At 58.7% G+C, this 57,671-nt stretch carries 49 protein-coding genes and 1 pseudogene (2 of these 50 running past the window's edge); 32 read left to right on the forward strand and 18 right to left on the reverse strand.

The features are described 5' to 3' along the window. The 5 genes and pseudogenes from AC07UI_RS24355 to AC07UI_RS24375 form a co-directional block, all read left to right on the forward strand. Nucleotides 1-584, forward strand: partial view of an NAD(P)/FAD-dependent oxidoreductase gene (locus AC07UI_RS24355; protein ID WP_494994905.1) — the 3' end only. Its footprint begins 823 nt before the window's first position; only the last 584 of its 1,407 coding nucleotides appear in the window; its start codon lies beyond the left edge, outside the window; the stop codon is at nucleotides 582-584. 33 nt (nucleotides 585-617) lie between these two features. Further along, nucleotides 618-959, forward strand: coding sequence for a cupin domain-containing protein (locus AC07UI_RS24360; protein ID WP_494994906.1), 342 nt, complete (start codon nucleotides 618-620; stop codon nucleotides 957-959). Nucleotides 960-1,020: 61 nt separating this feature from the next. Beyond that, complete coding sequence (locus tag AC07UI_RS24365) at nucleotides 1,021-2,115, forward strand: polyamine ABC transporter substrate-binding protein (RefSeq protein WP_494994907.1); 1,095 nt, start codon at nucleotides 1,021-1,023, stop codon at nucleotides 2,113-2,115. A gap of 89 nt (nucleotides 2,116-2,204) precedes the next feature. Then, nucleotides 2,205-2,663, forward strand: a complete 459-nt coding sequence (locus tag AC07UI_RS24370; RefSeq protein WP_494994908.1) for an REP-associated tyrosine transposase — start codon at nucleotides 2,205-2,207, stop codon at nucleotides 2,661-2,663. Nucleotides 2,664-2,844: 181 nt separating this feature from the next. Continuing rightward, nucleotides 2,845-3,096: pseudogene (locus AC07UI_RS24375) on the forward strand (transcriptional regulator FeaR); the annotation flags it as partial. 41 nt (nucleotides 3,097-3,137) lie between these two features. On the opposite strand, the gene AC07UI_RS24380 reads toward AC07UI_RS24375, so the two are convergent. Further along, a complete protein-coding gene (locus tag AC07UI_RS24380; protein WP_494994909.1) occupies nucleotides 3,138-3,941 on the reverse strand; it encodes a helix-turn-helix transcriptional regulator in 804 nt (267 codons plus the stop codon). Nucleotides 3,942-4,145: 204 nt separating this feature from the next. On the opposite strand from AC07UI_RS24380, the gene AC07UI_RS24385 reads away from it, so the two are divergent. The 10 genes from AC07UI_RS24385 to AC07UI_RS24430 all read left to right on the forward strand — a co-directional run bounded on the left by AC07UI_RS24385 (nucleotide 4,146) and on the right by AC07UI_RS24430 (nucleotide 20,392). Continuing rightward, nucleotides 4,146-5,510 carry an APC family permease gene (locus tag AC07UI_RS24385; RefSeq protein ID WP_494994910.1) on the forward strand — a complete coding sequence of 455 codons (1,365 nt, stop codon included), beginning with the start codon at nucleotides 4,146-4,148 and terminating at the stop codon, nucleotides 5,508-5,510. 9 nt (nucleotides 5,511-5,519) lie between these two features. Further along, complete coding sequence (locus AC07UI_RS24390; protein WP_494994911.1) at nucleotides 5,520-6,623, forward strand: DmpA family aminopeptidase; 1,104 nt, start codon at nucleotides 5,520-5,522, stop codon at nucleotides 6,621-6,623. Nucleotides 6,624-6,922: 299 nt separating this feature from the next. Next, entirely contained in the window at nucleotides 6,923-8,374 is a 1,452-nt protein-coding gene (locus AC07UI_RS24395) for a serralysin family metalloprotease (protein ID WP_494994912.1), read from the forward strand. 102 nt (nucleotides 8,375-8,476) lie between these two features. Beyond that, on the forward strand, nucleotides 8,477-8,857 hold the full coding sequence (locus AC07UI_RS24400) for an AprI/Inh family metalloprotease inhibitor (RefSeq protein ID WP_494994913.1): 381 nt from the start codon (nucleotides 8,477-8,479) through the stop codon (nucleotides 8,855-8,857). 219 nt (nucleotides 8,858-9,076) lie between these two features. Then, a complete protein-coding gene (locus AC07UI_RS24405) occupies nucleotides 9,077-10,855 on the forward strand; it encodes a type I secretion system permease/ATPase (protein ID WP_494994914.1) in 1,779 nt (592 codons plus the stop codon). Further along, nucleotides 10,852-12,186, forward strand: coding sequence for an HlyD family type I secretion periplasmic adaptor subunit (locus AC07UI_RS24410; RefSeq protein WP_494994915.1), 1,335 nt, complete (start codon nucleotides 10,852-10,854; stop codon nucleotides 12,184-12,186). The genes AC07UI_RS24405 and AC07UI_RS24410 overlap by 4 nt, the downstream gene beginning before the upstream one ends. Nucleotides 12,187-12,188: 2 nt before the next feature. After that, on the forward strand, nucleotides 12,189-13,553 hold the full coding sequence (locus AC07UI_RS24415; protein ID WP_494994916.1) for a TolC family outer membrane protein: 1,365 nt from the start codon (nucleotides 12,189-12,191) through the stop codon (nucleotides 13,551-13,553). 123 nt (nucleotides 13,554-13,676) lie between these two features. Continuing rightward, on the forward strand, nucleotides 13,677-16,712 hold the full coding sequence (locus AC07UI_RS24420; RefSeq protein WP_494994957.1) for an autotransporter domain-containing protein: 3,036 nt from the start codon (nucleotides 13,677-13,679) through the stop codon (nucleotides 16,710-16,712). A gap of 41 nt (nucleotides 16,713-16,753) precedes the next feature. After that, complete coding sequence (locus tag AC07UI_RS24425; protein ID WP_494994917.1) at nucleotides 16,754-18,454, forward strand: polyurethane esterase; 1,701 nt, start codon at nucleotides 16,754-16,756, stop codon at nucleotides 18,452-18,454. Between the two features lie 84 nt (nucleotides 18,455-18,538). Next, entirely contained in the window at nucleotides 18,539-20,392 is a 1,854-nt protein-coding gene (locus AC07UI_RS24430) for a polyurethane esterase (RefSeq protein WP_494994918.1), read from the forward strand. Between the two features lie 270 nt (nucleotides 20,393-20,662). Here the strand turns inward: AC07UI_RS24430 and AC07UI_RS24435 are convergent, their stop codons facing one another. Beyond that, on the reverse strand, nucleotides 20,663-20,881 hold the full coding sequence (locus AC07UI_RS24435) for a YgdI/YgdR family lipoprotein (RefSeq protein WP_494994919.1): 219 nt from the start codon (nucleotides 20,879-20,881) through the stop codon (nucleotides 20,663-20,665). Nucleotides 20,882-21,099: 218 nt separating this feature from the next. Between AC07UI_RS24435 and AC07UI_RS24440 the strand changes: the two genes are divergently transcribed. Beyond that, entirely contained in the window at nucleotides 21,100-22,752 is a 1,653-nt protein-coding gene (locus AC07UI_RS24440) for a VRR-NUC domain-containing protein (RefSeq protein WP_494994920.1), read from the forward strand. Then, complete coding sequence (locus AC07UI_RS24445; RefSeq protein WP_494994921.1) at nucleotides 22,749-25,019, forward strand: ATP-dependent DNA helicase; 2,271 nt, start codon at nucleotides 22,749-22,751, stop codon at nucleotides 25,017-25,019. The genes AC07UI_RS24440 and AC07UI_RS24445 overlap by 4 nt, the downstream gene beginning before the upstream one ends. A 69-nt stretch (nucleotides 25,020-25,088) precedes the next feature. Here AC07UI_RS24445 and alr read toward each other — a convergent pair whose 3' ends face one another. Both alr and AC07UI_RS24455 read right to left on the reverse strand, forming a co-directional pair. After that, a complete protein-coding gene (gene alr, locus AC07UI_RS24450; protein WP_494994922.1) occupies nucleotides 25,089-26,327 on the reverse strand; it encodes an alanine racemase in 1,239 nt (412 codons plus the stop codon). 260 nt (nucleotides 26,328-26,587) lie between these two features. Then, entirely contained in the window at nucleotides 26,588-27,385 is a 798-nt protein-coding gene (locus tag AC07UI_RS24455) for a DJ-1/PfpI family protein (protein ID WP_494994923.1), read from the reverse strand. 341 nt (nucleotides 27,386-27,726) lie between these two features. Between AC07UI_RS24455 and AC07UI_RS24460 the strand changes: the two genes are divergently transcribed. From AC07UI_RS24460 to AC07UI_RS24475, 4 genes are read left to right on the forward strand one after another with little or no spacing between them, the layout of a single operon-like run. After that, nucleotides 27,727-28,338 carry a paraquat-inducible protein A gene (locus tag AC07UI_RS24460; protein ID WP_494994924.1) on the forward strand — a complete coding sequence of 204 codons (612 nt, stop codon included), beginning with the start codon at nucleotides 27,727-27,729 and terminating at the stop codon, nucleotides 28,336-28,338. Next, a complete protein-coding gene (locus AC07UI_RS24465; RefSeq protein ID WP_494994925.1) occupies nucleotides 28,335-28,949 on the forward strand; it encodes a paraquat-inducible protein A in 615 nt (204 codons plus the stop codon). Before AC07UI_RS24460 ends, AC07UI_RS24465 begins: the two co-directional genes overlap by 4 nt. Next, on the forward strand, nucleotides 28,942-30,615 hold the full coding sequence (locus AC07UI_RS24470; protein ID WP_494994926.1) for a PqiB family protein: 1,674 nt from the start codon (nucleotides 28,942-28,944) through the stop codon (nucleotides 30,613-30,615). The genes AC07UI_RS24465 and AC07UI_RS24470 overlap by 8 nt, the downstream gene beginning before the upstream one ends. 5 nt (nucleotides 30,616-30,620) lie before the next feature. After that, complete coding sequence (locus AC07UI_RS24475; RefSeq protein ID WP_494994927.1) at nucleotides 30,621-31,229, forward strand: PqiC family protein; 609 nt, start codon at nucleotides 30,621-30,623, stop codon at nucleotides 31,227-31,229. A gap of 232 nt (nucleotides 31,230-31,461) precedes the next feature. On the opposite strand, the gene gudD is transcribed toward AC07UI_RS24475, so the two are convergent. Together gudD and AC07UI_RS24485 are read right to left on the reverse strand one after the other, a co-directional pair. Continuing rightward, nucleotides 31,462-32,814, reverse strand: a complete 1,353-nt coding sequence (gene gudD, locus AC07UI_RS24480; RefSeq protein ID WP_494994928.1) for a glucarate dehydratase — start codon at nucleotides 32,812-32,814, stop codon at nucleotides 31,462-31,464. An 83-nt stretch (nucleotides 32,815-32,897) separates the two neighbouring features. Then, complete coding sequence (locus tag AC07UI_RS24485) at nucleotides 32,898-34,226, reverse strand: MFS transporter (protein WP_494994958.1); 1,329 nt, start codon at nucleotides 34,224-34,226, stop codon at nucleotides 32,898-32,900. A 570-nt stretch (nucleotides 34,227-34,796) separates the two neighbouring features. On the opposite strand from AC07UI_RS24485, the gene AC07UI_RS24490 reads away from it, so the two are divergent. Continuing rightward, nucleotides 34,797-35,507 carry a FadR/GntR family transcriptional regulator gene (locus tag AC07UI_RS24490; RefSeq protein ID WP_494994959.1) on the forward strand — a complete coding sequence of 237 codons (711 nt, stop codon included), beginning with the start codon at nucleotides 34,797-34,799 and terminating at the stop codon, nucleotides 35,505-35,507. A gap of 211 nt (nucleotides 35,508-35,718) precedes the next feature. Continuing rightward, entirely contained in the window at nucleotides 35,719-36,969 is a 1,251-nt protein-coding gene (locus AC07UI_RS24495; RefSeq protein WP_494994929.1) for a 2-aminoadipate transaminase, read from the forward strand. A 137-nt stretch (nucleotides 36,970-37,106) separates the two neighbouring features. Here AC07UI_RS24495 and AC07UI_RS24500 read toward each other — a convergent pair whose 3' ends face one another. Next, the gene (locus AC07UI_RS24500) at nucleotides 37,107-38,195 is read right to left on the reverse strand and encodes a polyamine ABC transporter substrate-binding protein (RefSeq protein ID WP_494994930.1); all 1,089 of its coding nucleotides are present in this window, start codon (nucleotides 38,193-38,195) and stop codon (nucleotides 37,107-37,109) included. A 48-nt stretch (nucleotides 38,196-38,243) separates the two neighbouring features. Then, a complete protein-coding gene (locus AC07UI_RS24505) occupies nucleotides 38,244-39,548 on the reverse strand; it encodes an NAD(P)/FAD-dependent oxidoreductase (protein WP_494994931.1) in 1,305 nt (434 codons plus the stop codon). A gap of 154 nt (nucleotides 39,549-39,702) precedes the next feature. Here AC07UI_RS24505 and AC07UI_RS24510 point away from each other — a divergent pair, with 154 nt between their 5' ends. Next, nucleotides 39,703-40,608, forward strand: coding sequence for a LysR substrate-binding domain-containing protein (locus tag AC07UI_RS24510; RefSeq protein ID WP_494994932.1), 906 nt, complete (start codon nucleotides 39,703-39,705; stop codon nucleotides 40,606-40,608). A 140-nt stretch (nucleotides 40,609-40,748) separates the two neighbouring features. Here AC07UI_RS24510 and phaC read toward each other — a convergent pair whose 3' ends face one another. From phaC to phbB, 3 genes are all read right to left on the reverse strand, one after another. After that, nucleotides 40,749-42,452 (reverse strand): class I poly(R)-hydroxyalkanoic acid synthase, encoded by a 1,704-nt coding sequence (gene phaC / locus AC07UI_RS24515; protein ID WP_494994933.1) that lies wholly within the window; start codon nucleotides 42,450-42,452, stop codon nucleotides 40,749-40,751. 161 nt (nucleotides 42,453-42,613) lie between these two features. Continuing rightward, nucleotides 42,614-43,792, reverse strand: coding sequence for an acetyl-CoA C-acetyltransferase (locus AC07UI_RS24520; RefSeq protein ID WP_494994934.1), 1,179 nt, complete (start codon nucleotides 43,790-43,792; stop codon nucleotides 42,614-42,616). Nucleotides 43,793-43,856: 64 nt separating this feature from the next. Further along, on the reverse strand, nucleotides 43,857-44,603 hold the full coding sequence (gene phbB, locus AC07UI_RS24525) for an acetoacetyl-CoA reductase (protein ID WP_494994935.1): 747 nt from the start codon (nucleotides 44,601-44,603) through the stop codon (nucleotides 43,857-43,859). Between the two features lie 271 nt (nucleotides 44,604-44,874). Between phbB and AC07UI_RS24530 the strand changes: the two genes are divergently transcribed. Continuing rightward, nucleotides 44,875-46,002, forward strand: a complete 1,128-nt coding sequence (locus AC07UI_RS24530; protein ID WP_494994960.1) for an AraC family transcriptional regulator — start codon at nucleotides 44,875-44,877, stop codon at nucleotides 46,000-46,002. 26 nt (nucleotides 46,003-46,028) lie between these two features. Here AC07UI_RS24530 and AC07UI_RS24535 read toward each other — a convergent pair whose 3' ends face one another. Further along, a complete protein-coding gene (locus tag AC07UI_RS24535) occupies nucleotides 46,029-48,467 on the reverse strand; it encodes a DUF3141 domain-containing protein (RefSeq protein ID WP_494994936.1) in 2,439 nt (812 codons plus the stop codon). Between the two features lie 252 nt (nucleotides 48,468-48,719). Between AC07UI_RS24535 and phaP the strand changes: the two genes are divergently transcribed. Next, entirely contained in the window at nucleotides 48,720-49,292 is a 573-nt protein-coding gene (gene phaP / locus AC07UI_RS24540) for a TIGR01841 family phasin (RefSeq protein ID WP_494994937.1), read from the forward strand. 35 nt (nucleotides 49,293-49,327) lie between these two features. On the opposite strand, the gene phaR is transcribed toward phaP, so the two are convergent. The 3 genes from phaR to AC07UI_RS24555 all read right to left on the reverse strand — a co-directional run bounded on the left by phaR (nucleotide 49,328) and on the right by AC07UI_RS24555 (nucleotide 51,574). Beyond that, nucleotides 49,328-49,861: a polyhydroxyalkanoate synthesis repressor PhaR gene (gene phaR, locus AC07UI_RS24545; RefSeq protein ID WP_494994938.1), complete on the reverse strand. Its 534-nt coding sequence runs from the start codon at nucleotides 49,859-49,861 to the stop codon at nucleotides 49,328-49,330. Nucleotides 49,862-49,937: 76 nt separating this feature from the next. Then, on the reverse strand, nucleotides 49,938-50,459 hold the full coding sequence (locus AC07UI_RS24550) for a GNAT family N-acetyltransferase (RefSeq protein WP_494994939.1): 522 nt from the start codon (nucleotides 50,457-50,459) through the stop codon (nucleotides 49,938-49,940). A 65-nt stretch (nucleotides 50,460-50,524) separates the two neighbouring features. Next, the gene (locus AC07UI_RS24555) at nucleotides 50,525-51,574 is read right to left on the reverse strand and encodes a LacI family DNA-binding transcriptional regulator (RefSeq protein WP_494994940.1); all 1,050 of its coding nucleotides are present in this window, start codon (nucleotides 51,572-51,574) and stop codon (nucleotides 50,525-50,527) included. A 182-nt stretch (nucleotides 51,575-51,756) separates the two neighbouring features. Between AC07UI_RS24555 and AC07UI_RS24560 the strand changes: the two genes are divergently transcribed. The 4 genes from AC07UI_RS24560 to AC07UI_RS24575 are packed head-to-tail and all read left to right on the forward strand — an operon-like array spanning nucleotide 51,757 to nucleotide 55,327. Further along, nucleotides 51,757-52,869, forward strand: coding sequence for a fatty acid desaturase family protein (locus AC07UI_RS24560; RefSeq protein ID WP_494994941.1), 1,113 nt, complete (start codon nucleotides 51,757-51,759; stop codon nucleotides 52,867-52,869). Nucleotides 52,870-52,905: 36 nt separating this feature from the next. Beyond that, the gene (locus AC07UI_RS24565) at nucleotides 52,906-53,226 is read left to right on the forward strand and encodes a MocE family 2Fe-2S type ferredoxin (RefSeq protein ID WP_494994942.1); all 321 of its coding nucleotides are present in this window, start codon (nucleotides 52,906-52,908) and stop codon (nucleotides 53,224-53,226) included. 18 nt (nucleotides 53,227-53,244) lie between these two features. After that, complete coding sequence (locus AC07UI_RS24570) at nucleotides 53,245-54,486, forward strand: NAD(P)/FAD-dependent oxidoreductase (protein WP_494994943.1); 1,242 nt, start codon at nucleotides 53,245-53,247, stop codon at nucleotides 54,484-54,486. Between the two features lies 1 nt (nucleotide 54,487). Next, nucleotides 54,488-55,327 (forward strand): sugar phosphate isomerase/epimerase, encoded by an 840-nt coding sequence (locus AC07UI_RS24575; protein ID WP_494994944.1) that lies wholly within the window; start codon nucleotides 54,488-54,490, stop codon nucleotides 55,325-55,327. 63 nt (nucleotides 55,328-55,390) lie between these two features. Here the strand turns inward: AC07UI_RS24575 and AC07UI_RS24580 are convergent, their stop codons facing one another. Then, nucleotides 55,391-55,756 (reverse strand): VOC family protein, encoded by a 366-nt coding sequence (locus AC07UI_RS24580; protein ID WP_494994945.1) that lies wholly within the window; start codon nucleotides 55,754-55,756, stop codon nucleotides 55,391-55,393. A 34-nt stretch (nucleotides 55,757-55,790) separates the two neighbouring features. Further along, nucleotides 55,791-55,916 carry a hypothetical protein gene (locus AC07UI_RS24585; RefSeq protein ID WP_494994946.1) on the reverse strand — a complete coding sequence of 42 codons (126 nt, stop codon included), beginning with the start codon at nucleotides 55,914-55,916 and terminating at the stop codon, nucleotides 55,791-55,793. A 180-nt stretch (nucleotides 55,917-56,096) separates the two neighbouring features. On the opposite strand from AC07UI_RS24585, the gene AC07UI_RS24590 reads away from it, so the two are divergent. Continuing rightward, nucleotides 56,097-56,369 carry a DUF4242 domain-containing protein gene (locus AC07UI_RS24590; RefSeq protein ID WP_494994947.1) on the forward strand — a complete coding sequence of 91 codons (273 nt, stop codon included), beginning with the start codon at nucleotides 56,097-56,099 and terminating at the stop codon, nucleotides 56,367-56,369. 50 nt (nucleotides 56,370-56,419) lie between these two features. Next, the gene (locus AC07UI_RS24595; RefSeq protein ID WP_494994948.1) at nucleotides 56,420-57,232 is read left to right on the forward strand and encodes a class I SAM-dependent methyltransferase; all 813 of its coding nucleotides are present in this window, start codon (nucleotides 56,420-56,422) and stop codon (nucleotides 57,230-57,232) included. Nucleotides 57,233-57,308: 76 nt separating this feature from the next. Here AC07UI_RS24595 and AC07UI_RS24600 read toward each other — a convergent pair whose 3' ends face one another. Continuing rightward, nucleotides 57,309-57,671 carry the 3' portion of a TetR/AcrR family transcriptional regulator gene (locus tag AC07UI_RS24600; RefSeq protein ID WP_494994949.1) on the reverse strand. Its footprint extends 258 nt past the window's final position, so 363 of the gene's 621 nt are visible here — the last part of the coding sequence; its start codon lies beyond the right edge, outside the window; it ends in the stop codon at nucleotides 57,309-57,311.

A 57,671-nucleotide genomic window follows, 5' to 3' on the forward strand; every position in this document is an offset into this window, starting at 1 on the left:
TGAGCCAGGGCCAGGCCTTCAGTGAAAGCAGTCGGCAAGTCACCTACGGCCAGCGCACCGCCGACAATCGTCTGGTATTCGGCGCGCGCGGGGGTTATCAGTTCGCCGGGAAACTGCGCCACGACTTTGACCTGACAACCAACGAAGTCGAATTACGACGCTACCTGTTCGGCGAACTCTTCCCACAGCTCAAGAGCGTCAAGATTACCCACGCCTGGGGCGGCAACCTGGGCATGTCCCGGCGCTTCAAGCCGCACATGCTCTGCGATCGCAGCAACGGCATCGCCTTGTCAGGTGGTTACGGTGGCGAGGGCGTAGGCGCGAGCAATCTTGGTGGCCGGACCCTGGCCGACCTGATTCTCGAACGCGACACCACACTGGTGCATCAACCGTGGGTGATCCAGCAGGGCGGCCTCAGCGCGCTGAAAGCCTGGGAACCGGAACCCTGCCGCTGGCTCGGCTACAACGCGATCATTCGCAGTTTCGTCCATGAAGACCAGACCCTGGCCAATCCGCAGACCGCACCATGGCGGCGCAAGTTTGCCAGTCGGGTGGCGGGGTTTATGGAAGGGTTCATGCAGTAACGGCTCGTCGATCATCCACCCGTAAGGACCACAATGAGCATCACACAGTTCAAACATACCGCCACCGCCATCCTGGACGAATCGAACCCGGTAGCCGTGCCATTGGGTACGCCCATCGCCGTTACCTCGGTGACGTGCGTCGAACGCAACGACGGCGTTGAAACCGGCATCTGGGAATGCACGCCTGGTCGCTGGCGGCGGCAGATCGTTGCCCAAGAGTTCTGTCACTTCATTCAGGGCCGCTGCACCTTCACCCCGGATGACGGTGAAACCTTACAAATAGAAGCGGGCGACGCACTGATGTTGCCGGCCAACAGCACCGGGATCTGGGATATCCAGGAAACCGTGCGCAAGACTTACGTTTTGATTTTTTGATCCGCTGATCAACCGAAAACCTGCCTGACAAAAACAGCCGTACATAATCAGGAATCGACTCATGATCCGTATGACCACCGCTTCGTTGAAGTTAGCTCCGTTGATGCTCCTCGCTTCACTCAGTCAGGCGGCCGAGACCGTCAAGATCTACAACTGGTCGGACTACATCGCGCCGGACACGATGAAAAACTTCCAGAAGGAAACCGGTATCGCTTTCACTTATGACGTCTACGACAGCAACGAAACCCTCGATGGCAAGCTGATGACCGGCAAATCCGGTTATGACGTGGTGTTCCCTTCGAACCATTTCATGGCCCGGCAGATTCAGGGCGGGGCGCTGAAGAAACTCGACAAGAGCCAGCTACCGAACTGGAAAAACCTCAACCCGGTATTACTCAAGGCCTTGCAAACCAACGATCCGGGCAACGAGCACGGTTTTCCGTACCTGTGGGGCAGCACCGGGATTGGCTACAACATCGCCAAGGTCAAAGCGGTACTGGGCGATAATGCGCCGGTGGACTCCTGGGATTTGATCTTTAAACCCGAGAACATGAAAAAGCTCCAGAAGTGCGGCGTGGCGATCCTCGATAACGGTCCGGAATTGCTGCCGGCTGCGCTTAACTACCTCGGCCTGCCGCACCACAGCAAGAATCAGGCGGACTACAAAAAAGCGGAAGAACTGCTGATGAAAGTCCGGCCGTATGTGAGCTATTTCCACTCATCCAAATACACCAGTGACCTGGCCAACGGCGATATCTGCGTAGCCGTGGGCTTCTCCGGCGACATCCTGCAAGCCGAAAGCCGCGCCAGTGAAGCCAAAAACGGTGTGGAAATCGGCTATTCGATCCCAAAAGAAGGCGCAGCAATCTGGTTCGACATGGTCGCCATGCCCGCCGACGCCCCGGACGAGAAGGCCGGTTACGCCTTTATGAACGAGCTGCTGCGTCCGGACGTCATGGCCGACATCAGTAACTATGTGCACTACGCCAACGGCAACGAACAGGCCGACAGCCTGATCGATCCGGCGATCAAGAGCGACACCAAGGTCTACCCAAGCCCGGAAATGATGGGCAAGTTGTTCGCGCTGGAGGCCATGCCGCTGGACATCGACCGGATTCGCACTCGGTTGTGGAACAAGATCAGGACGGGGAGCTGACAGGTAACATTTCCTCAAGTGTTCGTTCTCTGAAGCAGCCCTCAGCAATGTAAGTTCTTTGCCTCCTGTGAACCTGAGGAGGCAAAGGAATGCCTGTTGCGACAAATGCTGATCGTCTGCGCATTGGCCGTGTTTCTGAGGTGGGGCGAATTTATCTGCTGACCGTTGCTGTGCATCAGCGCCAACCGGTTTTTTCCGACTGGCGTTTGGGGCGGTTGGTTGTGGAGCAGTTTCGCTTGGTGCAAGAGCGCGGATGGGGCATCTCTTGGGCCTGGGTAGTCATGCCTGATCACATACATTGGTTGCTTGAGTTGCAAGACAAGCCTCTGGATGAGCTGATGTGCTGGGTCAAATCACGCAGTAGCCTGCGGGTTAATCAACAGCGTGGCGGTCAAGGGCGTTTGTGGCAGAAGGGATACCACGACCGTGCTGTTCGTAAGGAACAAGACTTGAAAACCGTAGCTCGTTACATCATTCAAAATCCTGTCCGCGGCGGTCTTGTCAGAAGAGTTCATGATTACCCGCTATGGGATGCGTGCTGGCTTTAAAACCACGCTTTGCAGGTTTTACGACCGCTGCGCGCTCGAACGCAGGCTTCGCCAGCTGCTACGTAAAGCTCATTTGCCGGGGACATGCACTCACGGCAAACGCGTCTTCCTGTAGCAGCTGGCGAAGCCTGCGTCCGGCCGCGAAGCGGTCGTAAAACCGGCAAACGCGGTCTCAGATGAACTTGCCGGAGCCTGTGAAATCGTGCCCCTTGGCTTGATCGAACACGCCTCGTTTCACCTGTCTCGGGACGAGGTCTACCGCCATCTTCCAGACCATCAACGTAAATTCGGCAAGCTCTCGCAGAACTGCACCAGTGGCCGACTGATGCGCATGCTGGTGGAGCAGATTTGTGCCGGCGAACTGCACGGTTGCACGGCACAGCAGGAGGGCGAGGCGCTGCAGGAAGCGTTGATTGCGCTGCTCGGGCCAACCAGATGAACATTTTCGTTGAATGCCTGAGTCTGCCGAAGGCCTCAAGGATTTTCCAGATCATGCCCCAACGACTGAATAAACAACGAAAACAGTTCCGGTTGCGATGAGATATCCAGCTTGGCGTACAGATGCCGACGGTGAACCTTGATGGTGTCCGGTGAGATCTTCAGCCGCTCGGCCATGGCTTTGGAGGAAAACCCGCGCAAGATCAGCCGGGCAATTTCCAGTTCGCGGTCCGACAGTACGCCGCAGCCGAAGTGGCTCAGGGCATCGCGGATCTGACTGGCCATTTCATCCTGTGCCGGCGCCTGTGTGCGCTGGCTGTTCTGCTGCCAGTGCTGCTGCATCAGCGGCAGTACCCAGGCAGCGAGGGTGGTCAGTTGGCCCACTTCATCCGCGGTGAACACGCGCTGCATGCCCAACGACAGTGACAGCGTTCCGGCCCCGGGAAGCTGAAGAATGAACTGCACCTCGTCTTCGCGCACGTTCTCGTGAAAGTAGCTGTGGAAGTATTCGCTTTGCCGGAAGTGATCGGGTGCCACTTCCTCCAGCCGATACAGGCCGCTGGGGTAGCCTTCACGGCACGCCTGGAAAAACGGATCCAGCAGGTACAAACCATTGAGGTAGGTCAGCATCGACGCCGGTTTGCTCGAGGGTTCGGCGTCGTACTCTTCCAGCGCCTGGGGCAGGCCGTCTTGCGGATAGAAAATCGCCAGAGCGTTATCGAACGGCAGGCATTGGTGCAACAACAAAACAAGCTGCTTCCAAAAACGCTCGGTGCCGACCTGCGAGAGGGTACGGCCCAGTCCCGCGTGCATACCGACTTCCCTGAACAGACTGCTCATGTGTGTTGCTCCACATTCAAAAATCAAAACCCGGCCGACGGTTTCAACCTTTTTGCGCTCAAGGTCAAGGGGAGTACTCCAATAGGGGAATTGGCCGCCGTTGTCGTGCTGCCTAGAGTAGCCCCACCCAGTGCGGCCCGGAACGCACCCCCGGTCCCTTTTTCGTTTCTGCCTCAGACTAAAAATAACCAGGAGGATAACGATATGAGCTCTCCCGCAGCACCAAACAGCACCCTGAAACCCACGTTGAGTGTCTTCGACGTCGTGGCGATTACCGTCTCGAGCGTGACGCCGGCCAGTTCGGTGTTTGTGATCGCGCCGTTCGCGATTCATCAGGCTGGCACCGGAGTGTTTCTCGCGTTCGTCATGGCCGGTTTACTGGCCATGATGTTCGCCTACTGTTACGCCGAGCTGGGTAGGGCTCACAACAGTGCCGGTGGTGAATACGTGTACGCCAAGCGAGTGTTTGGCGGCATGGCCGGTTATGCGACCTTCCTGACGGTGTTGGCGATGTTGCTGTTCATTCCGCCGGTGCTGGCCACCGGCGCCGCGACCTATCTGAACAATGCGTTGGGGAGTCATTTCGATTCACAGACCGTCGCCCTGCTCATTGTGGTGTGCAGTTACCTGCTGGGCATTCTGAATATCAAGCTCAACGCCTGGATCACCGGCACCTGTCTGCTGCTGGAAGTCGCGGCAATGCTGGTGATTGTGTTTATTGGCTTCGGTCATGCCTCGCAACCGGCAAGCATCCTGTTGCAACCGCAGATCGTCGAAAACGGCACTTTGCAGTTGGCACCCTGGACTCTGGTGATTGGCGCCATAGGTATCGGCTTGTTCTCCTATAACGGATTTGGCTCGGCGGTGGTGCTGGGCGAAGACATGAAATGCGGCGGGCGCGGCGTGCACAAAGCTGTGCTCTGGTCGCTGGGTCTGGTGGTGGTCATCGAACTGGTGCCCTTGACCGCGTTACTGATCGGCGCACCGTCCCTCAGCGAGATGATCAACAGCGCTGACCCGATCGGCTATCTGCTCACCAGTCATGGCAACGAAACCCTGTCCCGTGTGGTCAGTGCCGGGATTTTCCTGTCGGTGTTCAACGCCATCGTCGCGATCGTGATTCAGATCGGCCGGGTGGTATTCAGCAGCGGCCGCGACGCCCTGTGGACGCCCACGGTCAACCGGCTGTTCACCCGTATTCATCCGCGTTGGGACTCGCCGTGGCTGGCCACGCTGTTTCTGGCAATTCCATCGGCGCTGCTCAGCTTCAGCTCGAACCTGGCAGACATGACCTCTTTCAGCGTGCTGCTGATCATGCTGGTTTACCTGATCGTCGCCTTGAGTGCATTGATGAGTCGGGTGGTGCTGCGCGATCGGCAGCATCCTTACCGCATGCCGCTGTGGCCATTGCCCGCATTGCTGGCGGTGCTCGGCGCCGGTTATTTATTGTTCAATCTGTTCCTTGAGGCTTCGGCCAGGGACATCATGGTGATTATCGGGCTGCTGGCAGTGTCGGTAATTTTGTATGGCACCAACGGCCGGTTCAGCCCGGCGTTCCAGAAGTTGTAAGGAGTGGTTATGCGTGCACGTGAACTGGGCATCCGCCTGGGCCTGGGAACACCCGGTCAACTCAATTCCATCACTGATGTACCGGGCGTACGGGTAGGGCACAGCACCCTAAAGACCGAGGTCAACGGCAAGCAGGTACGCACTGGCGTGACGTTGATCGAACCGCGGGCAAGCCATGCGCGACTGCAGCCGTGCTTCGCCGGCTGCCACGTACTCAACGGTAACGGTGACGCCACGGGCCTTGAGTGGATTCGCGAGGCGGGGCTGCTGGCCACACCTCTGGCGATCACCAACACTCATAGCGTGGGCGTGGTTCGCGATGCCTTGATCGCCCGGGAGCACGACAGCCTGGCCGATCCGGCGGTGTATTGGTGCATGCCGGTGGTGATGGAAACCTACGACGGCGTGCTCAACGATATCTGGGGGCAACATGTCGGCCCGCAACAGGTACTCGAAGCCATGGCCAATGCCGGGACCGGCCCGGTTGAGGAAGGTGCGGTCGGTGGCGGCACCGGGATGATCTGTCATGAGTTCAAGGGCGGGATCGGTACATCCTCGCGCAAACTGTCGGCGCAACAGGGCGGCTGGACCGTCGGCGCGCTGGTACAGGCCAACCATGGCAAGCGTGAAGAGTTGCGGGTCGATGGTTATCCAGTCGGTCGGCAATTGACGGATATCCCGTCGCCCTTCGATGAGAGGGGCACGCCGGGCATGGGGTCGATCGTGGTGATCCTGGCCACCGACGCGCCATTGTTGCCTCATCAGTGCCAACGCCTGGCGCAACGGGCATCGATCGGCATCGCCCGCACCGGCGGCGGTACCGAAGATTCCAGCGGCGATATTTTCCTGGCCTTCGCCACCGGCAACCATGACCTGCCGCCCGCGGACTATGGACGTAAAGACCTGCCAATGAGCACGTCCCTTGAGATGCTCAACAATGACCATATTTCGCCGTTGTTCAGCGCTGCCGCCGAGGCGGTGGAGGAGGCGATCATAAACGCGCTGCTGGCAGGCGAACACATGAGGACGGCCACTGGCACCTTGGTTCCTGCCCTCGACCCAGAGACATTACTACACGCATTAAACGCAACAGGATGGCGCACGCGCGAGTAGTTGATAAAGCCGCGATGTAGTGAATAAAAACGAACTTGCCTTTATTTAATATTTAAATAGTAGATTGTCGGACAATTGGTCGGGAGAGCGGAATCACCCAAAATATTTAGACCCTGCAGGCATTGTTTCCGGGAGTTTGCTGGAACCACACAATTCGATCTCAAAAAAAGTAGTGGACGTTTGTTTTCGAATTGTGTCAGTTTTCTTTCGCCTTCATTGGGCGAGTGATAGGACGATCTCGCCAGAGATTGTCGCTATCTGATAAAAAACTGTTCCATTGCAAACAAGGAAGTGTGTTTATGTCGAAAGTCAAAGAGAACGCTATCGTTGCAGCTGAACAACAATGGGCGCCACAGGCCACATCAAGTTCGGCGTTCAACCAGATCGATAGTTTCAGCCATCAGTATGACCGTGGCGACGACCTCACGGTCAATGGCAAACCCTCCTTCTCTGTAGATCAGGCCGCGACTCAGATCTTGCGTGATGGTGCTTCATGGCAAGATCTCAATGGCAGCGGCAAGATTGAACTTACCTACACGTTTCTGACTTCGCCAACATCCAATTTCAGCGGCCTGGGTGTCACTGGCTTCAGCCAGTTCAGCGCCTTGCAAAAGGCTCAGTCCGTGCTCGCCATGCAATCCTGGGCAGATGTGGCCAATGTCACCTTCACTGAGGCCGCCAAGGGCGGCGACGGTCACATGACCTTCGGCAACTACAGTGGCGGTCAGGAAGGGGCGGCAGCGTTTGCTTTCCTGCCGGGTACCGAGCCTGGCTATGACGGTCAGTCCTGGTACCTGACCGGCAGTGGCTACAACGTCAACAAAACCCCGGGTGTGAACAACTACGGCCGTCAAACCCTGACTCACGAGATCGGTCATACCCTCGGCCTGTCTCACCCCGGCGACTACAATGCCGGCGAAGGCAATCCGACCTATAACGATGCGTCCTATGGGCAGGACACTCGCGGCTACAGCCTCATGAGCTACTGGAGTGAAAGCAACACCAGCCAGAACTTCAGCAAAGGCGGTGTCGAGGCTTATTCATCCGGCCCGTTGATGGACGATATCGCTGCGGTGCAAAAGCTCTACGGCGCCAACATGAACACCCGTGCCGGTGACACCACCTACGGTTTCAACTCCAACGCCGGTCGCGACTTTCTCAATGCGAGCTCGTCCTCGGACAAGCTGGTGTTCTCGGTGTGGGACGCGGGCGGCAAGGACACCTTTGACTTCTCCGATTTTACCCAAAACCAGAAGATCAACCTCAATGAAGCCTCATTCTCCGACGTTGGCGGCCTCGTGGGTAACGTGTCCATTGCCAAAGGCGTGACCATCGAAAACGCCATTGGCGGTTCGGGCAACGACCTGCTGATTGGTAACAGCGCGGCCAACGTGCTCAAGGGCGGTGCTGGCAACGACATCATCTACGGTGCCGGCGGCGCGGATAAGCTCTGGGGGGGTGCCGGTTCCGACACTTTCGTGTTTGGCGCAAGCTCGGACTCCAGACCGGGCGCAGCCGACCAGATCATGGATTTTGTCGGCGGCCTGGACAAGATCGATCTGACCGGCATTAGCGCTGGAACGGGGCTGCACTTCGTCAACTCATTCACAGGTTCTGCCGGCGAAGCGGTGCTGAGCTATGCCTCGGGAATGAACCTGAGCACCTTGGCCGTGGACTTCTCCGGGCACGGTGTGGCTGACTTTCTGGTCACCACCGTCGGGCAAGCGGCAGTCACGGACATCGTGGCGTAGCAGCAAGGCGAAGTAAAAGCAGGGGCGGCGCGCATGCGCTGCTCCCTGTCCTTGCATCGACTCCTCGTGTAAGCGAGGCTAAAGCCCGGAATGAAACACCCTATGAACCAGACCGCCTTTACCAGGGCCGCAGCGTGGTTGATCGCGACGCTGATGATGTTTTTTGGAGATGCCAGCATGGCAAGAAGCCTGAGATTACCCGACCCTTCGGAACTGGCCGGGAAGTGGCAGATCCACCAGCAAGATGAGCCAACGAAAGTCTGCATGCTTGAGCTTGCACAAAACCAGACCCTGGCCGGAGAACTCGAATGTGTCGCCGGTTGGTTGGGTGAAACACCCAGCGGCTGGTTTCCGGAACCGGATGGAATATCGCTGACGGGTAAAGAAGGTTCGAGGATCATTCATTTAGGCCGACAGCGGGAAGGGCTCTATCACGCCACTTTGAAGTCAGGGACTGTACTTGTTCTGCACCGCCCTCAGTAATAAAACACAACGCTGCGCTTAATAGAGTAGGCGATGTTTATATGCGCGTATCGGTAGTTTAAAACAGGCGGCTAATAACTACCTCGAACCTTATTTCGTCTGGCAATAAGGTTCTTTCGCCTGCACGTTTCAATCCTCCAATAACGTCTCGACGCGTGTGCGGACAATACATTGAACCCTCGCCGAACTATCGCGCGGGTATTAGCTCAGGGAAGACTCATGAAGATGGCGAAGACCACTCCCGTTGCACCGCTGTTGCAGGCACTGGGCGATTATAAAAGTACCCTGATCAGCGTTGGTTGTTTCACCGCGCTGATCAACGTACTGATGTTAGTACCGTCGATTTATATGCTTCAGGTTTATGACCGGGTGCTCTCTTCGCAGAACGAAACCACCCTGGCCATGTTGACCTTGATGGTGGTCGGGTTTTTCGCGTTTATCGGTCTGCTGGAAATCATCCGCAGCTTCATCGTCATCCGGATCGGCAGCCAACTGGAGCGCCGCTTCAACCTGCGGGTCTACAGGGCCGCGTTCGAACGCAACCTGTTCAAGGGCGAGGGTAATGCCGGGCAGTCGCTGGGGGATCTCACCTACATTCGCCAGTTCGTCACGGGACCGGCGCTGTTCGCCTTCTTCGACGCACCGTGGTTTCCGGTCTATCTGTTCGTGATCTTTGTGTTCAATACCTGGCTCGGCGTGCTGGCCACGGCCGGTGCGTTGCTGCTGATCGCGCTGGCGTGTCTCAACGAAGCCATGACCAAAAAGCCGCTGGGTGAAGCCAGTGGCTATTCGCAAAAATCCAGCCAGTTGGCCACCAGTCATCTGCACAACGCCGAAACCATTCAGGCCATGGGCATGCTCGGGGTTTTGCGCAAACGCTGGTTTGAGGTGCATTCGCGCTTTCTCGGTTTGCAGAATCAGGCCAGCGATACCGGCGCGGTCATCAGCTCCCTCAGTAAAACCCTGCGCCTGTGCCTGCAATCACTGGTACTGGGGCTGGGCGCGTTGCTGGTGATCAAGGGCGACATGACTGCCGGGATGATGATTGCCGGCTCAATCCTGATGGGACGGGTCTTGAGCCCGATCGACCAATTGATCGCCGTGTGGAAGCAATGGAGCTCGGCGAAGCTGGCCTACCAGCGCCTGGACACCTTGCTGCAAGGTTTCCCGCCCAGCGACAGCGCCATGGCCTTGCCAGCGCCCAAAGGTCAGGTGGCCTTCGAACAGGTCAGCGCCGGCCCGCCGGGCAAGCGGGCGGCGACCTTGCATCAGGTCAGCTTCGGTCTTGCTGCGGGGGAAGTGCTGGGGGTACTCGGTGCTTCCGGCTCGGGCAAGTCGACACTGGCGCGGGTGCTGGTGGGTGTCTGGCCGACCCTGGGAGGCACGGTGCGCCTGGACGGTGCTGATATTCATCGCTGGAATCGCGATGACCTCGGGCCCTACATCGGCTACTTGCCTCAGGACATCGAATTGTTCAGCGGCAGCATTGCCGAAAACATCGCGCGCTTTCGCGACACCGACCCGCAGAAAGTCGTCGAGGCGGCCCGGCAGGCCGGTGTTCACGAACTGATTCTGCGCCTGCCGCAAGGCTACGACACGGTATTGGGGGAGGATGGCAGCGGCCTGTCCGGCGGCCAAAAGCAGCGTGTGGCCCTGGCCCGTGCCCTGTATGGCGGCCCAAGCCTGGTGGTGCTCGATGAGCCGAACTCGAACCTGGACACCGTCGGCGAAGCGGCCCTGGCGGCCGCCATTGCGCAGATGAAAGCCCAGGGGACCAGCGTGATTCTGGTGACTCACCGCTCTTCGGCGCTGGCCCAGGCCGACAAGTTGCTGGTGCTCAACGAAGGGCGCCTGCAAGCCTTCGGCCCAAGCCATGAAGTCCTCAAGGCATTGTCCGGCGCTCAGGAGCCGCAACGGGAAAAAGCCCCATCCCCCACACTGGCCGGGCTCAGCCTCAGTCGTCAGTATCAGACTGCAAACAGGAACAGCGGCGCATGAGCAAGGACAGCGACATGACAATCGAACAAGGTTATGCGCCGGCGCACCCTGAACGCGACGCGCGCTTTTTTGCCCGTATGGGCTGGCTTCTGGCAATCCTTGGTGCCGGCAGTTTCTTTGCCTGGGCGAGCCTTGCGCCGCTCGATCAAGGGATTCCAGTGCAGGGCACTGTGGTGGTCTCGGGCAAGCGCAAAGCCGTGCAATCGCTGAGTGGCGGTGTCGTCAGCCGGATTCTGGTAAGTGAAGGGCAGGTGGTCAAGCAGGGGCAGCCGTTGTTTGTGCTGGATCAGACCCGGGTCGCCGCCGATGTTCAATCCCTGCAAGCGCAGTACCGGATGGCCTGGGCCAGCGTGGCGCGCTGGCAGAGTGAACGCGACAACCTCAAACAGGTCAGTTTTCCTGCCGGGTTGAGCAGCGATCCCGACCCGCGACTGGCGCTGGTGCTCGAAGGCCAGCGGCAACTGTTCAGCAGTCGACGCGAAGCCTTTGCCCGGGAGCAAGCCGGCATTCGCGCCAACATCGAAGGCGCTAGCGCACAACTGGCCGGGATGCGCCGCGCCCACACTGATCTGAGCGCGCAGGCCGAGTCCCTGCGTGAGCAACTGAACAACCTGCGTCCGCTGGCAGCCAACGGTTACATTCCGCGCAACCGCTTGATGGAATACGAACGACAGTTGTCGCAAGTGCAGCAGGACCAGGCGAAAAACACGGGTGAAAGCGGGCGTGTCGAGCAGGGCATTCTTGAGTCGCGCTTGAAGCTGCAGCAACACAGCGAGGAATATCAGAAAGAAGTTCGCAGCCAACTGGCCGACGCACAGTTGAAAAGTCTGACCCTGGAGCAGCAGCTCACCTCGGCCGGATTCGATCTGCAACACAGCGAGATCAATGCGCCGGCCGACGGCATTGCCGTGAGCCTGGGTGTACACACCGAAGGCGCGGTGGTGCGGCCCGGTGAAACATTGCTGGAAATCGTTCCGCAAGGCGCCCGGCTGGAGGTGGAAGGGCACCTGCCGGTGAACCTGATCGACAAGGTCGGCGGCAACTTACCGGTGGACATCCTGTTCACCGCGTTCAACCAGAGCCGTACGCCCCGTGTACCGGGCGAAGTCAGCCTGATTTCGGCCGACCAGATGGTCGATGAGAAAACCGGTGTGCCGTATTACGTGTTGCGCAGCAGCGTCAGTGATGTAGCCATGGAGAAGCTCAACGGGTTGGTAATCAAGCCCGGTATGCCGGCGGAAATGTTCGTGCGCACGGGCGAGCGCTCGCTCCTCAATTACTTGTTCAAACCTCTGCTCGATCGGGCAGGTTCCGCACTGACCGAGCAATAGGGATGTTCCGGCGTATGAATAAGCTTTCCATGCTCGGGGCAGCCGTTGCGCTCCTCGCGTGTACCAGTGTGCAAGCCATGGGGCCGTTCGAGGTCTACGAGCAGGCGCTGCGCAATGATCCAGTGTTTCTCGGCGCCATCAAGGAACGCGATGCGGGCCTTGAGAACCGTGCCATCGGCCGCGCCGGGCTGTTGCCCAAACTCGGTTACACCTACAACAAGGGGCGCAATAATTCCAGGGCGACCAACCTGGATGGTCGGCGCGGCACCACTCACGATGATCGCAACTACAACAGCTACGGCTCGGCCTTGACCCTGCAGCAACCTTTGATTGATTACGAGGCTTATGCTTCTTACCGCAAGGGGGTGGCACAGGCGTTGTATGCCGACGAAAATTTTCGCGGCAAAAGCCAGGAGCTGCTGGTCCGGGTGCTGACGTCCTATACCCAAGCGCTGTTTGCGCAGGATCAAATCGACATCGCGCAGGCCAGGAAAAAAGCTCTGGAGGAACAGTTCCAGCAGAACGAACACCTGTTTCGCCAGGGCGAGGGCACCCGCACCGACATTCTCGAAGCGCAGTCGCGCTTTGAATTGGCGAGCGCCGAGGAAATCGAAGCGCGCGACGAGCAGGATGCGGCCTTGCGCGAACTGGGTGCTCTGATCGGTGTACCTGCGGTGGACATCGGCGATCTGGCCCCGCTGGGCGATTCTTTCGAGTCCTTCACTCTGCAGCCGGCCAACTTCGATGTCTGGCATGAACTGGCGGTCACCAACAACCCGATCCTCGCTTCCCGGCGTCAGGCGCTGGAAGCGGCCCGATTCGAGGTCGAGCGCAATCGCGCCGGGCACCTGCCCAAAGTAAGCGCCTATGCCTCTGTCCGGCAAAACGAATCGGAAAGCGGCAACACCTACAACCAGCGCTATGACACCAACACCATTGGCATCGAAATCAGCGTGCCGCTGTACGCCGGTGGCGGGGTGTCTGCGTCCACCCGCCAGGCAAGCCGCTCGATGGAGCAGGCCGAGTACGAACTGGATGCGAAAACCCGGGAGACCCTGATCGAACTGCGTCGCCAGTTCAGCGCCTGCCTGTCTGGAGTCAGCAAGTTGCAGGCGTATCAGAAAGCCCTGAGTTCAGCCGAAGCGCTGGTGATTTCGACCCGGCAAAGCATCCTCGGTGGCGAGCGGGTCAACCTCGACGCCTTGAATGCCCAGCAGCAGCTCTACACCACACGCCGGGATCTGGCCCGGGCTCGTTACGACTATCTGATGGCCTGGACCAAGTTGCATTACTACGCCGGCACCTTGCGCGAAGACGATCTGGCCAAGGTCGACGAAGCCTTCATGTCGCGGCCCCGAACCCGTTAAACGCTGCACCGCCCAGCTGAAGGCGCGAGGATTTTGGCAAGACAACTAAGGACGGTAGCGGTAATGGAATTTAAGCGTAGAGACGTCAATCTTTTTCAGGGGCGCAGGTTCCAGCCAGCAAAAATGCTGGGTGGCACGTTGATGGGTTGCCTGGCAGCAATCGGCGGCGCGCAGGCGGCATCTTATGTCGAAAGCGGCAAACAGGGTGATCCCGACAGCTGGCGCAGCAGTGAATTCAACGCTGAATGGGGGCTGGGCGCGATTCATGCGCAAGATGCCTATGCGGCCGGTTACACCGGTAAAGGCGTCAAGCTGGGTATTTTCGATCAGCCGGTCTATGCGCAGCATCCCGAGTTCGCCAGCCCGAACAAGGTGCTCACGCTGGTTACCAGTGGCATTCGGGAATACACCGACCCCTATATTCCGGTGAAAGCCGGGGATGCTTTCCGCTATGACGGCACACCGTCCGTGGGTTCCAACGGCAAATTGGGTTCTCATGGCACCCATGTCGGCGGGATTGCCGCGGGTGACCGTGATGGTGGGCCCATGCACGGCGTGGCCTTCAATGCCCGGATTATCAGTGCCGAGAACGGCGACCCGGGACCCGAGGACGGCATTATTCTCGGTAATGATGGTGCGGTTTATAAAGCCGGCTGGGACGGACTGATCGCCAGTGGCGCGCGGGTCATCAACAACAGCTGGGGCATTGGCATCACTGAGCGCTTTGATCAGGGAGGACGCGATCCGGCCTTCCCGCACTTCACGGTGCAGGATGCGCAGCTGCAGTTCGATCAGATCGGACCGCTGTTGCACACCAGATCGGGGGGCGCTTATCAGGGGGCCATCGATGCGGCCCGCAGCGGCATTGTCGCCATATTCGCCGCGGGCAATGACTACAACCTCAATAACCCGGACGCAATTGCCGGCCTGGCGTATTTCGTCCCGCAAATTGCACCCAACTGGTTAACGGTTGCCAGTCTGCAGAAAAACCCGGACACCAACAGTCCGGATCTTTACAACATCAGTACCTTCTCATCTCGCTGTGGCTATACCGCCAGTTTCTGTGTGTCCGCGCCGGGTAGCCGGATCTACAGTGCCGTGATCGGTGGCACTACGCTGGATGATTTGACCGTCGGTTATGCCAATAAAAACGGCACCTCGATGGCCGCGCCCCATGTCGCCGGCAGTGCCGCGGTACTGATGGAGCGCTTCCCGTACATGACCGGTGCGCAAATCGCTACTGTGCTGAAGACCACCGCAACCGACATGGGCGCTCCGGGTATCGATGCGCTCTACGGCTGGGGAATGATCGACTTGCGCAAAGGGATCGATGGCCCCGGGATGTTTGTCACCCAAGCCGATATCCCGCAGGAATTCCGTATCGATGGGGCTTACGGCTCCGGGCAGTTCGTTGCCGATCTGCCGGGAATCGGCGCGATTGTGGATGCCGGCAAACCCACTGAGCGGGTGTGCACCGACGTACAGTGCGGCCTGGACGTGTGGCGCAACAACATTTCCGGCCACGGCGGTCTGACCAAGCAGGGGATCGGCACCCTGGTGCTGACCGGGGCCAACACCTATGCCGGCCCGACACTGGTGAATCAGGGACGGCTGGCGGTTAACGGTTCGCTCATATCCGACGTCACAGTCAACAACAGCGGCATCCTCGGCGGCTCGGGCCGTGTCGGATCGCTGACCGCGAAAAGCGGCGGGACCATCGCCCCCGGCAACTCGATCGGCACCTTGCAGGTAGCCGGTGATGTCACCTTCGAGCCGGGCTCGACCTATGCCGTGGAGCTTTCCGAAACCCGCAGCGACCGCATCGTTGCCGGCGGCACGGCGACTGTCAGCGGTGCCAGCGTGACCCTCGCGCTGGAAAACAGCCCGACGCTGCTGAGTCCCGCTCAAGCGAAAAGCCTGCTGGGCCGTCAGTACGACATTCTTGAGGCCGCGGGCGGTATCGCAGGGCGTTTTGCTGCCGTGGTACCGAACTACCTGTTTCTCGGTGCCAGCCTCGACTACGCTGCAACTGGCGTACAACTGGCTATCGAACGCAACGCAACCTCCTTCGCCAGCGTCGGGCAAACGCCGAACCAGCGTTCCGTAGCCGCCGCGGCCGAGCAATTGGGGGCTGGTAATCCAGTGTTCGAAAGCCTGCTGTTGTCGCCGACGGCCAGCAGCGCGCGGCAAGCCTTCCAGCAATTGTCCGGGGAAATCCATCCGGCGATCGGCACGCTGCTGATCCATGACAGCCGTTACCTGCGCGATGCGGTGGGCGAGCGCTTGCGTCAGGACGACCTCTACGACGCGGCAACCCCGACCGATGACCAGAGCAACGCCTGGGTCAAAGTGCTGGGCTCCTGGGGCAAGACCGACGGTGGCCATGACAACGCGAGCTACAACAGCTCCATCGGCGGTCTGTTGGCCGGCGTGGATGGCCTGCTCAGCGAAGACACTCGTCTGGGCTTCGTTACCGGTTACAGCGACAGTTCCCTGAGCATGGGCGACGGCACCCACTCCTCGGCATCGGTCGACAGCTACCACTTGGGGGTCTATGCCGGGCACGCGTTCGGCGCTGTGCGTCTGAGCCTCGGCGGCGCCTATGGCTGGCACCGAATCGACGTCAAACGCGATCTGCAATATGGCGATGTTTCCGGCCAGCAGAAAACCAAAGGTGACGCACAAAGTACCCAGCTGTTCACCGAAGCGGCGTATCGGCTGGAGCTGCCGGCGCTGACGCTGGAACCCTTCGCCAACCTCGCTTACGTGCATGTGAGCCGCGACAGCTTCACCGAGAAAGGTGACGCCGCCGCGCTCCAGGGCACAGACGACAACCGCGATGCCGTGCTGTCGACCCTGGGCCTGCGGGCAAGTAAAGGTTTCGCACTCTCCGATAAGCAGCGACTGGACCTTTCCGGATCCCTCGGCTGGCAGCATCACCTGAGCAATACCCGCGCCGAAGATCACGTGGCATTTGCCAGCGGCGGCGCGCCGTTCACTGTGCAAAGCGTCTCCATGGACCGCAACGCGGCAGTGCTCGGGGCGCGTGCCGGGCTTTCCCTGGGGCGCGATACCCAGCTGAACCTGGATTACAACGGGCTGCTCGGTTCGCGGGAGAAAGACCATGGAGTCGGGCTCACTCTCGATTGGCAGTTCTGAATAGCGCAACCGCGCAACAGCAACAACCAAGAGGCAAGACCATGGGTGTTTTTGACTATAAGCAATTGGGCAGTGGCGCTTCCAAAGCGCTGTACGCCGATGCACTGGCGTTGGCGCTGTACGCCTACACGCCGACCGGTAAACCTCTGACGCCCTCGGGCTGGACGCCGATCGACGCCGGGCAACTGGGCCATCAAGGCAAGGTGGGTGTCCAGGGCACCTATTTTGGCGAGCAGGAAGGCTTCACCAGCGCCGAGGCCGAAGTCCTCGGCAAATATGACGCTGCCGGCAAATTGATCTCGATCGGCATCGCTTTTCGCGGCACCGGCGGCCTGGGCTTCAGCGACACCTTTGGCGACGTGAAAAACAACCTGCTGGCCGCCGTCGGCCCGGCGGATTACGCGAAGCACTACGTCCAGAACGCCTTCGGCAGTTTGCTTAATGAGGTAGCGATATTCGCCAGCGCTCATGGCCTGAGCGCCAGGCAGATCCTGGTCAGCGGCCACAGCCTGGGCGGTCTGGGGGTCAACAGCCTGGCCGAGATGAGCACGGACCATTGGGGAGGCTTCTTCAAAGACGCCAATTACGTGGCTTTCGCCTCGCCAACCCAGAGCGCCACCGGCAACAACGTGCTGAACATCGGTTACGAAAACGACCCGGTATTTCGGGTGCTGGACGGCACCACGTTCAGCGTAGGGTCCTTGGGTAAACACGATGCTCATCAAGGGTCGGCGACCAACAATATCGTCAACTTCAATGACCATTACGCGTCCACGCAGCTGTTGCCGTTCAGCATTCTCAACCCGCAGGACTGGTCGACGCATGGCTCGCCGAGTTATGCCGACGGGTTGAACCGGGTCATCAGCTCGGGCTTCTACGACCTCTCCGGCAAGGACTCGACCCTCATCGTTTCCACCCTGTCGGAATCGGCGCGTGGCAACACCTGGGTGGCGGATCTCAATCGCAGTGGCGAACCTCACAAGGGCAGCACCTTCATCATCGGCACCGACAGCAACGACCTGCTCAAGGGCGGTGTCGGCAATGATTTCCTCGAAGGTCGTGACGGCAATGACACCTTCCGTGATGACGGGGGGTACAACATCCTGCTGGGCGGCAAGGGCAGCAATACCTTCGAACTGCAGCAGCCGCTGAAAAACTTCGACATCGCCAACGATTGCGACGGCACGCTGTACCTGCGCGATGCCTACGGCGGTATCAGCCTGACCCGCGATATCGGCGCGCTGGTGAGCAAAGAACCTGGCTGGCTTTGGGGTGCACTCAACAATGTTGTGACCCACTACGTGACACAGGCCGGTCTGCGAAGCGGCACCGAGGTGAGTCTCTACAGCCATTCGCTCAATGGCGACGCCTACGGCAATTCACTGGCGGCCGGTTTCGATGGTGACTGGCTGTTCGGCAATGCGGGCGACGATCTGCTGAGCAGCGGCAAAAACCATGTGACCTTCGTCGGTGGCAGCGGCAATGACGTCATGCACTCAACCGGTGGTGGCAATAACACCTTTCTGTTCAGCGGGGCGTTCGGTTTCGACGCCATACATGGCTATCAGGGCAGCGACAAACTGGTGTTCATGGGTGTCGAAGGTGCAGGCCAAGGCTATGACTACACGCAACACCTCTCGCAGATCGGCAACGACACATTGCTGACGGTGGGCAACTACGGGGTGACGTTGGTGGGCGTCGGCCCGGACAACCTGTCGGGGGCAGGGATCGTATTTGCTTAAACCTCGATAAAACAACATTGCACTAATACCTCGCAACGTCGTGTTGAGCAATCTCTGACAATTCCAACAAAGAGAGGCAATACCATGGGTGTCTATGACTACAAAAACCTCGGTACAGAGGACTCCAAAGCGCTGTTTTCCGATGCGCTGGCGATCGCTCTTTACTCCTACCACAACCTGGATAACGGCTTTGCCGCCGGCTACCAGCACAATGGTTTCGGGTTAGGACTGCCGGCCACGCTGCTCTCTGGGTTGATCGGCGGCGCCGACGCCCAAGGTGTCATTCCAGGAATACCGTGGAACCCTGATTCGGAAAAAGTCGCATTGGACGCGGTGCACAAAGCCGGCTGGACGCCGATCAGCGCCGGGCAACTGGGTTATGACGGCAAGGTCGACGCACGTGGAACCTTCTTCGGTGAAAAGGCCGGTTACACCAGTGCCCAGGTCGAAGTGCTCGGCAAGTACGACGCCGAGGGTCACCTGACCTCGATCGGCATTGCCTTTCGCGGCACCAGCGGCCCGCGGGAATCGCAGATCAGCGACTCCATCGGCGATGTGATCAATGACCTGCTGGCTGCCTTCGGGCCCAAGGATTATGCGAAAAACTACGCGGGCGAAGCCTTCGGTTCGCTGCTTGAAGACGTGGCCACTTTTGCCAGTGCCAACGGCCTCACCGGCAAAGATATCGTCGTCAGCGGCCATAGCCTGGGTGGCTTGGCGGTCAACAGCCTCGCCGACCTGAGCACCGATCACTTTTCGGGGTTCTACAAAGATGCCAACTACGTAGCCTTTGCCTCACCGACCCAAAGCAGCGGCAATAATGTGCTCAACGTGGGATACGAAAACGATCCGGTGTTCCGCGTGCTGGACGGTTCGTCACTGAACCTGTCGTCGGCGGGCGTGCACGATACCCATCAGGATTCGGCAACCAACAACATTGTCAGCTTCAACGATCACTACGCCTCCACGGCCTGGAATATCCTGCCGTTTTCCATCACCAACATCCCGACCTGGATCTCCCATTTGCCAACCGGTTACGGCGACGGCATGACCCGGGTTCTTGAATCGAAGTTCTACGATTTGACGAGCAAGGACTCGACCATCATCGTCGCCAACCTTTCGGACCCGGCGCGCAGCAACACCTGGGTCCAGGACCTGAACCGCAACGCCGAACCCCACAAGGGCAGCACCTTCATCATCGGCACCGACAGCAACGACCTGATCCAGGGAGGGCGCGGCAACGACTACCTGGAGGGTCGCGATGGCAATGACACCTTCAGGGATAGTGGCGGCTACAACATTCTGCTCGGTGGCAAGGGCAGCAACACCCTGGATTTGCAGCAGTCGGTGAAAAACTTCGATTTCGCCAACGACGGCGCCGGGACGCTGTATGTTCGTGATGCCAATGGCGGCATCAGCATCACCCGCGACATTGGCACGCTGACCAGCAAGGAGCCGGGATTTATGTGGGGCCTGCTCAAGGACGACGTGACCCACAGCGTCACCGACAAGGGCCTGCTCGCCGGCAATACCCTGACGCAGTACGCGTCGGCGGTGAAGGGCGATGCGGGCGACAATACCCTCAAGGCGCATGCCGGTGGTGACTGGTTGTTTGGCCTGGACGGCAACGACCACTTGATCGGCTCCACAGGCAACGACGTCTTTGTCGGCGGTGCCGGCAATGACCTTATGGAGTCGGGAGGGGGCAGCAATACCTTCCTGTTCAATGGTGATTTCGGCAACGACAAAATCCTGGGTTTCCAATCCACCGACAAACTGGTGTTCCAGGGTGTCGAAGGCGTGGGCCAAAGTTATGACTACCGGGAGCATGCCAGCGCAGTGGGCAGCGACACGGTACTGACCTTTGGTACCGATTCGGTGACTCTGGTAGGTGTTGGACTGGATCACTTGTCAGGCGCCGGCATCGTCATCGCCTAACCACAACAAAGTGCAGCGCGAACCCGACACCCCGTCTTCGCCGCTGCGCTGTCACGCATAGAACACCTGTAGGAGCACGGCTTGCCGGCGATGGCATCCTTGAGATCGCCATCGCCATCGCCATCGCCATCGCGAGCAATCGAGCGTCGATCGGTTGCTCCTACAAAAAAACTATATATTTCAATTAGTTAATTTTAGTTCTATAAGCGCTGCCGATAGGCTCGGGCCGCGTCAGGACGATCTTTTCGGGGCACCCGCAGGTTTCAGGATTCAGTCTTCGTGGCGAACGGTGACGACATCATCCGTCTTGATCTTCACCCGCTTACCCGAGATGTCTTCGAACTCGTAAAAGCCATCCCTGGTTTTCGGCGTCTCTTTGGTCAAGTACTGGGTGCCATTGTGCAGGGTCACGACCGTCGGCGAGGCGCAACCGCCCAATGCCAGAAGTGCCGCTACTGCCAGCGGCAGACCCAGGATTCTAACGTTCATGCATAAACCTCTCGTTCAAAAGGCACTTGATCACCTCCACTCAAGCGAGTCATGAAGGCAGTGCTGTCCGCGTTGGTGTGACTAACTGAAAGAAAGTTCGTACCGGCAAGAAAAAAGTCCGACGCCCGGCCGCTTATCCAATACCGTTTGCAAGCGCCGGGGCTGAGCTGGTATCTGTATGCATAACCAGTATCCCATTCATGTGGCGCGCTTGATCCGTGACTTCCAACCCGCTCGACAATCCGTTCTATTACCTGAACAACTTCGTGCAAGTGCTCGCCTGGCTTGAGCAACGTTATGCCGACGTGCTGAGCGCTGAAGAGCAGCAGTTCATTCTCGACTTCGGTCATCTACCCCAAGCGTCCCAGGCGTTGCTCGTCAGAATGGTGATGCGCAAAGGCGTGCGCTTTCGAGCGGGCAAACTGCATTACCAGGAAATCGGTGAGATTGAGCCGGCGGTTGCACCGTTGCGGCGTCTGGGTTGGGTCGATGAGCACGCGTCGCTGACGATCGAAGAACTGTTCGATGTCTTGCAGAAACCGGAAATTCTCCAGTGCTTCAAAGCCGCGATCGATCAACCCAAGGCAAAAAAAACCGATTGGCTTGCGTCTTTGAGCGAGCAGTTCAGCGAAGCGCACACATTCAGCCAATGGTGTCCGACCCTGGACGATCAACTCCTCACCTTGACCATCATGGGCCTTTGCGATCGGCTGCGGCTAATGTTCTTCGGCAACCTGTATCAGGACTGGTCGGAATTCGTATTGGCGGACCTGGGCGTCTTCACCTACGAAAAAGTCGAATTTTGCTCCGAATCCCGTGGTTTGCGCAGTCGTGAAGACGTGGATGATTTTCTGTACCTGCACGATTGTCAGGGGCGTTTCGAGGCCGGCGAGCCATTGAGCGAGGTGCTCGAGCACATCAATGCTCTGGACACGGCCAACCCCTGGCTTGAAAGGCGCCGCGCCAGGCTGCTGTTCCAGATAGGCCAGCACTGCGAGCGAATCGCCGATCTGCCGGCAGCCCTGACAATCTATCGCGCCTGCGCTTATCCCGGCGCGAGGCTGCGCTTGATCCGTGTGCTAGAGCGCAGCGGTGACTACTCACTGGCAATGACACTCGCCAGCCAGGCCGGGCAATGTCCGGAAAATGCCGCAGAGCTACAGCAACTGCTGCGAGTCCTGCCAAGGCTGCGACGCAAGCTCGGTGGCCCGCCCATGCCTCGGGCGGTCGCTCGGGATACATTGCGGCTCGATCTTCGCTTGCCGAGAACCGATCCGGCGTTATCGGTCGAACTCCATGTTCAGGCGCATCTCGCCGAGGAGTTGGCGCCGGTGCACTATGTCGAGAACAGCCTGATCAACTCCTTGTTCGGGCTGCTCTGTTGGCCGGCGATATTCGCGCCGTTGCCGGGGGCGTTTTTTCACCCGTTTCAACGCGGGCCGGTCGACCTGCTCAACGAGGACTTTCATTCACGGCGCGCCGAGCTGTTTCAGGCCTGCCTGGCAGAATTGGATGATGGCCGTTACACACAGACCATCCGCACTCGTTACGCCAGCAAATCGGGGGTGCAGTCGCCTTTCGTGTTCTGGGGCGTCTTGACCGATGACTTGCTCGAGCAGGCCCTTGATTGTCTGCCGGCCGAGCACCTCAAACACTGGTTCAATCGCTTGCTGCTGGACATCAAGGCCAACCGTTCCGGCATGCCCGACCTGATCCAGTTCTGGCCGCAGCAAAAGACCTACCGCATGATCGAAGTCAAAGGCCCGGGGGATCGCCTGCAAGACAACCAACTGCGCTGGCTGGAGTTCTGTCATCAGCATCAGATGCCGGTGGCCGTCTGTTATGTGCAATGGGCGGAGCCGGACGCGTGAGCTACAGCATCGCGGTACGCGCCTTATGTGAATTCACGGCCAAGGTCGGCGATCTCGACTTGCGCTTTACCCCGTCTCCCACAGCGCTGGAAGGCATTGTCGGCCACCGCACTGTCGCCTCGCGACATCACGAGGGTTTTCAAACCGAAGTTGCGCTGCAGGGGCAGTACCAGCAATTGCGAGTCAGGGGTAGGGCGGACGGCTATGACCCCAACCAGAATCAGCTCGAAGAAGTGAAAACCTATCGCGGCGACCTGAGTGCTATGCCGGCCAATCATCGTGAGCTGCATTGGGCTCAGGCAAAAATCTATGGCTGGTTGATGTGCCAGAAATTGCAGCTGCCCGAGATCAGCCTGGCGCTGGTGTATTTCGATATCGTCAGCGAAAAGGAAACCCGGTTCGTTGAAGCCTGGAGCGCCGCCGGGCTGGAGTTTTTTTTCAATCGTCACTGCGGTTTGTTTTTGCAGTGGGCCGGGCAGGAGATGACCCACCGCGACGACCGGAATCAGGGGGCGCAGCGGTTGTGTTTTCCCCACACCGACTTTCGCCCGGGGCAACGCAACCTGGCCGAGTCGGTCTTCAAGGCGGTAAGCACCGGTCGCTGCCTGATGGCCCAGGCACCGACCGGCATCGGCAAGACCGTCGGCACGCTGTTCCCGATGCTCAAGGCGCTGGCGCCGCAGCAACTGGACAAGGTGTTTTTCCTGACCGCCAAGACGCCGGGCCGCAAACTTGCGCTCGATGCCGCCCGGGTTATCTACGACAGCGCACCCGATCTGCCGCTGCGAGTGCTTGAACTGGTGGCGCGAGACAAGGCCTGCGAACACCTGGACAAAGCCTGTCACGGTGAATCCTGTCCCTTGGCGAAGGGGTTCTATGATCGTCTGCCCGCGGCCCGGGAAGAGGCCGTGCAGGTGCGGTTATGGGATCAGAGCAGCCTGCGGGATATCGCGCGCAGGCATGAGGTCTGCCCGTACTACCTGAGTCAGGAGATGGCCCGCTGGGCCGATGTGGTGGTTGCCGACTACAACTACTATTTTGACTTCAGCGCCTTGCTGTTTGGTCTTGCCCAACTCAACCAGTGGCGGGTTTCGGTTCTGGTTGACGAGGCCCACAACCTGGTCGAGCGCGGCAGACAGATGTACAGCGCAAGCCTCGATCAATCCACTCTGAACAGCGTGCGCAATAATGCGCCAGAGCCGTTGAAGAAATCCTTGCAACGACTGAACCGCGAATGGAATGCCCTGCACAAAGAGCAGATTCGCCCCTATCAGGCCTACGCCCAGGCGCCGGGGAAACTCCTTCAAGCGCTTTCGCTATGCATCTCGGCCATTGGCGATTACCTCAACGACCATCCCCAGGGCCTGGACAGCGCTCTGCAGGGTTTCTATTTCGAGGCGCTGCAATTTTCCCGGGTCGCCGAGCTGTTCGATGAGCAGTTCCTGTTCGATGTGAGCAAGCGTGACCTCAACGCCAGACGCAGTGTGTCGCAGCTCTGTTTGCGCAATGTAGTGCCCGCCGGTTTCATCCGGCCACGGCTCATGGCGGCCCGCAGCAGCGTACTGTTTTCCGCGACCCTGAGTCCGCAACATTACTATGCGGATTTGCTGGGCCTGCCGGCGAACACTGTATGGATTGATGTCGAATCACCGTTCACCGCCGACCAACTGGAGGTGCACATTGTCAGCCAGATATCCACGCGCTTCGTACACCGGCAGGCATCGCTTGCGCCCATCGTCGAATTGATCGCTACTCAGTTCGAGCAACGCCCGGGCAACTACCTGGCGTTCTTCAGCAGCTTCGATTACTTGCAGCAAGTGGCGCAGCTGTTGGCCGATAAGCACCCGCACATTGGCCTCTGGTCACAGTCGCGGGGCATGGACGAAGGGCAGCGCCAGGCCTTCCTCGAGCAGTTCACGATGAACAGCCAGGGAATCGGTTTTGCCGTGCTGGGCGGGGCGTTCGGCGAAGGTATCGACTTGCCGGGCGCACGGCTGATCGGCGCGTTTATCGCTACCCTGGGGTTGGCCCAGCTGAATCCGGTTAATGAACAACTGAAGCAGCGCATGGCCGCGATCTTTGGCGCCGGCTATGACTACACCTACCTGTTTCCTGGCGTACAGAAGGTTGTGCAGGCCGCCGGAAGAGTGATCCGAACCCAGCAGGACCATGGGGTGGTGATGTTGATCGATGACCGTTTTGCCGAGTCCAGGGTCCGGCAATTGCTGCCGCGCTGGTGGTCGGTTACCGGCCACACATCTGGATGATTGGTTTTGTCGCCTCGCCAGTGCCGCGGCGAGGCTTCAGGTTCGCACCTGTGTAGCGTTTACCGGCGGCTATCGGCTCTTGAGTATTTTCGGGTTTGAGTTGCCCCAGATCGTGTAGAGGTCCGCCAACAAGGCGCTGTTTATGGTTTCCAGTTCGGTCTGGGTAATTTCTTCATCACCCTGTTTGCCATACAGAACGACTTCATCTCCCGCCTTGACGCCCTGGATGCCACTGACGTCGACCATCAGCGTGTTCATGGTGACCTTGCCGATCACCGGGGCGCGCTGACCGTGAATCAGCACGGAGGCCTTGTTGGAAAATGCTCGTCGATACCCATCGGAGTAACCGGCCGGTATGTTGGCGATCAAGGAGTCTTTGCTCAGGGTAAAGGTTCGGTCGTAGCTGATGGTGCTGCCCGCCGGGTAGGCGTTTACCGCCGCAACCCGCGACTTGAACTGCATGACCCGCTGAAACTCGTTATGCCCGCCCACCGGGTAGCCATAAAGCGCGGCCCCTGGGCGAACCATGTCCAGCCAACCCTCAGGCACCTCAAGGGTGGTAAAGGTATTGGCGCAGTGCAGGGTGATCCGGCTACGGTCCAGTCCGGCGTGCTCGATCAGCCAGCCTGACTGCTCCTTGAAGCTGGCCAGGCCCCGCAGTACATCCTTTCGTTCTTCCACCGGGAAGTGGGTCATGATCCCGACGATATTCAGGTGATCCAGCCGAGTCAGATCCACTGCCTGTTGTTGCCCCTGGGCAGTGCTCATTTCCAGGCCGTTGCGGCTCATGCCCGCCGAATTCAGCGCCAGGTGAACAGGCAGTTTCACGCCTTTGCGCGTGGCCAGTTCGTTGAGCTGGCGTGCAACGTCCAGGTTGCCGACCAGTTCTTCGATGTTGTAGCGCAAAGCATTTTCCACTTCGCCAACGGTGGCGCTGCGCAAACGCATCAGACGGCCCTTGAAGCCTTTTGCCCGCGCAACGCGCGCCTCCTCGTTGCTTGCCACCCCGATACAGGTGACGCCCATCCTGATGGCGGAAGGGATCAGTAGAGCGATGCCATTACCATAGGCGTCGGCTTTCATCACGGCGCACATCTGGCTTTTGCCCGCCAGCCGTTGCTGGAGTTTGGTGATGTTTGCTTCGAAGGCGGCCTGATCGATCTCCAGCCAGGTATTGGCCTGGTTCGATCGACTATCGGCGCGTGGGTGTTCCGGGGCGGGATCGAGCAAAGGCGCAGCGTGGACCACCGGCATCATTGTCGTCAAAGCCAGAGCGAGCGTCAGCGTGCTGAGCATGAAACGAGGCATATCGAGTCTTCCATTCAAGATAAGGAGAGGCCCAGGCACCGGTGCAAATGGCATCAGCCAGATCCAGGGGGCACTGTGCGGACAGCCCCGAAATTCTTATGCAAAGACGTCGTTTGTTTGTGTGGTGTTCATGGCCGGGTACAGCGCAAAACGCTGTTGATTGGGGGTGAACGGCGACACATTGCTTATCGGTGGTGTAAAGGCCAGATACGCAAGGGGCGTGAGTGATACCGGCGACGCTCGCGCCGTATCCAGTGCGCTTATGGCGACACCGACGTTGGATCGTCTGTAGTTGGTTGCGAAACTGCAACTCGGGCTTGTTCCAGCATCGTCACCAACTCACCCGCAAACCGGTGGCAATCGCCCGGCCAGCGTGCCGTCAGTAGATTGCCATCGCGGACCACGAAGCCGCGGTGCGGCTGCGCTGCCGAATCGCGTAGCGGCAGCAGCGGCCCGGACATAAAGTCGTCGGGGCTGGCCAGTTCGGCTTTGACTTCCTCCTCGACCGTCTGCGGATACGTGCGGTAGTAGCGGCCGAGCAACGGGGCGGTAACCGCCCAGGCCAGCAGTTCCATGCTTTTCAACAGTGCAGTAGCCTTGCGTCTGTGCAATACCGATAGACCGGAGTCAGGGTCCAGAGTACGGGCCAGCACCACCACCCCGTGGCAGACGGCGGCGACCGGTTTGTTCGCTTTGAAGAAGTGCAGGGCGATGCGCCTGGCCTGTTCCGACTCCAGCAAGCTGCGCATGCCGACGGCATGGCCGCCGGGAATCACCAGCCCTTCGAATCGGGTGGGGTCGACATCGGCGTAGGCCATGGGTTTGCGGAACCCATCGTCAGTGATCATGGATTGGTAGTGCTGAAGATCGGCGTTACGTGTCATCAGAAACGGGTTCAGCGGACCGAAGCCAATGGCGACCAGCCGCGGGTCCGCATAGGCGGGCAAGCCATGGGGAGTGGAGAAACACACGTCAATGCCGGCTTGGCGCAGTGCCTGCCAGGGCACGCTGCTTTCGGTGGGATCGTAGTCGGCTTGAGGTAGCAGGAAGAGGATCATTCAGGCTCGCTCGCGTTAATAATGTGTGAGTGGTTGTGGTTGATCACGTTAGCGCAGCTTTAGTGGCCTGTACGGCTGGTTCTGTTAGTCAACTTCGGTGCCAGCAGCCCATATCCTGCGTTGCTGTTCCTCGCCATAGCGGGCTATGACTCGTCACAGCGCCTTGGCTCTGGGCCGCTGGCATCCGAATTTGAGCTAACGAACCAGCCGTACAGGCCACTAGGCGGCGGCAACAAAAGAGTTAACGGCTTTTCGATATCAATCGGGTCTATGATAATTTGGCTCCCCAAGGACAATGGCACATTAAACCTATAGATCCTCAATGCACCTCGGTCGAGCCCATGACATCTTCCCCAGCCTGGATCATCTGCGAGCACTGCGACTCGGTGTACAAGCCCGTAGCCTTGGCCAAAGGTGAGACCGCGCGTTGCGTCCGTTGCTCGGCCATTCTGGACCGTGGTGGCCAGCTCAGCATTCAACAACTCCTCGCGCTGTCCATCAGCGCGGCGCTGCTGTTCGTCTTCGCCAACGCCTTTCCGGTCATCTCCATCAGCCTGCAAGGCCTGAGCAACCAGGCGACGCTGTGGCAGTCGGTGGAAGCCCTGGCGCAGGGACAAATCAGCGTAATGGCGGCAGTGGCGGGGCTGACGATCATCCTTGCGCCAATGCTGCAAATCATCTTGTTGTGCTGGGTACTCGGTTTTGCCCTGCTCGGGCGCGCGGCTCCGGGCTTCAAGGTCTGTATGCGGTCCCTGGAACAGCTGCGCCCCTGGAGCATGCTCGAAGTGTGTTTGCTGGGGATTCTGGTGGCGATCATCAAGCTGGCCGGCATGCTCGATGTGCATCCAGGTCTCGGGCTGTGGGCGCTGGCGATGCTGACCGTGCTGATCATCCTGATCTCGGGTAAAGGCATCCGCAGGCTGTGGAAAGACCTGGAGGGGGTGATTCCATGAGCCTGCCGCCCTATGCCAGCGAAATGAATCTGGTCTTGTGTCATACCTGCGGCCAGGTTTGCCCATTGGCGGACGCGCGTTGCTTTCGCTGCGACGCCACTGTGCATAGACGCAAACCCAATAGCCTGGCCCGTACCTGGGCACTGTTGTTGGCCAGCATGATTTGCTACATCCCGGCCAATGTGATGCCGGTGATGTACACCAACATCTTTGGCAGTGGCAGTGAAAACACCATCTTCAGCGGGATCATGGAGTTCTGGCACGCAGGCGAGTGGGACCTGGCGCTGGTTATTTTCATCGCCAGCGTGGCGGTGCCGTGCATGAAGTTTCTGGTACTGGGCACGCTGCTGATTACCTGTCAGCGCCGCAGTCGATGGGCCATGCGTGAGCGGGCCAAACTGTATCGGCTGGTCGAAGTGGTGGGTTACTGGTCCATGCTCGACGTGCTGGTGGTGGCCCTGATCGCCGCCCTGGTGCAGTTTCGCTCGCTCAGCACCATCGATCCGCGGATGGGCATTCTATTTTTTGGTTTGGTGGTGGTACTGACGATGTTCGCTGCCATGAGTTTTGATCCCAGGCTTATCTGGGACGCAGAGGTTGAAGATGCCTGATCACCCAAGTTCCTCCGATACACCTGCTCCGGGTACCCCTGAGATCAAGCGTCGGCGTTTCAACGTATCCCTGGTGTGGCTGGTGCCGATTGTCGCGGCGCTGGTGGGATTGTCGATGGTGGTGCATAACGCCAGGCAGGCGGGGCCGCAGATCACTGTGAGTTTTCTGACTGCCGAAGGGCTGGAAGTCAACAAGACCCAGGTCAAATACAAGAACGTGGTAATCGGCAAGGTGACCTCGATTGTCCTGGCAGACGACCGCAGTCACGTCGAGACCACTATCGACCTGGATGCTTCAGCCAAGTCGTTTGCGACCGATGACTCGCGCTTCTGGGTGGTGCGCCCGCGCATCGGCGCCAACGGTGTCTCGGGAATCGATACGCTGTTGTCCGGCGCCTTTATCGGGGCCGATGCCGGCGAATCGGACAACACCAAAGAGAACTTTGTCGGCCTGGAAACCCCACCGCCCATTACCTACGGTCAGAAGGGCAAGCGTTATACCTTGCGCACCGACAACCTTGGCTCGCTGGATATCGGCTCCAACGTCTATTACCGCCGCATTCCGGTTGGCGAGGTGGTGTCCTATCAACTGTCCGAGGATGGTAAAGGCGTCGAAGTGCAGATCTTTGTCCATGCCCCGAACGACCAGTTCGTGACTAGCGATACGCGCTTCTGGAACGCCAGCGGCGTCGATGTCAGCCTGGGCGCCGATGGCCTGAAGGTGAACACCGAATCGGTGGCATCGATTCTGGCGGGGGGCATCGCGTTCGTTGAGCCCAAATACAGCCCCAATCCCCAGCAGGCCGAAGAGCATGCCAAATTTACCCTCTTCAATGATCAGGACACCGCCATGGCGCCAGCCGATGGCGAGCCACGCTACATCCGTATGCGCTTCGATCAACCCTTGCGCGGCCTGGTGGTCAACGCGCCGGTGGAGTTTCACGGGGTGAACCTGGGCCGGGTGGTCTCGGTTGACCTGGATTATGACGAGGACAAGAAAGACTTTCCGACCATTATTGGCGCCGTGATTTACCCAACCAGGTTGGGTAAGGCCCATGAAAAAATGTTGAAACTGCGGGGCGCGGAAGATGAAACCAAAAGTGCGCAATTGATGGCCGAGTTAGTCGCGCGCGGGCTCAGGGCGCAGGCTCGAACCGGTAACCTGCTCACCGGGCAACTCTTCATCGCTCTGGATTTCGAGCCTCATGCAAAACCGGTGACGTTCGACGTGACGGCACGGCCGATGGATATTCCGACGATACCGGGCAGCCTGGATAAACTTCAGGAGCAACTGCAAAACGTGGTCGACAAGATCAGCAAACTGCCGATCGACCAGATTGCTGCCAACCTCAACGGTAGCCTTGGCGAGCTGCAGAAAACCCTGACAAAGGTCAATGGTGAAGTGCTGCCGCAAATGCGCGATACCCTGGTGGAGACCAGAAAAACCATGGCCTCGGCCAATGACAGCATTTCCGAAGACTCTCCGCAGCGCCAGCAGTTGGGTCAGACGATGGAAGAAGTCCAGCGTACTGCTCGTTCGGTGCGGGTGCTGACCGATTTCCTGGGTCGGCATCCCGAGGCACTGATCCGCGGGCGCCTCAAAGACAACCAGCCCGATAGCTATAAATCGTCGACTTCATCCTCTCGGGACATTGACCAGCAATGAACACCATGATTCTTCGTTCCCTGGCCATTTTCGCCACAGTGGGCCTGGCCGCCTGCAGCTCGGCGCCGACCCACTACTACACGCTGGTGCAGACGGCGACGGATAGCACTGCACGCACGAATATCGCCGCGCCAGCCTTCCAGTTCGAGATGCAGCCAGTGCGCATACCGGTCCAGGTCGACCAGCCACAAGTGGTTGTTCGCCAGGGCAGCGCAGCCTTGGCGATCCTCGAAACCTCGCGCTGGAGCGCACCACTGGCCGACGAATTCCATGACGCCCTGGCCGACCAGATGGAGCTCAAGCTGGGTGTCCGGGAACAGGCAGGCTTACCCAAGACCCCGGGGCTCCCGACACTCTCGCTGCAAACCGACGTCCGGCGTTTCGACTCACTGCCGGGCCAGTACGCCTTGATCGATGTGGTCTGGAGCATCAGCCTGCGCGGCGATGGCGAAAAGCGTCGTAGCCTGACGTGCAGCAGCGTCATCCGCCAACCCGCCGGCCCGCAGGTGCAGGATCTGGTGTCGGCCCATCAGCAGGCCATCGGGCAACTGGCGAGCATCATTGCCGGCGCCGCGCGCACCTGGTCGAAACAGCAGGGGACAGGGTGCCCTTAGGTCAGTTGAATGGCCAGGGCATAGGTGTCTACACAACTTGAAATACGGTGAAGGGCTACGCCCGTAGCAGCTGCCGAGCCTGCGAGGCTGCGTCCGGCCGCGAAGCGGTCGTAAAATCAGGCAACACGTTCTTCCAGGTAAACCGCGTGCACAGGATTTGCGAGGACTGCGTCCTCGAACGCAGCCTCGCAGGCTCGGCAGCTGCTACAGGAGTTGGAGCAGTGGTACGGGTTCAGCGCACCAGGCACGGCTGTTTGTTGTTGAATTTCCAGCCAGGGATCAGAAACTGCATGGCAACGCTGTCGTCCCGCGCGCCGAGCCCCATGCCTTTGTACAGCTCGTGAGCCTTGGCGACTTGATCCATATCCAGCTCGACACCCAGCCCTGGTTTTTTTGGAACTTGCACGCAGCCATCGACTATTTGCAGCGGTGCTTTGGTCAGTCGTTGACCGTCCTGCCAGATCCAGTGAGTGTCGATGGCGGTGATTTCACCCGGCGCAGCAGCGGCCACGTGGGTGAACATCGCCAATGAGATGTCGAAGTGATTGTTGGAGTGCGAGCCCCAGGTCAGACCCCATTCGTTACACATCTGTGCCACCCGGACCGAACCCTGCATGGTCCAGAAGTGCGGGTCGGCCAGCGGGATGTCCACCGATTGCAGCTGGATCGCATGGCCCATTTCGCGCCAGTCGGTGGCGATCATGTTGGTCGCTGTTTTCAAGCCGGTCGCACGACGGAACTCAGCCATGACTTCTCGACCGGAAAAGCCGTTCTCTGCGCCACAGGGATCTTCAGCGTAAGCCAGCACATGATGTTGATCGCGGCATAGGCGGATGGCTTCTTTCAGCGACCAGGCGCCATTGGGGTCCAGCGTGATGCGCGCGTCGGGGAAGCGCTCGGCCAGGGCGGTAACGGCCTGGATTTCTTCATCACCGCTTAACACGCCGCCCTTGAGCTTGAAGTCCTTGAAGCCATAACGGGCATGAGCCGCTTCGGCCAGACGCACTACGGACTCGGCAGTCATGGCTTGTTCATGGCGCACGCGGAACCAGTCGTTATACGCATCCGGTTCGCTTCGGTAGGCCAGGTCGGTCTGATCGCGATCACCGACATAAAACAGATAACCGAGCATTTTCACTTCATCGCGCTGCTGGCCTTCACCAAGCAGGGCTGCGACCGGTACGTCCAGGTGTTGACCCAACAGATCGAGGAGGGCGGCTTCAAGGCCGGTGACGGCATGGATGGTGATGCGAAGGTCGAAGGTCTGCAAACCGCGGCCACCAGCGTCACGTTCGGCAAAGGCCTGGCGCACGTTGTTCAAGATTTTCTGGTAGGTGCCAATGCTGTTGCCGACCACCAGTGAGCGGGCATCTTCGAGGGTCTGGCGAATGCGCTCGCCACCAGGCACTTCGCCGACACCGGTGTGACCGGCATTGTCCTTGAGGATGACGATGTTGCGGGTGAAGAACGGACCGTGGGCGCCGCTGAGGTTGAGCAGCATGCCATCGTGACCCGCCACCGGGATGATCTGCATGCTGGTAATAACCGGGGCTTTGCCTGCGTCTTGAGCGTTCGAGGGGTTCATTTCGTTGTCCTGTACATTCGTATTCGTTTGATCCGGGGCCGCAGCCTGGCGTTGATCGGCCGTGGCGCTCGACCCCGTCCTTATCAGGAGTGGCTAGGTTGGTGTTGGTTTGCTGTCGCGACAACCGGTGCGCCTTTAGGCTTGTTACGCGCGGCGAAGACGATGATCGCGGCGATAATGGATGTCGCGGCCAGGCCGTACAAACCACCCTGGATCGAGCCGGTGCGTTCTTCCAGCAATCCAAAAGTCGTCGGTGCAACAAAGCCACCGAGATTGCCGACCGAGTTGATCAGCGCGATCACACCAGCGGCGATTCGTGCATCCAGATACGCCTGTGGAATCGGCCAGAACAGCGATGACGCCGACTTGAAACCCAAAGCCGCAAAGCAAATGGCAACGAAGGCGAAGATCGGTCCTCCGGTGGTGGACATGAACATCCCCACAGCGGCAATCAACAGTGCAACGGCGACCCAGGCTTGCTGGTGCTTCCACTTGGCCGATAGCGAGGCGAAGGCGTACATGCCGACGATGGACAGCAGCCACGGAATCGAATTGAACAGCCCGACCTGGACGTCGCTGAGATCGCCCATCTTCTTGATGATGCTCGGCAACCAGAATGTCGCGGCATAGATGGTCAGCTGGATGAAGAAGTAGATCAGACAGAACACAATGATCTGGCGATCCTTGAGCAGTTTGCCCAACGACGGTTTGATCGGCGTTGCTGCTTCGCGCGCCAGTTGTTCTGCATCAATGGCATTGACCAGTGCATCCTGCTCGGCGCGGGTCAGCCATTTGGCATCGTGGGGTCTGGAATCAAGCCAGAACCAGACGAAGACGCACAGCACCACCGAAAACAACCCTTCAATGAAGTACATCCACTGCCAGCCGTGCATGCCAAAACCATTGATTTGCAGCAGCAACCCGGACAAGGGGCCGGAAATCAGAGAGGCAAACGCCGAGCCGCTGAGAAAAATTGCGATCGCTTTACCGCGCTCCACACCGGGCAACCAGCGGGTGAAGTAATAGATCACGCCGGGGAAGAAGCCTGCTTCGGCAACACCCAGGAGGAATCGCAGAATGTAGAAGTGGGTTTCGTTCTGAATGAACGCCATGCAGGCGGCGACAATGCCCCAGGTCAGCATGATGCGGGTCAGCCAGATACGGGCGCCGACTTTTTGCAGGAGTATGTTGGAAGGGACTTCGAACAGCGCGTAAGCGATGAAGAACAAGCCGGCACCGAAGCCGTAGGCTGCGGCACCGATGCCAAGATCGTGCTCCATGTACGAACGCACGAAGCCGATATTCACTCGGTCAATGTAGTTAACGATAAACATGATGACAAACAGGGGCAGGACATGCCGCTTTACTTTCGCAACAGCCGAAAGCAACGCCGAATCTGCGCCGTCACTCACCTTGGAATTGGATGTGCTCACAATCTGATCTCCCACTCGTTATTTTTATGCGGGGTACGACTGAATTAAGTGTCAGGCGGGTGCCTAAGGGGCGGTATCGAAATCGGTGACAGGGGAGGACAGTAGGCCTGCAGAAAGGAGGGTATGAAGTGCTTGTGGATTCATGGTGAGTCAGCCTGCTTCGCGGTTTTTGTTAGGAGAGGTGCGATTCTTGTTGATAGACATCATACAACTGAGATTTTTCCATCACAAGCCAGGAAAGTTGATTTTGTCGTTCTAAAATTGCCGTTTTTTATGCATTTAAACTCGCTAAAAGTGCTGTGTAACCCCTAATATAGGCGGTTAATGAAGTTTTATAGAGTTTTGTCGAGGTTCTGATTTTACTGGGTTCGAAACGAAGATTTTCTGAGGAAGAGCCCAAAAAGTGTCGGGTTACAGGCCTTTTGTTGAGTGTTGTCATACAACATTGATCGGTTTTTGATGCACCGTTTCATGACAGATATGGAAGGCGCGCAACACAAAACCGGCAAGGTGTTACGATTCGATAGCCCGGATTTGCGGATGATCATTATGCAAAATACCCCTGATGCACCTGCTCGCAAGCGCTCCCACAATCTTGCCCATGAATTGGTTACGGTGCTTACCCAAAGCATTTTGCTGGGCCAAATCAAACCCGGGCAAAAGCTTCCCGCAGAAAATGCGATTGTTCGCGAGCAGGGTGTCAGTCGTACGGTAGTGCGTGAGGCGATCTCGAAATTGCAAGCCTCCGGTTTGGTGGAGACTCGCCACGGCATCGGCACTTTTGTGCTTGAGCGCTTACCCGAGCAGGGCTTGCGACTGAATGTCGATACCGCCATGAGTGTGCGCAACATTCTGGAGTTGCGCATGGGCCTCGAAACCCAGGCGGCAGCCCTGGCCGCAACGCGTCGCAGCCCGAAACAGTTGTCGCAGATGCGTAAAGCACTGGATGACTATCAGCGTTTATTGGCCAATAACGACAGCTGTGTCGAAGCGGACCAGCGCTTTCATTTACTCATTGCCCAGGCCACAGGTAATACCTGCTTTACCGAAATCATGCAGTATTTGGGGAGTTCCATGATCCCCAGAACTCGGGTGAACGCCACTGAGCGTGGCGGAGCCGACCTGGCCAGGCTCGGACACCTTGCCAATCTTGAGCACGAAGCCATTCTCAATGCCATCAAAAAGCAGGACCCGGACGCCGCCCGAGCGGCGATGTGGTTACATCTGACGAACAGTCGTGAGAGGTTTTCTGCAGATTGAGACATCGGCGTATTGCAACCGTGCGGGCGATGCGCTGGATAACCTGCGTCTGATGCCGCAGGCCGGGGAGGCGGTGTTGCGGTAAACGTAGTCTCAGGGTTTTGCACATCCCGAATCCGGGGAATAACCCGGAGAGTTTATTTCGCTTGTGGGGACCGCTCGATCACCGCTTACATAGAGGGCACTCTCATTGTCAGCAGGATGACCGGCCATGGCCTGTGCCTCTATCAGCAGCTCTATTTCCTTCGTTCATCCGATCAGCCTGAGTCACGGCAAAAATGCCGAAGTCTGGGACGTGAACGGCAAGCGTTACATCGATTTTGTCGGTGGTATCGGTGTGTTGAACCTGGGCCATTGCCACCCGCGCATTGTCGACGCCATTCGGGAGCAAGCCACCCGATTGACTCACTACGCTTTCAATGCGGCCCCCCATCAACCCTATGAACAGTTTATGGAGCGGCTGGCGGCATTTGTGCCGGTGAGCTATGCACTCGGCGGGATGTTGACCAACAGCGGTGCCGAAGCTGCGGAAAATGCCTTGAAAATTGTCCGCGCGCATACCGGCCGCACGGCGGTGATTGCCTTCGACGGCGCATTCCACGGGCGTACCCTGGCCACCCTCAATCTCAACGGCAAAGTCGCGCCCTACAAGCAGAAGGTCGGTGTCTTGCCCGGTCCCGTTTACCATTTGCCTTATCCGAGCAAAGACACAGGTGTCACCGCCCAGGACACACTAAAGGCCTTGGACCGGCTATTGAGCGTGGAAATCGATATCGATGAAGTGGCCTGTTTCATTGTCGAGCCGGTGCAGGGCGAGGGCGGCTTCCTGGCGCTGGATATCGAATTCGCCCAGGCATTGCGCAAGCTCTGCGACGAGAAGGGCATTGTTCTGGTCATCGATGAAATTCAGTCGGGCTTTGGTCGTACCGGACAACGCTTTGCATTCAGTCGCCTGGGGATCGAGCCGGACTTGCTGCTCTTGGGAAAAAGTATTGCCGGCGGCATGCCGCTGGGAGCGGTCGTCGGACGAAAAGCCCTCATGGATACGTTACCCAAAGGCGGCCTGGGGGGTACCTATTCGGGTAACCCGATCGCCTGTGCAGCGGGGCTGGCGACGCTGGATGAAATGAGCGATGCGAATCTGTCTGCATGGGGCGAGATGCAGGAAAGCATTATCGTCAGTCGTTATGAGCGTTGGCGGGAACAAAAGCTCTCGCCTTACCTGGGACGCCTGACGGGCGTGGGCGCCATGCGCGGTATCGAATTGATCACCGCCGAAGGCCATCCCGCGACCGCGCAGTTGGCCGCCTTGCTGGAAGCCGCAAGAAACAGCGGTTTGCTACTGATGCCGAGCGGCAAGTCGCGGCACATCATCCGCCTTCTGGCGCCGCTGACCATCGAACCGGTGGTGCTGAATGAGGGGCTGGATATCCTCGAAAGGTGTCTGGCAGGCATTCGCTGAACCCATCACATGACTGATCGATGGATATTCCTCTGACGGTCCTTTGCGAAAAAGAGCGTGGGTCACACGCTCTTTCTGGATTGCTCGGCAATGGCGCATCACGGGTATTTCAGGTGACAGCCCTGCGCGACATCAACTCAAAGTCCACTGGTTACTTTGGTCCATAACCGCGTGACTTGCCGCATGACCTTGGGTTGCATTGCCTTCAATGGGAACAAGGTGCTCATGACCTCGGGCGCCGGATAGATCGCCGGGTCGTTGCGCAGGCCGGGCTCCAGAAAAGGTGTTGATGCACTGTTGCCGTTCGGGTAGTGGATTGCATTGCTGATGTCCGCGATGACTTTGGGTTCCATCAGGTAATTCATGTAGGCGTAGCCGTTATCCTGGTTGGGCGCGTTTCTGGGCATTACCACCATGTCGACGGCCAGGGTCGAACCTTCCTTGGGAATCGTGTACCCCAGTTCGATACCGTTCCTGGCCTCGTGGGCGATGGAGGTGGCCTGCGCAATGTCGCCACTGAAACCGATGGCGACGCAAATGTTGCCGTTAGCCAGATCACTGACGTACTTGGACTGATGGAAATACTGAATGTACGGCTTGATTTTCACCAGTGCAGCCTCAGCTTTCAGGTAATCCGCGGGCTCTTCGCTGTCGTGTTTCAACCCCAGGTAGTTGAGGGTGATCGGCAACATCTGCGTCGAGTTGTCGATGAACGCGACCCCGCACTGGCTGAGTTTCTGGATGTTCTGCGGATCGAACAACAGGCTCCAGCTTTTAGTGACATCGGTATTGCCGAAGATCGCCTTGATTTTTTCGACGTTGTAGCCGATCCCGACCGTGACCCACATATAGGGAAAAGCGTATTGATTGCCGGGATCATTGACCTCCAGCGTTTTCATTAATTGCGGGTCGAGATTTTTCCAGTTCGGTAATTTGCTCTTGTCCAGCTTCTGAAGTGCGCCCGCCTTGATCAATTGCGCAAGAAAGTGGTTCGAGGGACTGACCACGTCGTAACCGCTGCTTCCGGTTATCAATTTGGCCTCCAGCATTTCATTGCTGTCGATCAAGTCGTAAGTCGTCTGGATGCCGGTCTGTTTGGTGAAGTTGCTCAAGGTATCGCTGGCAATGTAGCTGCTCCAGTTGGAGATACGGACGGTATCTGCCGCAGCGGCGATCCCGCTTGAGGCCGCGCAAAGTGCAAGTGCAAAATATTTTAGAGTACTCATTATTTTTATCTTCCAGGTAAGGAAACGACGTTGACATGGCCTTGCGGGTCAGGACTCCGATTGAGCGCGACAGGCTTCGTAGCGCAGACGCACCGAGGCACCAATATCGAAAAACGGTGTGGGCGGCAGCCAGCCCGGATCAGCCTGACTGAGTACGCTGCTGAGTAATGGCGACTGGCTTCCAGACGCCATCTCCGCCAGCAGGCGCCCCCATAGCGTGCCGCGCGCGACGCCGGAGCCGTTGCAGCCGGCCACGGTATAAATGCCTCGGTCGAGCCTGGCGAAGCGCGGTTCACCGGAACGGGTGGCGCTCAAATGCCCGGTCCAGGTGAACTGAAGATGTTGCTCGGTGATCCACGGAAATCGCCGTTGCAAGCCACGCAGGTGGGTTTGTCGGCGAATGCCAAGCGTTGGACCGGCAAGGTCGCGATAGCGGTATTCCACGGTGTTGCGAATGAGCAGCCGTCGATCTGTTGTCAATCGCAATGTTGCACCGGCCGGCCGGGTCGACAGCACACCCCACGGGGACGGGCTACCCATCTGGCGGTACTCCTCGTCAGTCAGCGGACGGCTCAGCGATGCGCTGAGCTCCAGCGGGAACACTGCCCGATCACGCAAACCGACGCGTTGCACAAAGGGACCGACGCAGATCAGCACCTGCCTGGCCTCAATACTGCCATCAGCCGATGACGCACGGACATTGCCATTGGCCAAACGCTCCAGCCCGGTGATGTCGGTGTTCTCATACAATGAAACGTTGTCCGCAAGGGCATCGCGCAAGCCCTTGGCGTATTTCGCAGGCTGCAGCAGTGCGTTACCACCGCGGCACCATATCCCTGCACGATAGAAATCCGTTCCCAGGCACCGGCCCAAGGCCTCATCCTGCAGAAACTGCGCATTGGCACCCGCTTCGCGCAGGGTCTGCACTTTTAGCGCCGCATCTTCCAGCTTGTCTGGATCGTGGACCGCGAAGAAATAACCATCGTCACGTAAGTCACACTCAATACCCAGACTGTTCACTCGGCGCCGAACTTCTTCACTGGCGGCGCGACTGATCTCGGTGCTCTGTTGGTAATAGGCATTGCCCTGGCGACCGAGCAGTTCGTCACCGGCAGGATTTTCATGGGCGACCACAAATCCGGAGTTTCTCGCTGAGGCCCCCTGTGCGGCACGCTGGCGGTCGACAATCACGATCCGCGATTGAGGATGCAACTCGGCCAGGGTGTGGGCTGCCGACAGCCCGCTGAAGCCACCGCCAATGATCAGCCAGTCCGCATGCTGCACCCCACGCAAGCCGGGTTGCGCGAGAGAGTCTCCCGCCTGCACGATCCAGCCACAAATATTTTCAGTCATCTATTCACCTCACACAGCATGGATCTGTTGAACGCCGCCGTCATGAACAATTAGCATGGGCACATGCCGTCAATCCGACCGCCAGAACCAGAATCTATGGGGATCCCGATGTGCAATCCAACGCTATTAATGCATTCAGCTATTCGGTTTTTGCATGGATAAGATCTTTCGGGCACCCTCGCTACAGGGCCTTCAAGCGTTTGCCGAAGTGGCTGACACCGGCAACTTCACCGAAGCGGCAGAGACGTTGTGCCTGACTCAAAGCGCGGTCAGCAGAAAGATTCAGCAACTGGAGAGTCACTACGGCGTGCCGCTTTTGATTCGCAGCAGTCGAAGCGTCACGCTGACAGTCGAGGGCAAGGAAGTGCTCGAAACCGCACGTAGGCTGATTGCCGAATTACGGACCCTTGAAGAGCGCATAGCGCCCAGGGATAGACCGTTCCGCATACGCATTCATGTGTCGCTTGCAGTGCGCTGGTTGCTTCCCCGGCTGACCGACTTTTATGCACGTCATCCAGACCTGGCCTTGTCGATCGAAACAGTGGCAACGGAACGGGTCGACCCCTCGGGGGATTGCGACGCCTGCATCCTCTACCTGCCTGGGGCACCAGCCGATCAGGCGCATCACATCCTGTTCGAAGAAATACTGGTACCGGTATGCGCACAGGCTTCGGTGAATGGAAAGTCACCACCGACCTCGTTGGACGAACTCGAAAAGTATCCACTGATCCACGGTTCAACCGGACAACAGGAATGGGCAACGTGGTTAAAAGCGCGGGGCAGGGAGTTGTCCGGCAACTGCAAACACATCACCTTCAATCTGGACGAACTGGCCCTTGATGCCGCTGCGCGCGGCCTGGGGATTGCCATGACTGACCGTACTCTGGCGCAAGAATTAATCAACCGTGGCGACTTGATAATTCCCTTCGGTCCGGCTCTGAAAACCTCTGGCGTCTATACCCTGTGGCTACAGTCCGGTGGTGCCCTGCATCCAGCCCGACAACCCATATTGGACTGGTTCGATCTGCAGTCGCCCCCTGGGCCAGGAGCTGTGCCTTGATGAATGATAGCGATCGTATTTTTTTTTCGGCGCTTGGGCGTCACCCCGAGTGACTACCATGCCCGTTTCACAAAGACGTAGAAACGGCCCTCGAACCTGTCACTTGCGAGACAAATTCGGGGCCGGCTCAACGCAGTCTTTTATTGCATTACATAACGGCCTGGCGCCTTCTCCAGCGCCGGGTACTTGGCGTTCCCGGCGTGCAGCACCGAGGGCTGGCGCTCTCCGGCGTGTCCGGCCAGCCAGTTGAACCAGTCATTCCACCAGCTGCCGGGTTGCTGTTCGGCATTCTTGAACCAGGTGTCCGGGTTTTTTGTGACCCGATTGTTGGTCCAGTAATGGCGTTTCTGCTTGGCAGGCGGATTGATGACGCCGGCGATATGCCCGGACGCGCCCAGTACAAAGCGCTTGGTCCCGGAGAGCAGGTTGGTGCTGGCGTAGGCGCTTCTCCAGGGCACGATATGGTCGTCATGGGTGGCGAGGATGTAAGCAGGAGCGTCAATCGCACGCAGATCCACCTTGGTCCCGCAGCACTCCAGCTCTCCTGATTTCAGGTCGTTCTGCAAATAGGTGTGGCGCAGGTACCAGCAGTACATCGGGCCCGGAAGGTTGGTGCTGTCGTTATTCCAGAACAGCAGATCAAGAGGAATCGGTTTTTGCCCCTTGAGGTATTTGTCGACGTTGTAGTTCCACCACAATTCGTTGGGGCGCAGCAGGGAGAAGGTATTGCCCATGTCTTCGCCACGAAACAAACCGATGGGGCCATTCACACCGCCGATGGTGCGCTCGCGGTAGGCCACCAGTTCTTCGTCGACGAATATGTCGATGGGACCGGTATCCTGGTAATCAAGGAACGTGGTGAACAGGCTCACGCTGGCGATCTCTCGGTCGCCGCGTGCAGCCAGTACGGCCAACGCAGTGCTCAACAGGGTGCCGCCGATGCAGAAACCCACGCAATTGAGTCGCTGCTGGCCACTGATCTCGCGGGTCACTTGCAGGGCGTCGATCACCCCGTGCTCAATCAGGTCTTCCCAGGTGGTGCCTGCGTGTTCCTGGTCAAAGTTGCGCCAGGATATCAGGAATACAGGGTGTCCCTGTTCCAGCAGGTGGCGGACCATCGAGTTGTCCGGGCGCAGATCAAGGATGTAGTACTTGTTGATCGACGGCGGTACGACGAATACCGGGTGCCGGTACTGGGTTTCGCTTTGTGGGTAGTACTGAATGAGCTGGAAGAGGTGATTCTCGAAGACGATTTCGCCGGGGGTGCTGGCCAGATCGACGCCAACCTTGAAGGCACCGCTATCACACTGGCGCATTTTGCCTTCGTTCATGTCGCTGGCCAGGTGCTGCATACCTGTGACCAGGCTGGCACCTTGAGTCTCAACCACACGCTGGAGCGCATCAGGGTTGCTGGCCAGAAAGTTGCTGGGCGCACTGGCGGCGATGGCTTGCTCCACCAGATAGCGCAGGCGTTGGCGCGCTTTCTTCTCGTCGATCAGCAGCATGTCGAGCAGTTTCAGGAGAAAGCTGGAGTTGAGCAGGTAAAACGCAGCGAGAGAGCCGAACAGTGGCTCGCTCCAGTTGCCGCTGGCGAAACGTCGATCATCGAAGCTGAAGGGTTGACCGGTCAGCAGTTTTTGGCCGAGTTGACCCCATTGAACCTGGTAGTCCGCTTGAAGGCTGTCCAGGGTTTCGCGAGGCAGTTCGAACCAGGCGCTGTGCTCATGCCCGGAAAACCAGGGATTAGTGCTGACCCATAGGCGCAATTGTTGCACTGCAAAGGACGCGATGAACGGAACCTGGCCTGACCAATAGGTCTTGAATGTATGCGCGTTGTTGTCCATAAAATTCCTTGCCCACACAGATGAGCCGGGCAGAAAAAAAGCCGCGCTATGCCGGACTCCGGCGTAGCGACGGCAGGAATGCGGGCAGCATTGTTTGACGCCAACCTGATGCGCGGAACAAGGGTCCCAAGTCCGCGCATAGGCTACTCAGATGCCGTTGGTTAGCGCTCGATGGCCAGGCCGACGCCTTGACCACCACCGATGCACAAGGTGGCCAGCCCCTTCTTGCCGTCGCGGCGGATCAGTTCGTGCACCAGCGACACCAGGATCCGTGCCCCTGACGCGCCGATCGGATGGCCAAGGGCGATCGCGCCGCCGTTGACGTTGACTTTGCTGGTGTCCCAACCCAACTCTTTACCAACCGACAGCGACTGGGCGGCGAAGGCCTCATTGGCTTCGATCAGGTCCAGGTCCTCGACGCTCCAGCCGGCCTTTTGCAGGGTCAGACGTGTAGCCGGGACCGGGCCAATGCCCATGATCGACGGGTCCACACCGGCGCTGGCATAGGCTTTGATCCGTGCCAGCACCGGAAGGCCCAGCGCTTGCGCTTTAGCGGCGCTGGCCAGCATCAGCACGGCAGCACCATCGTTGAGGGTCGAGGAGTTGCCGGCGGTCACGCTGCCGTCTTTCTTGAATGCCGGATTGAGTTTCGCCAAGGCTTGCGCAGTGCTGTCGATACGCGGCTGTTCGTCGGTGTCGAAGACCAGCGGTTCACCCTTGCGCTGGGGAATCAGGATCGGCGTGATCTCGCTCTTGAAACGCCCGCCCTCGATGGCTGCGGCGGCCTTCTGTTGCGAGGCGGCAGCGAAGGCATCCTGTGCTTCACGAGAGATCTCGTACTTTTGCGCCAGGTTCTCGGCGGTGATACCCATGTGGTAGTCGTTGAAAGCGTCCCACAGGCCATCCTGGATCATGCTGTCTTGCAGTTGCGCATGGCCCATGCGCAGACCGGTGCGCGCTTTGGGCAGAACATAGGGGGCCAGACTCATATTTTCCTGGCCACCAGCGATCACCAGTTCCGCGTCGCCGCAACGGATTGCCTGGACGGCGAGCTGAACGGCCTTGAGGCCGGAGCCGCAGACCTTGTTCAGGGTCAGGGCAGGGGTGGTATGTGGCAAGCCGGCCTTGATGGCTGTCTGGCGTGCCGGGTTTTGTCCTGCACCGGCAGTGAGTACCTGGCCAAGGATCACTTCATCAACTTGAGCAGCATCAACACCCGTCTGCTCCAGCAGGCGGCGAATCACAGCGGCACCCAGTTCGGTCGCGGGAATTGCAGATAATGCACCCTGGAAACTGCCGATGGCGGTACGAGTAGCGGCAACGATTACGACTTCGTTCATGCGTGACCTCATTGAAAAGACAAAATTCGTCGAACAAACCAGGGCGTTTAGGCCCTGGTTGGGGTTATTGCATGTTCATGCCGCCGTTTACCGAGAAGTCGGCACCGGTGCTGTAGGCGGACTCATCGGAAGCCAGCCAAGCCACGATTGAGGCGATCTCTTCGGGTTGGCCAAGGCGACCGACCGGAATGCCGGCAATCATGCCGTCCAGAATGTCTTTGCGGATTGCCGCAGTCATGTCGGTCTGGATGTAGCCTGGGGAGACGGTGTTGACGGTCACGCCCTTGCCGGAAACTTCCCGGGCCAGTGCCATGGTGAAACCATGGATGCCGGCCTTGGCTGCCGAGTAGTTGGTCTGACCGAACTGGCCACGCTGGCCGTTGATCGACGAGATGTTGATGATCCGCCCCCAGCCCTTGGAGAGCATGCCTTCAATGACTTGCTTGGAGGTGTTGAACAAACTGTTCAGGTTGGTCCCGATCACCGCGTTCCAGTCTTCCGGGGTGAGCTTGCGGAAAGACGCGTCACGAGTGATGCCAGCATTGTTGACCAGTACGTCGACTGGCCCGAAGTGTTCCCGCACCATCTCAAAGGCCTTGCGGGTCGATTCCCAATCGGTGATGTCGGTTTCGACGCATTCGAATTGATAGCCAGCTGCAAGCTGTGTTGCCATCCAGTCATCCTTGCGGCTGGAATTGGCACTGCAGCCGACAATGACCTTGAAGCCTTCCTTGTACAGACGTTGGCTGATTGCTGTGCCAATGCCGCCCATGCCACCGGTTACCACTGCAATACGACTACGCGACTCCATACTTCTACTTCCTTATTTTTCGCTGCAGGAGAGAAGATTGTTCGATATCGACGGGCCGGGCGGAAGTGTTTGTAGGTGACTGATTGGTGTCCAACGGTGCCATACGGGCGTTTTGGTCCGCTGGCAGAAAATGAGGAGTACCTACAACTGGGATCAATACCTGAAATTCAACAGACAGTTAATATTTGTGCAACATGGTTGAAATATGTTCAGCGTAGGTCAATATTGGCTCCGGACAGGATGTTCGGTTCCACAGGTTATTGAGGACGCTATGTATAGAATGAGTTCAGGTTATGCCAGCGTGCTGGCGAATACGCTTTTGGCTCAAGGACTGGATTTTGCCAGTCTGTGCGAGGAGGCTGGACTTGATGTCACGCTCGTGAATAACCCGGGTGGATTCTGCGAGCGAAGCGTTATCTATCGTTTATGGGACCTGGCCGCTCAGGCCTCGGATGATCCGAATATCGGTTTGAAAGCCTACGGGAATTTCCATCCCAGCGTTTTTCAGATCGTCGGCTACACGATGATGTCCAGTTCGAATCTGAAAAGGGCGCTCGAACGTCTGGTTCGTTTCAGCCCGTTGATTGGTACTGGATTCAGCCTTTTCTTTGTCCAGGAGCAGCAGCATTACCGTCTTGCCGCGCTCGATCATCAGCAACGTGGCTCGGTCAAACCCCGGCAATATACGGATGCAGGGCTGGCTTCGCTGCTGGGTTTTTGCCGTTGGCTGGCGGGTGGCAAGTTGCCGCGACCGTTGAGTGTGGAGTTCGCTTATCCCGAACCTGAAGACACGTCGGAGCATCAGCGGCTTTTTGGCTGTCCACTGCGTTTTGGGGCCGCTTATGACAGCATCTTGTTCGATGGTCAGGAGCTTCTGAATCCGTTGAGTATGGCCAACGAGGCGTTGGCCACGCTCCATGACAGTTTTGCCGAGGCTCAGCTGGACCTGTTGTCCGGCAACTCTATTGTCGCCAGGATTCGCGCGCTGATTACCGAGCGCTTGAGCCAGGGGCAAGGCCAAGGGCAATGTGATATGGAATCGATTGCGGCGGCACTGAGCGTCAGCAAGCGAACGCTTCAACGAGGCCTTGAGAAGGATGGCACGCAATTCAAGGATGTCCTGAACGATGTGCGCCGGCAGTTGGCCGACTTTTATTTGCGCCATTCTCATTTCAACATGAAGCATGTGACGTATCTGCTCGGCTTTCATGATCACAGCAGCTTCCATAAGGCATGCACCCGTTGGTTCGGCATGACCCCCGGTCAGTATCGGACCGACGAGTCGTTGTTTGCGGTCGAGGAAGCCGTGCCGGTCCGACTCATGAACCCCGTGGGTCTGCGCCGAGATCAAAAGATCGCAGGCTTCGCCAGCGCTTACGCCGAACGGATACACCGGTAATTCCTTGTGAAGGCTCATTGAGGCGTTCATTGAGGCTTTGGACCTTTGGTCCTTTTGCTCGCCTTGCGCTTTGGAGCTTTAACTTCAATGGCGGGGGCGGGCGTCGGTGTGATCTCCGGCGGCAGCACTGCCGCAAGCGGGGATGGCTCCGCAGGGGGCTCCTTCTGAATGGGATCTGTTTCACCGGGCGGTTGGGTCAGGCTAAAACCTGGCAGGGGGACTTCGAGTAGCGCGTGCAGTTCACGCCAGAATTTGCCTTCAGCTCCAGTAATTGTCAGCAGTTCGGGCATCAATTGCCCAACGGCTGCGAGGACCTGTTGGCGTGCCTTGGTGTCCGGGAGTAGCAAGGGCAGGCTGCGCAAGCTTTCTTGCGGGTGGGCAAAAACCAGCAGGTTCTGCAATCGGATGGCTTCGCGCAGGGCTGCGGGCTCATTGCTGTAGTCCTGGACCAGCCGATGCACCTGCTGAATCAATTTCTCGATGCTTTCCTTGCCCGCCTTGTCGCTGTCGCGGCCCAGTAAAAACAGAATCCGCACCAACGCTTCCAGGGGGCCGCCATGGGGCAGCGCATCCTGCAGGCGTTCGATCAGGGCCTGGTCCTGCTGATCAGCATGTGCCTGGAGATTTCGCGCAGGCTCGTTGCTGGTGAGGACACTCAGTGCGCCGTAAATGCCGTAGAAACACAGCTCCTGGGTGGCGTCACGCACATCGCGATAAGTATTCAGGGCGTCTTGTATCTGGTTGGAGAACAGCTCCTGCCAGGCCAGCAACGGGTTGTCCTGGCGTGCGGGACGACGATCGCTGCTCACTTGGGAAACGGTCCCGGCTACCCACCACAGTGCCGGATTCAGGCTGCTCCATAGCACTTGCTGCTGATGGAAGGGGTGTGTCCTGCGCATCAGTTCGGCAACGGGCTCGTTGACTATCTGACGTAGCCACGGACGTATGAATCCGTCGTAAAACGTGCTGTTGATGTCAGACGCACGCTCCACCAGAGAGAATTCGCGATCGTCATCACGGGCCGGCTCGACGTCATCATGGATATCGGCGATTCGCCTTGATTCGAAACGCACGCGGTATTGCACGTCACCGCTGCCTGAGGTGGCCGGCAGATCGTCGATCAGCATTTCGTATAGCCCTGCCGGCAGCGCATTGATGGCTTCGACCGCACCGAGCAACCCACGGTGTTCACGCCGCGCCACCTTGCCGGAAACAAAAATGCCCAAATGGCCGATGCTGGCGTGCCGCAGGTAGACGATGGTACGTCCTGCGTCATGCAATGCGAGATCGCTGGGATAGACATCGGCGATCCAGTTCAATGCCTGTTGTGGAGGGGTGATGTTGTCTCCGTAGGAGCAGAACACCACCACCGGTACTTCGATCCGTTTCAGATCAATGCCGGAGCTCTTGCGGCCGAGGCCGCCGGACAACTGGTTGCCGATGAAAAGGTCATCGACAATCATTTCGATTTCTTCGCCATTGAGCAGGGTCGGGCTGCCCCACCAGCGTTCGAAGTCGAGAAAGCGTTCAGCCTCGCTATCGACCTGGCTGAACAGCTGATAATACTTGCCCCAATAGGTGTTGGCCGGGTCCAGGTTTTCGAAATTGCTGACCAGCCAGGTACCGTCGAAACGGTCATTGCCCAAGTCGCTGCCCAGGCGAGCCATCCAGCCGCCACCCAGCAGGCCACCGGTGTAGCGCATCGGATTGCGTCCATTGACACCGGCCCAGTACGACAAGGGGGCACCATTAATAATGATCAATCCCGGCAATTCCGGTCGTGTTGCCGCCAATCCCATCAAGGCCCAGCCGGCCTGGCAGTTGCCGATTATGATCGGCTTGCTATTGGCCGGGTGAAGGGCGCTGACGACTTCGATGAACCGGGCCTGGGCTTCGACGATATCGGCCAGGGTTTGCCCAGGCTGTGGTGAGTGACTGAAAGAGATGAAATAGGTGGGGTGGCCGGCTCTGAGGCTTTCGCCTAATACCGAATCCTGTTTGAAGCCGCCGATTCCTGAGCCATGGCCGCCGCGCGGGTCGATGATGATCACCGGCTGGCCTTTGCTGTAGATCCTTTGCTCTGGCCCGGGGAGGATTCGCAACAGTGAATAGTTGACCGGGCGCGGGAGATCGGCGCCTGCGATCAGGATTTCATGATCGAACTTGAGCAGCAGCGGATACCCGGCGCGTTCATGGGCCAGCGTATTGTCGCCGCGCTGGCGCAGGGTGTCCCAGAACAGCAGGCTACGTTGAGCGAGGTCGATGAAATATTCCTGCCAGTCAGAGAGCGTGGGTTGTCTGAGTTCGCCTCGCTTCAGAGAGGCGAGGGTTTTTTCCTGGCGCTGGCGCAAAGCATCAAGGACATTCAGGGTATTGAGGCGCTGCAGATGACTCAGGTGTTCGAACAGGCCGCGTTGAGAGGAGAGTTTGTCATATTGCGATGCAATAATATCTTCCTGTCCCATGGTGATCTCCTGGCTTTATGCATGAGAAGTAGCTTGCCGGCATCTCATCATTAAAGAGAGCTTGGCTGGCCGTTCGCCTTTCAGGAGTCTATAGCGAATAGTGGCGGGAGGTGAAATATTTTTGTGCGGCGCACAAAAAATCATTGCCAAACGAATTTGTGCACTGCAATATCAAGGCTAACGCGATGACCGGCAGGATCGCTATCGCGCCCTCAGGCCCATGTCGGCCTTTCAGAATCAGGAGATTCAAGCATGTCTTTTTTTAACTTGGAAAAATTGCAAGACGCTCAGAAAGCCAACCTAGACCTCCTGCAGCAAATCAGCGGCAAAATCTTCGCCAGTGTTGAACAGCTCACCCAATTGCAGATCAAGACTCTGCAAGCCTCCACCGAGGAGCAGTTCGACGGTTTTCGCAAACTGCTGGCAGTCCGTGATCCACAAGGGTTCGCTGAGCTCCAGGCTTCTTTCATCCAGCCAAATGTGCAAGCCGAACGCCTGGCTGAGTTCAATCGTCAAGTACAAGCGCTGATTGTTGGCACCCAGTCGGAAATCGCCAAACTGACCACGCGTCAGGTCGAGGCGGGCACCAAGCAGGTGCAAGAGTTCGTTGAAGTGATCAGCAAGAATGCGCCGGCTGGCTCCGAGCCTGTTGTGGCTGCATTGAAGTCGTCGCTGGCCAATGCCGGCACCGTATTTGAAAACGCACAGAAAGCTGTAAAACAGGCTGCTGACGTTGCCCAGAGCACTTTCGATGCAGCGACTGCCGCAACTGCCGCAACCGGGAAAGCCGCGCCAGAGGGCAAGGCAACAAGCGGTAACAAGTAAGTCACATTAGAATGGTTACACTGATGGCGATGGGTTTATTCCCCATCGCCATTTTTTTTCGGCCCGCCACCGGCGCCTGGCTTGCCTTGTGGCGTGCCGCCGAACAGACCGAAGAGGTTCTGAGTGTTCATGTAGAGGGCTTTTGACTGCTCGACATACTGGCGCATCAAGTCCTGCATGACCGGCGCTTGCTGGTGCATGAACTCGCCCCAGGCTTCAGAGGACTGAGCGCCGGTCTGGGACTGGATGTCGATGACCGTCTGAATGCTTTTATCCAGGTAGCTGCCGAGAACGCCCTGGTAAGGACCGTAGAACTGGATAATCCCCATGAGCATCTCAATGGAGAAGATCGGTTGACCGCCACTTTCGGCTTCCAGAATGACCTGCAGCAAAATACTGCGGGTCAGATCCTCGCCCGTCTTGGCGTCGACTACCTCGAACGGGATTTTATCGACGACCAACTGGCGTATATCCGCAAGGGTCAAATGACTGCTGGTGTGCGTGTCATACAGACGGCGATTCGGGTATTTCTTGATCAGACGGGTGGTGTTCCGACTGTTATCTGTCATGCGGGGCTACTCACAGCGAGCCTGATAAGCAGCCATCTTATCCTACTCTGGCCACTACCGCGGATCGGTGAAGCACCTAACCGGGCTGGCGGGGCACTTTAAGGTCAGCACTGAACTGAAACTTGAACAGGGTGCACTCATGGCCATCGATCGACAGCGGATGGCGAGTGAACTCGCCTTGGGTGAGGGCGGGGATTACCCTTAACCAAAATGACCGTGCAGGCTGATTGGCGTCGATGTGAAAAATCTGCCATTGACCGGGAAATTTGTTGAGCAGCGCAGATACGACAAACTTCCCGACGCCTCGACCTCGATACCCGCGGCTGACAAAAAAATAGCCGATGTTGTACTGAACATCGTCAAAACGGACATCGTCGTCAATCGTCACGAAGCCGGCAATTTCCCCGTCAACCTTGATCAGGAAGGGGTGCGTCGATGGCTTTCTCCAGTAATCGGGTGTTGGCTGGATGTTGAAAAAGCCATGGTTACCGAATTTCAGCGGGAGCCACTCGCTGAAATCGTAGGTGTAGAACTGCATCAGGTTCTCGATGCATTCGAGTTCATCGCGCTGTGCGGGGTGCAGTTCTATCGAAAGCATACCGGGAGCTCCTTCTTACAATCCCTGCGTCACGGGCTGAGTTCACGTCCATTGAAAATGCAACGTCAGTGTCGAGCGTTCTCTGAGGTCACGATCTGCAGCGGAATATGGATCCGATGCCGTATCGGATCGAAGTCCGGCGTGGTCTGCAGCTCGACCAGCAAGTCGACCAGCGCTGTCGCCAGCAATCGCGGCTGGGAATCGATGACCAGACTGATCAATCCCTGATCCAGGGCTTGTCGCGACAGCTCGGTCGACTCCTGCAGGATACAGCACAGCGATGGCCGCTTCGGCAGCTGCGACAGGGCACTGATGATTCCGTCACCGCCCCCTCCGACCACGCACAGACCCCGCAAGTCGTCATGCCGCGCCAGCAGTTCCAGCGTCGCCTCTTCGGTGACGTCACAGTTGTCCAGGTTGATCACCGCTTCGAGTAGCCGCAACCCCGGTGCGCGCTCCATCAGGTAATTGCGCAGCCCCTCGACCCGCGCCTGATGGCCGAGAAAGCGGTGGCCGCCGAGCAGCACCCCGATGCTGCCTTTACGTGCACCACAGCTGTGAGCCAGCAGCCAGCCCATGGTGCGTCCGACCTCATGATTATCCAGACCGACGTAAGGCTCATCCGCCGCCTCATGGATGTCGGACAGCAGGGCGATCACCGGAACTCCCGCCTCTCTGATCTGAGCGATGGCTGCATTGATCAGCGGGTGAGCGAAGCTGACCACCGCCAGGCCATCGCACTGCACCGCCAGTTGTTCGATCTGGGCAATGATGGCGCTGGGTGTGCGATCGAATACGTATTCGAAATGGCAGCTCAGGTTGGCGCCGGCCTGACGCTGCGCCACCTCGGTGATGGCGGTGGCAACGTTGCCATAGAACGCCTGGGCGGTGCCGAGCAACAGGATGCCGAAACGGTAGGTGGGGCGACGTTCGCGGATCCGCTGGCCGATCAGCCTCGCGGCGAAATAACCGACCGCTTCGGCGGCCTGGAATACCTGCTCGGCGGTGGCCGGGCTGACCGGCGCTCTGGCGTTGAGCACCCGATCCACGGTGGCGACACTTAAACGCGCGTGCTCAGCAACCGTGGCGATGGTGGGGCGTTTATTGTTGTTCATGGCGGCTCCCGGAAGCGCCTTGATAGAAAACTATCAAGCCTTGCTGGGCCTGGATGATAGCTTGATAGGGAATGTATTCAAGGGCTTGAGGGTGATTTGTGCGCTCTCTATATTTTCTCCAGCGATGCCATCGCGCATCCAGGCAAGTGCCTGAAACCATCAAGCTTGCGGAGAACAATAAAATGCCTGAACGAAACGCAGCCTTTGAATACCCCGGCAAACCCGTGCCTCGGGATTATCGATTGACCGGTCCCGAAGCCGCCAGAGCGGCGCAAAAAGGCCTGGTATCGGCAAGCTGGTACCAATCCCCCATTTCTCGTAAACGCATGAAGGAATTGATGCAGCGCCGCGATGGCCCGGCCTTGCTTGATACCGCGATCTGGCTGCTGGCGATGATCGTGACCGGCTTCGGCGGTTACTGGTTCTGGGGCTCCTGGGCCTGCATTCCGTTCTTCTTCGTCTACGGGCTGCTCTACGGCACGGCGTCCAATGCCCGTTGGCACGAAGCGGGTCACGGTACAGCGTTCAAAACCCGCTGGATGAATGATGCGGTCTACCAGCTGTCGAGCTTCATGTTCATGTTCGAACCCCAAGTCTGGCGCTGGAGCCACGCACGGCACCACACCGACACCGTTATCGTCGGCCGCGATCCGGAGATCGTCGAACCACGTCCGCCAAGCCTGATAAATATGGTGCTGAGCCTGTTCAGAATGCCTTACGCGTTGAAGACGATGGGGTCAGTCTGCCGGCATGCGACAGGGCGGATGGGTGAAGAAGAGCAGACGTTCATCCCCGAATCCGAGTGGCCCAAGGTGGTGAGGGACGCACGCGTCTGGCTAGCAATTTATTCGCTTACCGTGGGCACTGCGCTTTATCTGCAGAGCTGGTTGCCGCTGATGTTTATTGGTCTGCCGACCCTCTATGGCGGTTGGCTGTCCTACCTGTTCGGCCTGTCGCAGCATGTCGGCCTGGCTGAGGACGTACTCGATCACCGCAGCAACTGCCGTACGATTTACATGAACCCGGTGCTGCGCTTTATGTACCTCAACATGAACTATCACCTTGAGCATCACATGTATCCGATGGTGCCTTTTCACGCGCTGGCGCAGCTTCACGAGGAGATCCGCCACGACTGCCCGCCGCCTTACACCAGTCTGTTCGAGGCCTTCAAGGAAATCATCCCGACCATCTGGAAGCAGCGCAAAGACCCGACCTATTTCGTCCGTCGCCCTTTGCCACAACGCGCAGCGCCGGCCGCCAACGTCCAGGCAGAACCTGAAGTAACGCCGGCCTGACACCTTCCTGTCTGTACCACTACAAGAGAAAACGCCATGACCGATCAATGGATCGATGTATGTGCCGTGGGCGATATCGACGAAGAAGATGTCATTCGTTTCGACCATGGCCAGCACACCTATGCCGTCTACCGCTCCGCCGACAGCGAGTTTTTCGCCACGGCGGGCCTGTGCACCCACGAATCCATCCACCTGGCCGACGGCCTGGTGATGGAGCATGTCATCGAGTGCCCCAAGCACAACGGGCGTTTCGACTACCGCTCCGGCAAAGCCCTTGGCGCGCCGGTGTGCGTCAACCTCAAGACCTATCAGGTCCGGGTCGAGGCGGGTCGTGTCCTGCTCGCTATTACGGTTTAACTGCACGGAGTCTGTGCCATGAATCCTGACAACGATCCACTGGTTATCGTGGGTGCCGGGCATGCGGGTGGTCGCGCGGCCTTGACCTTGCGCGGCGAAGGTTATAGCGGTCGCCTGATTCTGATAGGCGACGAGTCCCACCCGCCCTATGAACGTCCGCCGCTGTCCAAAGGGTTGTTGCAGGGCACGGTCGATCTGGCGGGCTGCAGCCTGTGCGATACCGATCAGCTCGCCGAACTGGACATCGAACACCTGGCTGGCAACCCGGCGAAGTGCCTCGATCCGCAGCAGCATCGTCTGCAGTTGGCCGACGGCAGCTGGTTACATTACGCCCGTTTGCTGCTCGCGACTGGGGGGAGGGCGCGGCTGCTGCCCTATGTGCCCGCGCATCTGCCCAACGTGCTTTATCTGCGTACCCATGACGAAGCCATCGCACTGCGCGCTTCGCTACGACACGGCGCCCGATTGGTGATCATCGGTGGCGGCTTCATCGGACTCGAAGTCGCCGCGACCGCCCGTGCCCTGGGTTGCACGGTGACTTTGCTCGAAGCCGGGCCGCGCCTGGCGGGCCGCGTCCTGCCGCAGCGCCTGTCCAATGTCCTGCTGGAACTGCATCGCCGTCAGGGCGTGGATGTCCGACTGAACGTGGCCATCGAAACGGTGCTGGGCGCCACTCGCGCCGAGGCGGTGCAACTGGTCGACGGCCAGTTGTTGCCCTGCGATCTGGTCGTGGTGGGTATCGGCATGCAACCGAACACCGAGTTGGCCGTGGCTGCCGGGCTTGAGGTCGGTCAGGGCATTCGCGTCGATGCGCAGTTGCGCACCAGTGCGCCGGACATCTTTGCGGCAGGCGACGTCTGTGAGTTTCGTCTGCACCCGCAAGGGGGGTTCCAGCGTCAGGAAACCTGGCGCAACGCCGAAACCCAGGGCCGTCACGCCGCCCTGAACCTGCTGGGCGGCGAGCAGCCCTACGACGTCATTCCCGGCTTTTGGTCCGATCAGTACGACTGGGGGCTGCAAACCGTGGGCGTAATCGCAAACACCGAACCGACGGCGAGCCGGACAACCCCGGGTGGCGGTTTCCTGTTGTTCTACCTCGATGCCGAACAACGTCTGCTAGGGGCTTGCGGCTGGGGCCAGGGCAATAGCATCGCCAAGGACATCAAATTGTGCGAACGGCTGATCGCCAACCATAACCCCCTCTCGGCGGTCGCTTTAGCCGATGCCGATGTATCGCTCAAACAACTGCTGAGGAACTGACATGCGCGAATTCCTGGTGTTTCAGTCCTTGTGGGCCATGCAAGATCACCGTGGCCACTGCGATCTTTCCATTGAGGCGCAACTGGAGAAGATCGCCGCCGCCGGTTTCGACGGGATCACCGACCATTTCTGGCTCGCACCACAGGCTGCACGCCTGAGTGCCGCCGCCAAGGCGCAAGGCCTGCAAATCGAAGGTCAGCTGTTCCCCCGCACCGTGGATGATCTGGCAGCGGCGATCGATGTCGCCTCCCGCTACGGATGCCACCATCTCACGCTACAAGCCGATGTCCGGCCGCGCACGCTGACGCAGGCGATCGAGCTGATTGAAGGCTGGCAGCGTCTGGCCGAGCAGGTGGACTTTCCGATCCTCCAGGAAACCCATCGTTACCGCCTCACCAGTGACCTGTTGTTCACCCTCGACATTCTCGCGCAAATGCCCGACCTCAAGTTGCTGGCCGACTTGTCCCACTATGTCGTGGGCCGCGAACTGCCAGAACCGGCCGCTGCCGAGGACGACGAACAGATCCATACCATCCTGCGTCACAGCTGGGGCTTCCATGGCCGTGTGGCCAGTTGTGAACAGGTCCAGGTCCCCCTGAGTTTCGCCCAGCACCGACCCTGGCTGGAGCGTTTCCTGGGTTGGTGGCGCTATGGGATCGAGGATTGGCTGGCCCGCCCGAACACGCCCGCCAGCCTGTCCTTCACCTGTGAACTCGGCCCGCCACCCTATGCCATCACCGGTGCCGACGGAGGCGACATCACCGATCGCTGGGCCGAAGCGCTGATCCTTAAGGACCTGATGCGCAAGGTCTGGAATGACAGCCTGGCGCAACATCGCTAAATGGGAACCAGTCGTTCGCCAGGGCCGTAGATACCGTCTTACGCCTCACCAGGCATCGCAACGCTAAGCCCGGGTGAAAATTTCCAGCAGATGGCCGTCCGGATCATCGAAATACACTCTTCGCCCACCGTCGAGCCGGTTGATTTCGCCCGGGCGCAGCTTGCAGGGATCGGCCCAGTAGGGGAGTTCTCGACTCTGTATCCGGGCGAAAACCGGGTCAAAGTCGTCCTCGCCGATCAGGAAGGCATAGTGCTGGGAAGAAAACTCGTCGTTGTCGTAGTAATCGAGCGAGACACCGTTATCGAGCTGGACAATCAGCATCGGACCGAATGGGACAGGGCTGGGCAGGCCCAGGATGTCCACGAGAAATGTCGCAGATTTTTGCTTGTCGCGGCACCAGACGATGGTGTGGTTCAACTGCACGCTCACGTTACGATCCCCCTTGCACGACGGTGCATTCAGGTTAGGCGATATTGGGCTTTCTCACGAGATGTCGCAGTGCTGGCTCATTGCCGAGTTCGACATAGCATTCGCCTTCGGTGATCAGGTGGAAGATCGCCATGCGCAGGCTCTGCGACAAAGCGTCCATTGTTGTGCTCCGGTGCTTGCGGGGTCTGTGATGGTGAGCGCCTCGCCGCGCGGCGCAAAACCGCCGGACGATCGGGCAGGCCTGGCCGACGATCGGGCAGGACGCCGACCTGCCCGAGCGCGATAGTTGTCCAACAGGAGCACTGCCGTCCCTGTCATCAATCATAAGGTGGAGGTTGCCATGCCTGAGTTCGTCATCGAGCGCGAAATTCCGGGAGCCGGAACACTGCCAGAACGGGACTTGAAAGCGATCGCACAAAAATCCTGCAAGGTCCTGCGCGAGATGGGGCCGCAAGTACAGTGGCTGCATAGTTACGTCACGGGCGAGAAAATTTACTGCGTGTATATCGCACCGAACGAGGAACTCGTCAGGGAGCACGCAAGACAAGGCGGTTTTCCTGCCAATAGCGTTTCCCGAGTCACCTCCATCATTGACCCGACAACGGCGGAGTAATCGCCCTCCAGTACCCTGCCTGCATTCCAGCCCATACAGAGTCAGCTCCCATGAGCACATCCCTTGATTTAAACGCCCTGAAAAACCGTCAGATGGTTGCGTGGGCCAGTGGCGACTATGCCGTGATCGGCACAACTTTACAGATCGTCGGGGAGCTGCTGGCGGAGGCCTGCGACCTGCGTTGCGATGAGCTCGTGCTTGATGTAGCGGCCGGCAATGGCAATGCCACACTCGCCGCAGCGCGTCGAGGTTGCAAGGTGACCTCGACCGATTACGTGGCCGCTCTGCTCGAACGAGGCGAGGACCGGGCCAGGGCAGAGAACCTGGAGGTGATCTTTCAGGTGGCCGATGCCGAGGCACTGCCCTTCGAGGACGCGAGCTTCGACGTGGTGCTGTCGACGTTCGGCGTAATGTTCGCGCCCGACCAGCCAAAGGCGGCCTCCGAGCTGGCGCGGGTGTGTCGCCCGGGGGGACGGATCGGTCTTGCCAACTGGACCCCGGAAGGTTTTGTCGGCCAGATGTTCACGACGCTGGGTCGGCATTTTCCACCACCAGCGGGCGCACAACCGCCTTCGCTGTGGGGCTCGGAAGCGCATCTGCATTCGCTTTTCGCTGAGTGCGCCGGCAATGTCACCGTGACGCGGCGGTTGTTCAACTTCCGCTACCGCTCGGCCGCGCATTTCATTGAGACTTTCCGCGCCTGGTACGGCCCGATCCACAAGGCCTTCGCGGCGCTGTCCGCTGAGGGGGCCATGGCGCTGGAAAGTGACCTGAGCAAATTGCTGGACACGATGAATCGGGCTGGCGAAGCGTCGCTGGTGGTGCCGAGTGAATATCTGGAGGTGGTTATCACGCGGCGTTGAGTCTGGTGTTGGTAGGGAGCCGAAGCTCCCTCGCCACAAAGGTCGCCGGGTTAGTCTCTGTTGCCCACCCTCAAGCTCAAGCCACCGCGGCCTGAAGACAGGACGCTCCCGGAGGGCAGGGGCCAAGCAGCCGTTCTATTGCGCCGGTCACCAGGTTCTCTATCAATTCTTCGCGCTCCCGATCATTGAGGCTGTGCTGTGCCACCCACGACGGAGCGCTGTTGAGCAAGGATGCAATGGCATGTCCGGCGGCCAGCAATCCATGTTCGGTCAACTGCGTTCGATGGCCAAGCATCGCCAGCAGCTGGCGTTCGTATTGCTCGCGCAGCTGCCTGACCCGCTGCTGCTGGTCATCATTCAGGCAGCAACTGTCGCGTTCGGCCAGGCGAAAGTGTCGAGGGAGTTCCCGATGCAGTTTCAGGTGCGCGCGGATGATCAC

This window comes from Pseudomonas sp. GW821-FHT04C07 (genome assembly GCF_059420325.1).

Excerpts from the sequence above, each read along its gene's own strand:
- AC07UI_RS24585 (WP_494994946.1), bottom strand. The coding sequence starts at position 55,916 with ATGGACGCTTTGTCGCAGAGCCTGCGCATGGCGATCTTCCACCTGATC.
- AC07UI_RS24365 (WP_494994907.1), top strand. The coding sequence starts at position 1,021 with ATGATCCGTATGACCACCGCTTCGTTGAAGTTAGCTCCGTTGATGCTC.
- AC07UI_RS24415 (WP_494994916.1), top strand. The coding sequence starts at position 12,189 with ATGTTCCGGCGTATGAATAAGCTTTCCATGCTCGGGGCAGCCGTTGCG.
- AC07UI_RS24475 (WP_494994927.1), top strand. The coding sequence starts at position 30,621 with ATGATTCTTCGTTCCCTGGCCATTTTCGCCACAGTGGGCCTGGCCGCC.
- AC07UI_RS24535 (WP_494994936.1), bottom strand. The coding sequence starts at position 48,467 with ATGGGACAGGAAGATATTATTGCATCGCAATATGACAAACTCTCCTCT.
- AC07UI_RS24510 (WP_494994932.1), top strand. The coding sequence starts at position 39,703 with ATGGATAAGATCTTTCGGGCACCCTCGCTACAGGGCCTTCAAGCGTTT.
- AC07UI_RS24455 (WP_494994923.1), bottom strand. The coding sequence starts at position 27,385 with ATGATCCTCTTCCTGCTACCTCAAGCCGACTACGATCCCACCGAAAGC.
- AC07UI_RS24410 (WP_494994915.1), top strand. The coding sequence starts at position 10,852 with ATGAGCAAGGACAGCGACATGACAATCGAACAAGGTTATGCGCCGGCG.
- AC07UI_RS24425 (WP_494994917.1), top strand. The coding sequence starts at position 16,754 with ATGGGTGTTTTTGACTATAAGCAATTGGGCAGTGGCGCTTCCAAAGCG.
- AC07UI_RS24435 (WP_494994919.1), bottom strand. The coding sequence starts at position 20,881 with ATGAACGTTAGAATCCTGGGTCTGCCGCTGGCAGTAGCGGCACTTCTG.
- AC07UI_RS24400 (WP_494994913.1), top strand. The coding sequence starts at position 8,477 with ATGAACCAGACCGCCTTTACCAGGGCCGCAGCGTGGTTGATCGCGACG.
- AC07UI_RS24420 (WP_494994957.1), top strand. The coding sequence starts at position 13,677 with ATGCTGGGTGGCACGTTGATGGGTTGCCTGGCAGCAATCGGCGGCGCG.
- AC07UI_RS24360 (WP_494994906.1), top strand. The coding sequence starts at position 618 with ATGAGCATCACACAGTTCAAACATACCGCCACCGCCATCCTGGACGAA.
- AC07UI_RS24550 (WP_494994939.1), bottom strand. The coding sequence starts at position 50,459 with ATGCTTTCGATAGAACTGCACCCCGCACAGCGCGATGAACTCGAATGC.
- AC07UI_RS24575 (WP_494994944.1), top strand. The coding sequence starts at position 54,488 with ATGCGCGAATTCCTGGTGTTTCAGTCCTTGTGGGCCATGCAAGATCAC.
- phbB (WP_494994935.1), bottom strand. The coding sequence starts at position 44,603 with ATGGAGTCGCGTAGTCGTATTGCAGTGGTAACCGGTGGCATGGGCGGC.
- AC07UI_RS24595 (WP_494994948.1), top strand. The coding sequence starts at position 56,420 with ATGAGCACATCCCTTGATTTAAACGCCCTGAAAAACCGTCAGATGGTT.
- AC07UI_RS24490 (WP_494994959.1), top strand. The coding sequence starts at position 34,797 with ATGCAAAATACCCCTGATGCACCTGCTCGCAAGCGCTCCCACAATCTT.
- AC07UI_RS24530 (WP_494994960.1), top strand. The coding sequence starts at position 44,875 with ATGTATAGAATGAGTTCAGGTTATGCCAGCGTGCTGGCGAATACGCTT.
- AC07UI_RS24460 (WP_494994924.1), top strand. The coding sequence starts at position 27,727 with ATGACATCTTCCCCAGCCTGGATCATCTGCGAGCACTGCGACTCGGTG.
- AC07UI_RS24495 (WP_494994929.1), top strand. The coding sequence starts at position 35,719 with ATGGCCTGTGCCTCTATCAGCAGCTCTATTTCCTTCGTTCATCCGATC.
- phaC (WP_494994933.1), bottom strand. The coding sequence starts at position 42,452 with ATGGACAACAACGCGCATACATTCAAGACCTATTGGTCAGGCCAGGTT.
- AC07UI_RS24505 (WP_494994931.1), bottom strand. The coding sequence starts at position 39,548 with ATGACTGAAAATATTTGTGGCTGGATCGTGCAGGCGGGAGACTCTCTC.
- phaR (WP_494994938.1), bottom strand. The coding sequence starts at position 49,861 with ATGACAGATAACAGTCGGAACACCACCCGTCTGATCAAGAAATACCCG.
- AC07UI_RS24465 (WP_494994925.1), top strand. The coding sequence starts at position 28,335 with ATGAGCCTGCCGCCCTATGCCAGCGAAATGAATCTGGTCTTGTGTCAT.
- AC07UI_RS24385 (WP_494994910.1), top strand. The coding sequence starts at position 4,146 with ATGAGCTCTCCCGCAGCACCAAACAGCACCCTGAAACCCACGTTGAGT.
- AC07UI_RS24470 (WP_494994926.1), top strand. The coding sequence starts at position 28,942 with ATGCCTGATCACCCAAGTTCCTCCGATACACCTGCTCCGGGTACCCCT.
- AC07UI_RS24555 (WP_494994940.1), bottom strand. The coding sequence starts at position 51,574 with ATGAACAACAATAAACGCCCCACCATCGCCACGGTTGCTGAGCACGCG.
- AC07UI_RS24590 (WP_494994947.1), top strand. The coding sequence starts at position 56,097 with ATGCCTGAGTTCGTCATCGAGCGCGAAATTCCGGGAGCCGGAACACTG.
- AC07UI_RS24390 (WP_494994911.1), top strand. The coding sequence starts at position 5,520 with ATGCGTGCACGTGAACTGGGCATCCGCCTGGGCCTGGGAACACCCGGT.
- AC07UI_RS24570 (WP_494994943.1), top strand. The coding sequence starts at position 53,245 with ATGAATCCTGACAACGATCCACTGGTTATCGTGGGTGCCGGGCATGCG.
- alr (WP_494994922.1), bottom strand. The coding sequence starts at position 26,327 with ATGCCTCGTTTCATGCTCAGCACGCTGACGCTCGCTCTGGCTTTGACG.
- AC07UI_RS24560 (WP_494994941.1), top strand. The coding sequence starts at position 51,757 with ATGCCTGAACGAAACGCAGCCTTTGAATACCCCGGCAAACCCGTGCCT.
- AC07UI_RS24370 (WP_494994908.1), top strand. The coding sequence starts at position 2,205 with ATGCCTGTTGCGACAAATGCTGATCGTCTGCGCATTGGCCGTGTTTCT.
- AC07UI_RS24380 (WP_494994909.1), bottom strand. The coding sequence starts at position 3,941 with ATGAGCAGTCTGTTCAGGGAAGTCGGTATGCACGCGGGACTGGGCCGT.
- AC07UI_RS24565 (WP_494994942.1), top strand. The coding sequence starts at position 52,906 with ATGACCGATCAATGGATCGATGTATGTGCCGTGGGCGATATCGACGAA.
- phaP (WP_494994937.1), top strand. The coding sequence starts at position 48,720 with ATGTCTTTTTTTAACTTGGAAAAATTGCAAGACGCTCAGAAAGCCAAC.
- AC07UI_RS24405 (WP_494994914.1), top strand. The coding sequence starts at position 9,077 with ATGAAGATGGCGAAGACCACTCCCGTTGCACCGCTGTTGCAGGCACTG.
- gudD (WP_494994928.1), bottom strand. The coding sequence starts at position 32,814 with ATGAACCCCTCGAACGCTCAAGACGCAGGCAAAGCCCCGGTTATTACC.
- AC07UI_RS24520 (WP_494994934.1), bottom strand. The coding sequence starts at position 43,792 with ATGAACGAAGTCGTAATCGTTGCCGCTACTCGTACCGCCATCGGCAGT.
- AC07UI_RS24395 (WP_494994912.1), top strand. The coding sequence starts at position 6,923 with ATGTCGAAAGTCAAAGAGAACGCTATCGTTGCAGCTGAACAACAATGG.
- AC07UI_RS24500 (WP_494994930.1), bottom strand. The coding sequence starts at position 38,195 with ATGAGTACTCTAAAATATTTTGCACTTGCACTTTGCGCGGCCTCAAGC.
- AC07UI_RS24430 (WP_494994918.1), top strand. The coding sequence starts at position 18,539 with ATGGGTGTCTATGACTACAAAAACCTCGGTACAGAGGACTCCAAAGCG.